The sequence below is a fragment of the Aliidiomarina minuta genome, from assembly GCF_003987145.1.
Classification (GTDB): Bacteria; Pseudomonadota; Gammaproteobacteria; order Enterobacterales; family Alteromonadaceae; genus Aliidiomarina; species Aliidiomarina minuta.
Window position 1 is genome coordinate 1,836,819 of the sequence record NZ_PIPL01000001.1, and the last position, 55,747, is coordinate 1,892,565.

61 protein-coding genes (2 of these 61 only partly in view) are annotated in these 55,747 nt (G+C 49.1%); 23 read left to right on the top strand and 38 right to left on the bottom strand.

Annotated elements, in window-relative coordinates:
- A protein-coding gene (locus tag CWE09_RS08845) for a DUF4397 domain-containing protein (protein WP_126803601.1) crosses the window boundary here: on the bottom strand, positions 1-229 show its beginning. The gene continues 1,199 nt to the left of window position 1, outside the view; the window shows 229 of its 1,428 coding nt (coding positions 1-229); it begins with the start codon at positions 227-229; its stop codon lies off the left edge, out of view.
- A gap of 108 nt (positions 230-337) precedes the next feature.
- On the bottom strand, positions 338-916 hold the full coding sequence (gene nfuA / locus CWE09_RS08850; protein WP_126803602.1) for a Fe-S biogenesis protein NfuA: 579 nt from the start codon (positions 914-916) through the stop codon (positions 338-340).
- A 139-nt stretch (positions 917-1,055) separates the two neighbouring features.
- Between nfuA and CWE09_RS08855 the strand changes: the two genes are divergently transcribed.
- Complete coding sequence (locus CWE09_RS08855) at positions 1,056-3,689, top strand: M14 metallopeptidase family protein (protein WP_126803603.1); 2,634 nt, start codon at positions 1,056-1,058, stop codon at positions 3,687-3,689.
- Positions 3,690-3,735: 46 nt separating this feature from the next.
- On the opposite strand, the gene CWE09_RS08860 is transcribed toward CWE09_RS08855, so the two are convergent.
- Positions 3,736-4,254, bottom strand: a complete 519-nt coding sequence (locus CWE09_RS08860) for a ComF family protein (protein ID WP_126803604.1) — start codon at positions 4,252-4,254, stop codon at positions 3,736-3,738.
- Between the two features lie 230 nt (positions 4,255-4,484).
- On the opposite strand from CWE09_RS08860, the gene bioH reads away from it, so the two are divergent.
- From bioH to CWE09_RS08885, 5 genes are all read left to right on the top strand, one after another.
- The gene (bioH, locus tag CWE09_RS08865) at positions 4,485-5,255 is read left to right on the top strand and encodes a pimeloyl-ACP methyl ester esterase BioH (protein WP_126803605.1); all 771 of its coding nucleotides are present in this window, start codon (positions 4,485-4,487) and stop codon (positions 5,253-5,255) included.
- Between the two features lie 68 nt (positions 5,256-5,323).
- Entirely contained in the window at positions 5,324-6,268 is a 945-nt protein-coding gene (locus tag CWE09_RS08870) for a CsgG/HfaB family protein (protein WP_126803606.1), read from the top strand.
- 12 nt (positions 6,269-6,280) lie between these two features.
- Positions 6,281-6,619, top strand: a complete 339-nt coding sequence (locus CWE09_RS08875; protein WP_126803607.1) for a hypothetical protein — start codon at positions 6,281-6,283, stop codon at positions 6,617-6,619.
- Complete coding sequence (locus tag CWE09_RS08880) at positions 6,616-7,032, top strand: DUF4810 domain-containing protein (protein WP_126803608.1); 417 nt, start codon at positions 6,616-6,618, stop codon at positions 7,030-7,032. Before CWE09_RS08875 ends, CWE09_RS08880 begins: the two co-directional genes overlap by 4 nt.
- On the top strand, positions 7,029-7,679 hold the full coding sequence (locus tag CWE09_RS08885; protein ID WP_126803609.1) for a GNA1162 family protein: 651 nt from the start codon (positions 7,029-7,031) through the stop codon (positions 7,677-7,679). Before CWE09_RS08880 ends, CWE09_RS08885 begins: the two co-directional genes overlap by 4 nt.
- Positions 7,680-7,684: 5 nt before the next feature.
- Here CWE09_RS08885 and mutM read toward each other — a convergent pair whose 3' ends face one another.
- A complete protein-coding gene (gene mutM, locus CWE09_RS08890; protein WP_126803610.1) occupies positions 7,685-8,497 on the bottom strand; it encodes a bifunctional DNA-formamidopyrimidine glycosylase/DNA-(apurinic or apyrimidinic site) lyase in 813 nt (270 codons plus the stop codon).
- Positions 8,498-8,532: 35 nt separating this feature from the next.
- Positions 8,533-9,012 carry a hypothetical protein gene (locus tag CWE09_RS08895; protein ID WP_126803611.1) on the bottom strand — a complete coding sequence of 160 codons (480 nt, stop codon included), beginning with the start codon at positions 9,010-9,012 and terminating at the stop codon, positions 8,533-8,535.
- Between the two features lie 70 nt (positions 9,013-9,082).
- Here CWE09_RS08895 and CWE09_RS08900 point away from each other — a divergent pair, with 70 nt between their 5' ends.
- Positions 9,083-9,715, top strand: coding sequence for a 2OG-Fe(II) oxygenase (locus tag CWE09_RS08900; protein ID WP_241974326.1), 633 nt, complete (start codon positions 9,083-9,085; stop codon positions 9,713-9,715).
- 2 nt (positions 9,716-9,717) lie between these two features.
- On the opposite strand, the gene CWE09_RS08905 is transcribed toward CWE09_RS08900, so the two are convergent.
- The 6 genes from CWE09_RS08905 to coaBC all read right to left on the bottom strand — a co-directional run bounded on the left by CWE09_RS08905 (position 9,718) and on the right by coaBC (position 13,027).
- Positions 9,718-10,095: a hypothetical protein gene (locus CWE09_RS08905; RefSeq protein ID WP_126803613.1), complete on the bottom strand. Its 378-nt coding sequence runs from the start codon at positions 10,093-10,095 to the stop codon at positions 9,718-9,720.
- A 43-nt stretch (positions 10,096-10,138) separates the two neighbouring features.
- On the bottom strand, positions 10,139-10,294 hold the full coding sequence (gene rpmG, locus CWE09_RS08910; RefSeq protein ID WP_111568740.1) for a 50S ribosomal protein L33: 156 nt from the start codon (positions 10,292-10,294) through the stop codon (positions 10,139-10,141).
- 19 nt (positions 10,295-10,313) lie between these two features.
- Positions 10,314-10,550 carry a 50S ribosomal protein L28 gene (rpmB, locus tag CWE09_RS08915; protein WP_126788705.1) on the bottom strand — a complete coding sequence of 79 codons (237 nt, stop codon included), beginning with the start codon at positions 10,548-10,550 and terminating at the stop codon, positions 10,314-10,316.
- Positions 10,551-10,663: 113 nt separating this feature from the next.
- Positions 10,664-11,251 carry a nucleoid occlusion factor SlmA gene (gene slmA, locus CWE09_RS08920; RefSeq protein ID WP_126803614.1) on the bottom strand — a complete coding sequence of 196 codons (588 nt, stop codon included), beginning with the start codon at positions 11,249-11,251 and terminating at the stop codon, positions 10,664-10,666.
- A gap of 72 nt (positions 11,252-11,323) precedes the next feature.
- A complete protein-coding gene (gene dut, locus CWE09_RS08925; RefSeq protein WP_126803615.1) occupies positions 11,324-11,782 on the bottom strand; it encodes a dUTP diphosphatase in 459 nt (152 codons plus the stop codon).
- A 3-nt stretch (positions 11,783-11,785) separates the two neighbouring features.
- Complete coding sequence (gene coaBC / locus CWE09_RS08930) at positions 11,786-13,027, bottom strand: bifunctional phosphopantothenoylcysteine decarboxylase/phosphopantothenate--cysteine ligase CoaBC (protein ID WP_126803616.1); 1,242 nt, start codon at positions 13,025-13,027, stop codon at positions 11,786-11,788.
- A 115-nt stretch (positions 13,028-13,142) separates the two neighbouring features.
- Between coaBC and radC the strand changes: the two genes are divergently transcribed.
- Positions 13,143-13,826 carry a RadC family protein gene (gene radC, locus CWE09_RS08935; RefSeq protein ID WP_126803617.1) on the top strand — a complete coding sequence of 228 codons (684 nt, stop codon included), beginning with the start codon at positions 13,143-13,145 and terminating at the stop codon, positions 13,824-13,826.
- Positions 13,827-13,888: 62 nt separating this feature from the next.
- Here the strand turns inward: radC and gpsA are convergent, their stop codons facing one another.
- The 3 genes from gpsA to CWE09_RS08950 are packed head-to-tail and all read right to left on the bottom strand — an operon-like array spanning position 13,889 to position 15,918.
- Entirely contained in the window at positions 13,889-14,908 is a 1,020-nt protein-coding gene (gene gpsA / locus CWE09_RS08940; RefSeq protein ID WP_126803618.1) for an NAD(P)H-dependent glycerol-3-phosphate dehydrogenase, read from the bottom strand.
- An 11-nt stretch (positions 14,909-14,919) separates the two neighbouring features.
- Complete coding sequence (gene secB, locus CWE09_RS08945; protein WP_126803619.1) at positions 14,920-15,432, bottom strand: protein-export chaperone SecB; 513 nt, start codon at positions 15,430-15,432, stop codon at positions 14,920-14,922.
- A 36-nt stretch (positions 15,433-15,468) separates the two neighbouring features.
- The gene (locus CWE09_RS08950; RefSeq protein ID WP_126803620.1) at positions 15,469-15,918 is read right to left on the bottom strand and encodes a rhodanese-like domain-containing protein; all 450 of its coding nucleotides are present in this window, start codon (positions 15,916-15,918) and stop codon (positions 15,469-15,471) included.
- A gap of 237 nt (positions 15,919-16,155) precedes the next feature.
- Here CWE09_RS08950 and gpmI point away from each other — a divergent pair, with 237 nt between their 5' ends.
- Both gpmI and CWE09_RS08960 read left to right on the top strand, forming a co-directional pair.
- The gene (gene gpmI / locus CWE09_RS08955; RefSeq protein ID WP_126803621.1) at positions 16,156-17,718 is read left to right on the top strand and encodes a 2,3-bisphosphoglycerate-independent phosphoglycerate mutase; all 1,563 of its coding nucleotides are present in this window, start codon (positions 16,156-16,158) and stop codon (positions 17,716-17,718) included.
- Positions 17,719-18,879 carry a murein hydrolase activator EnvC family protein gene (locus CWE09_RS08960; protein ID WP_126803622.1) on the top strand — a complete coding sequence of 387 codons (1,161 nt, stop codon included), beginning with the start codon at positions 17,719-17,721 and terminating at the stop codon, positions 18,877-18,879.
- A gap of 1 nt (position 18,880) precedes the next feature.
- Here CWE09_RS08960 and CWE09_RS08965 read toward each other — a convergent pair whose 3' ends face one another.
- The 5 genes from CWE09_RS08965 to ftsY form a co-directional block, all read right to left on the bottom strand.
- On the bottom strand, positions 18,881-19,132 hold the full coding sequence (locus CWE09_RS08965; protein ID WP_126803623.1) for a YkgJ family cysteine cluster protein: 252 nt from the start codon (positions 19,130-19,132) through the stop codon (positions 18,881-18,883).
- Between the two features lie 14 nt (positions 19,133-19,146).
- Positions 19,147-20,007, bottom strand: coding sequence for an RNA polymerase sigma factor RpoH (gene rpoH / locus CWE09_RS08970; protein ID WP_126803624.1), 861 nt, complete (start codon positions 20,005-20,007; stop codon positions 19,147-19,149).
- A gap of 185 nt (positions 20,008-20,192) precedes the next feature.
- Positions 20,193-21,179: a permease-like cell division protein FtsX gene (gene ftsX / locus CWE09_RS08975; RefSeq protein ID WP_126803625.1), complete on the bottom strand. Its 987-nt coding sequence runs from the start codon at positions 21,177-21,179 to the stop codon at positions 20,193-20,195.
- A complete protein-coding gene (gene ftsE, locus CWE09_RS08980; RefSeq protein WP_126803626.1) occupies positions 21,176-21,880 on the bottom strand; it encodes a cell division ATP-binding protein FtsE in 705 nt (234 codons plus the stop codon). The genes ftsX and ftsE overlap by 4 nt, the downstream gene beginning before the upstream one ends.
- A gap of 3 nt (positions 21,881-21,883) precedes the next feature.
- Positions 21,884-23,116 (bottom strand): signal recognition particle-docking protein FtsY, encoded by a 1,233-nt coding sequence (gene ftsY / locus CWE09_RS08985; RefSeq protein ID WP_420807990.1) that lies wholly within the window; start codon positions 23,114-23,116, stop codon positions 21,884-21,886.
- 68 nt (positions 23,117-23,184) lie between these two features.
- Here ftsY and rsmD point away from each other — a divergent pair, with 68 nt between their 5' ends.
- Positions 23,185-23,754: a 16S rRNA (guanine(966)-N(2))-methyltransferase RsmD gene (rsmD, locus tag CWE09_RS08990; protein WP_241974327.1), complete on the top strand. Its 570-nt coding sequence runs from the start codon at positions 23,185-23,187 to the stop codon at positions 23,752-23,754.
- Positions 23,754-24,065, top strand: coding sequence for a DUF1145 domain-containing protein (locus CWE09_RS08995; RefSeq protein ID WP_126803629.1), 312 nt, complete (start codon positions 23,754-23,756; stop codon positions 24,063-24,065). The genes rsmD and CWE09_RS08995 overlap by 1 nt, the downstream gene beginning before the upstream one ends.
- Here the strand turns inward: CWE09_RS08995 and CWE09_RS09000 are convergent.
- Positions 24,028-24,648 carry a YjaG family protein gene (locus CWE09_RS09000; protein WP_126803630.1) on the bottom strand — a complete coding sequence of 207 codons (621 nt, stop codon included), beginning with the start codon at positions 24,646-24,648 and terminating at the stop codon, positions 24,028-24,030. The genes CWE09_RS08995 and CWE09_RS09000 overlap by 38 nt on opposite strands.
- 14 nt (positions 24,649-24,662) lie before the next feature.
- On the bottom strand, positions 24,663-25,256 hold the full coding sequence (locus CWE09_RS09005; RefSeq protein ID WP_126803631.1) for a YhgN family NAAT transporter: 594 nt from the start codon (positions 25,254-25,256) through the stop codon (positions 24,663-24,665).
- A 92-nt stretch (positions 25,257-25,348) separates the two neighbouring features.
- Between CWE09_RS09005 and CWE09_RS09010 the strand changes: the two genes are divergently transcribed.
- Entirely contained in the window at positions 25,349-26,341 is a 993-nt protein-coding gene (locus tag CWE09_RS09010) for a pyridoxal-phosphate dependent enzyme (protein WP_126803632.1), read from the top strand.
- Positions 26,341-27,426, top strand: a complete 1,086-nt coding sequence (locus CWE09_RS09015; RefSeq protein ID WP_126803633.1) for an alanine racemase — start codon at positions 26,341-26,343, stop codon at positions 27,424-27,426. The genes CWE09_RS09010 and CWE09_RS09015 overlap by 1 nt, the downstream gene beginning before the upstream one ends.
- Before the next feature lie 17 nt (positions 27,427-27,443).
- Here CWE09_RS09015 and CWE09_RS09020 read toward each other — a convergent pair whose 3' ends face one another.
- The 3 genes from CWE09_RS09020 to CWE09_RS09030 are packed head-to-tail and all read right to left on the bottom strand — an operon-like array spanning position 27,444 to position 30,036.
- Entirely contained in the window at positions 27,444-27,854 is a 411-nt protein-coding gene (locus CWE09_RS09020) for a VOC family protein (RefSeq protein ID WP_198679747.1), read from the bottom strand.
- 14 nt (positions 27,855-27,868) lie between these two features.
- Positions 27,869-29,041, bottom strand: coding sequence for a trans-sulfuration enzyme family protein (locus tag CWE09_RS09025; RefSeq protein WP_126803635.1), 1,173 nt, complete (start codon positions 29,039-29,041; stop codon positions 27,869-27,871).
- Positions 29,042-29,070: 29 nt separating this feature from the next.
- Entirely contained in the window at positions 29,071-30,036 is a 966-nt protein-coding gene (locus CWE09_RS09030) for a PLP-dependent cysteine synthase family protein (RefSeq protein ID WP_126803636.1), read from the bottom strand.
- Between the two features lie 176 nt (positions 30,037-30,212).
- On the opposite strand from CWE09_RS09030, the gene CWE09_RS09035 reads away from it, so the two are divergent.
- Positions 30,213-30,827 carry a hypothetical protein gene (locus tag CWE09_RS09035; protein ID WP_198679682.1) on the top strand — a complete coding sequence of 205 codons (615 nt, stop codon included), beginning with the start codon at positions 30,213-30,215 and terminating at the stop codon, positions 30,825-30,827.
- Between the two features lie 80 nt (positions 30,828-30,907).
- On the opposite strand, the gene CWE09_RS09040 is transcribed toward CWE09_RS09035, so the two are convergent.
- The 3 genes from CWE09_RS09040 to CWE09_RS09050 all read right to left on the bottom strand — a co-directional run bounded on the left by CWE09_RS09040 (position 30,908) and on the right by CWE09_RS09050 (position 35,216).
- A complete protein-coding gene (locus tag CWE09_RS09040) occupies positions 30,908-32,755 on the bottom strand; it encodes a S8 family peptidase (protein WP_126803637.1) in 1,848 nt (615 codons plus the stop codon).
- A gap of 237 nt (positions 32,756-32,992) precedes the next feature.
- Positions 32,993-33,619, bottom strand: coding sequence for a hypothetical protein (locus CWE09_RS09045; protein ID WP_126803638.1), 627 nt, complete (start codon positions 33,617-33,619; stop codon positions 32,993-32,995).
- A gap of 70 nt (positions 33,620-33,689) precedes the next feature.
- Complete coding sequence (locus tag CWE09_RS09050) at positions 33,690-35,216, bottom strand: YifB family Mg chelatase-like AAA ATPase (protein ID WP_126803639.1); 1,527 nt, start codon at positions 35,214-35,216, stop codon at positions 33,690-33,692.
- Positions 35,217-35,358: 142 nt separating this feature from the next.
- On the opposite strand from CWE09_RS09050, the gene CWE09_RS09055 reads away from it, so the two are divergent.
- The 3 genes from CWE09_RS09055 to CWE09_RS09065 are packed head-to-tail and all read left to right on the top strand — an operon-like array spanning position 35,359 to position 37,757.
- Positions 35,359-35,787, top strand: coding sequence for a hypothetical protein (locus CWE09_RS09055; protein WP_126803640.1), 429 nt, complete (start codon positions 35,359-35,361; stop codon positions 35,785-35,787).
- 16 nt (positions 35,788-35,803) lie between these two features.
- Complete coding sequence (locus tag CWE09_RS09060) at positions 35,804-36,298, top strand: PH domain-containing protein (protein ID WP_126803641.1); 495 nt, start codon at positions 35,804-35,806, stop codon at positions 36,296-36,298.
- On the top strand, positions 36,288-37,757 hold the full coding sequence (locus CWE09_RS09065) for a PH domain-containing protein (RefSeq protein WP_126803642.1): 1,470 nt from the start codon (positions 36,288-36,290) through the stop codon (positions 37,755-37,757). Before CWE09_RS09060 ends, CWE09_RS09065 begins: the two co-directional genes overlap by 11 nt.
- An 11-nt stretch (positions 37,758-37,768) precedes the next feature.
- Here CWE09_RS09065 and CWE09_RS09070 read toward each other — a convergent pair whose 3' ends face one another.
- From CWE09_RS09070 to ubiK, 8 genes are all read right to left on the bottom strand, one after another.
- Positions 37,769-38,200: an EF-hand domain-containing protein gene (locus CWE09_RS09070; protein WP_126803643.1), complete on the bottom strand. Its 432-nt coding sequence runs from the start codon at positions 38,198-38,200 to the stop codon at positions 37,769-37,771.
- An 86-nt stretch (positions 38,201-38,286) separates the two neighbouring features.
- The gene (locus CWE09_RS09075) at positions 38,287-38,988 is read right to left on the bottom strand and encodes a response regulator (protein ID WP_126803644.1); all 702 of its coding nucleotides are present in this window, start codon (positions 38,986-38,988) and stop codon (positions 38,287-38,289) included.
- Between the two features lie 26 nt (positions 38,989-39,014).
- Positions 39,015-40,451, bottom strand: a complete 1,437-nt coding sequence (locus tag CWE09_RS09080) for an ATP-binding protein (RefSeq protein WP_126803645.1) — start codon at positions 40,449-40,451, stop codon at positions 39,015-39,017.
- A gap of 5 nt (positions 40,452-40,456) precedes the next feature.
- Entirely contained in the window at positions 40,457-41,380 is a 924-nt protein-coding gene (locus CWE09_RS09085; RefSeq protein WP_157982842.1) for an alpha/beta hydrolase family protein, read from the bottom strand.
- A 67-nt stretch (positions 41,381-41,447) separates the two neighbouring features.
- Positions 41,448-42,041, bottom strand: a complete 594-nt coding sequence (locus CWE09_RS09090; protein WP_126803647.1) for a PqiC family protein — start codon at positions 42,039-42,041, stop codon at positions 41,448-41,450.
- Positions 42,038-43,654, bottom strand: a complete 1,617-nt coding sequence (gene pqiB, locus CWE09_RS09095) for an intermembrane transport protein PqiB (RefSeq protein ID WP_126803648.1) — start codon at positions 43,652-43,654, stop codon at positions 42,038-42,040. Before pqiB ends, CWE09_RS09090 begins: the two co-directional genes overlap by 4 nt.
- Positions 43,641-44,906 carry a paraquat-inducible protein A gene (locus CWE09_RS09100; protein WP_126803649.1) on the bottom strand — a complete coding sequence of 422 codons (1,266 nt, stop codon included), beginning with the start codon at positions 44,904-44,906 and terminating at the stop codon, positions 43,641-43,643. Before CWE09_RS09100 ends, pqiB begins: the two co-directional genes overlap by 14 nt.
- 6 nt (positions 44,907-44,912) lie before the next feature.
- A complete protein-coding gene (gene ubiK / locus CWE09_RS09105) occupies positions 44,913-45,167 on the bottom strand; it encodes a ubiquinone biosynthesis accessory factor UbiK (RefSeq protein WP_198679685.1) in 255 nt (84 codons plus the stop codon).
- A gap of 111 nt (positions 45,168-45,278) precedes the next feature.
- On the opposite strand from ubiK, the gene rep reads away from it, so the two are divergent.
- Positions 45,279-47,294 (top strand): DNA helicase Rep, encoded by a 2,016-nt coding sequence (rep, locus tag CWE09_RS09110; RefSeq protein ID WP_126803650.1) that lies wholly within the window; start codon positions 45,279-45,281, stop codon positions 47,292-47,294.
- On the opposite strand, the gene CWE09_RS09115 is transcribed toward rep, so the two are convergent.
- Positions 47,295-49,883 carry an EAL domain-containing protein gene (locus tag CWE09_RS09115; RefSeq protein ID WP_126803651.1) on the bottom strand — a complete coding sequence of 863 codons (2,589 nt, stop codon included), beginning with the start codon at positions 49,881-49,883 and terminating at the stop codon, positions 47,295-47,297. It abuts the gene before it with no gap.
- Positions 49,884-50,048: 165 nt separating this feature from the next.
- Positions 50,049-50,471: a c-type cytochrome gene (locus CWE09_RS09120; protein ID WP_241974328.1), complete on the bottom strand. Its 423-nt coding sequence runs from the start codon at positions 50,469-50,471 to the stop codon at positions 50,049-50,051.
- A 138-nt stretch (positions 50,472-50,609) separates the two neighbouring features.
- Here CWE09_RS09120 and dinB point away from each other — a divergent pair, with 138 nt between their 5' ends.
- The gene (gene dinB / locus CWE09_RS09125) at positions 50,610-51,680 is read left to right on the top strand and encodes a DNA polymerase IV (protein ID WP_126803653.1); all 1,071 of its coding nucleotides are present in this window, start codon (positions 50,610-50,612) and stop codon (positions 51,678-51,680) included.
- Here the strand turns inward: dinB and CWE09_RS09130 are convergent.
- Positions 51,628-53,790 carry a S46 family peptidase gene (locus tag CWE09_RS09130; RefSeq protein ID WP_126803654.1) on the bottom strand — a complete coding sequence of 721 codons (2,163 nt, stop codon included), beginning with the start codon at positions 53,788-53,790 and terminating at the stop codon, positions 51,628-51,630. The genes dinB and CWE09_RS09130 overlap by 53 nt on opposite strands.
- A 72-nt stretch (positions 53,791-53,862) precedes the next feature.
- Here CWE09_RS09130 and CWE09_RS09135 point away from each other — a divergent pair, with 72 nt between their 5' ends.
- From CWE09_RS09135 to CWE09_RS09145, 3 genes are all read left to right on the top strand, one after another.
- On the top strand, positions 53,863-55,023 hold the full coding sequence (locus CWE09_RS09135; RefSeq protein ID WP_126803655.1) for a dicarboxylate/amino acid:cation symporter: 1,161 nt from the start codon (positions 53,863-53,865) through the stop codon (positions 55,021-55,023).
- Positions 55,024-55,113: 90 nt separating this feature from the next.
- Positions 55,114-55,605: a 5-(carboxyamino)imidazole ribonucleotide mutase gene (gene purE / locus CWE09_RS09140; protein WP_126803656.1), complete on the top strand. Its 492-nt coding sequence runs from the start codon at positions 55,114-55,116 to the stop codon at positions 55,603-55,605.
- A protein-coding gene (locus CWE09_RS09145; protein ID WP_126803657.1) for an ATP-grasp domain-containing protein crosses the window boundary here: on the top strand, positions 55,602-55,747 show its beginning. The gene runs 943 nt beyond the window's last position; the window shows 146 of its 1,089 coding nt (coding positions 1-146); it begins with the start codon at positions 55,602-55,604; its stop codon lies beyond the right edge, outside the window. The genes purE and CWE09_RS09145 overlap by 4 nt, the downstream gene beginning before the upstream one ends.

The window sequence follows — 55,747 nt, forward strand, 5'->3', positions numbered from 1 at the left end:
AAGACATCTGATAGCTAACGCCTTCAAGGCCAGCTAATAGCTCACCATTCGCATTTACGTTAACATCCGGGGCATCAGAAGCCGCGTGATGAATACGCAGCTCAGCGCTACCAGATGGCGGCGTTGGTGTTGGAGTTGGAGTTGGAGTTGGCTCACTACTGCTGCTGTTGCAGGCTGCAAGTGCTAAAGAGAGCGCGGACAGCGTTAAGATTTGTGTGGTTCTGATCATGATAATTACCTCATTCACATAGTTAGTTTGGCAAAGTTAACTACGTGGGTACTATCTGATCAGGATCACACACCCCTTGAATTATATAACAACTTTTTAACTAACAACTTAGTAGTAAGAGTGCTCACCGCGACTATGTTCAGTAACATCTCTTACGCCTTTCAGCTCATCTGGAAACTCTTCCAGTAGTTGCTTCTCAATGCCTTCTTTTAAAGTAACATCAACCATTGAACAACCATTGCAACCGCCACCGAATTGTAGAATGGCGAAACCGTCGTCGGTGATTTCAGTCACCATGACCTGTCCGCCGTGGCTGGCAAGCTGAGGATTTATTTCCGCCTGAATCATATATTCAACACGTTCAATCAACTCTGCATCGTCGGCTACTTTACGTGCTTTGGCGTTAGGAGCCTTCAGCGTAAGCTGCGATCCCAGGTCCTGTTCAATGAAATCAATTTCTGCATCTTCAAGGAAAGGCGCGCTCTGCGCATCCACCACGGCATCAAAACCATCAAAAGAAAGACGGGTATCGCTGCTTTCGACGGAGTCCGCCGGGCAATAGGACACGCCGCACTCAGCGTTAGCCATACCAGGATTGACAACGAATACGCGAATATTAGTGCCCTCAGGCTGTTGACCCAACAACTCACGAAAATGTGTTTGTGCTGATTCTGAAATCTTAATCATGAGAACCTCTTTTTAATACCCGAGTAAATTACTAGGGTTTATTTTATCGCAAACAAACCGCCATGCATAGTAAACCGTTTGGAGGAACCTTATGGCTTCTGTTAGCTTGACACTGATTAACATAATTCAGGGGATTAGCATGAGAAAGCGTTTGTTACAGAGTGTCATGATGGTGCTGGCCTTTATGGTCCTGCCACTACAGGCCGCAGATATCGATTTATCTTATTATTTACCGGATGACGTTCAATACGACCCATCCGTTCCTACACCAGCGTCAGTATTGCATTATGAAGTAGGTGAATGGCATGTACGCCCCGATCAGCTCGTGCGTTATATGGAAGTACTCTCAGAGCACTCTGATCGTGTCCAATTTGAAGTCATTGGCCACAGTCACGAAAAGCGCCCAATGATACTCGTTAAAGTGGCTTCTGCTGACAATAAAGATCGCATTGAAGACATGCGCCAGCAACACAAAGCAATTAGCGACCCGAGTCAGAACGTGAATGCCAAAGAAGCGCCACTGGTGGTTTATTTAGGTTACAGCGTGCATGGCGATGAGTCCTCCGGCGCAAACGCGTCTTTATTAATGGCCTATTACCTGGCTGCAGCGCAAGGCCCTGAAATAGAGCAATGGCTGGATAACACAGTCATACTAATCGAGCCGGCTATGAACCCGGACGGTTTAGGCCGCTTTGCCCAATGGGCGAACCAGTTTAAAAGCATGAACATGAATGCTGACGCTCAGAACATTGAGCACCAGCAACTGTGGTTACGGGGCCGCCAAAACCACTATTGGTTTGATCTCAACCGCGACTGGCTGTTACTGCAGCACCCCGAATCCCGGGCTCGTATTAACGCTTACCAGCGCTGGATGCCGAACGTGTTGACTGACCATCATGAAATGGGAACCGACGCTACCTACTTCTTCCAACCGGGTATTCCTTCACGCAAAAACCCTATTACTCCAGATGAAAACGTTGAGCTGACTGAACTGTTAGCCACCTATCACGCGGACGCTCTGGATGACATTCATAGTCTTTATTATACCGAGGAGTCTTTTGATGACTTCTATTATGGTAAAGGTTCCAGTTACCCAGATGCTCAGGGCACCATAGGTATTCTATTTGAGCAGGCTTCCTCGCGAGGACATCTGCAAGAATCTATTAATGGTGATGTAAGTTTCCCTTATACAATTAAAAACCAGTTTATGACTTCGCTTTCGACGGTGAAAGGCTCAGTAGAAAACCGCGACCGTTTAAATGACTTCCAGCAGCGCTTTTTCAAGGACAACATGGAAATGGCGCAAAATGCAGGATTTGATGGTTATATGCTGCGCGGTGATGATGCCGATAAGGCACGCATGAATGAACTGCTGAGTATTCTGCAGCAGCACGCTATTGACGTGTACCCTGTAGCCGAAGACTTCAGTGCCCGCGGCAATGATTATAAGGCTGGTCGCGACTTTTATATACCCGCACGCCAACGTCAGTTCCGTTTATTAAAAGGTGCTTTCAGCACACGTCAGGACTTTCCGGATAATACCTTTTACGACGTTTCCGCCTGGACACTGCCAAAAGCTTTTAACATTGAGTTTGAACAGGTCAGCAGCAACCGCCGTTTCCGTATTGCGGATGAAAAATGGACAGGGCCCGATAAATGGCAACCCAACCAGCTCGAAGAGACCAGCGTAGGTTATGCCTTTAGCTGGGAGAATTACTATGCACCACGCGTGCTGAATAACCTTTTACAGGACGGCATTCATGCACGTCTTGCACATGATGCTATGACCATCAGCACTCCAGACGGAGAGCAAGAGTTTAGCGCTGGTACTGTTTTGGTAACCCGTGCCTATCAGGACAAAGACTGGGCTGATGTGCAGGCTAAACTGAGCCAGTACAGCAATGCCAGTGAGGTACCTGTGCATACCATAAGCAAAGGTTTGACGCCGAGCACCGGTATGGACATCGGTAGCCGCAGCATTAGCCCCGCAGTTAAGCCTGAAGTCATGTTAGTGGTTGGCGATGGTGTGCCAGTTCAGGAAGCGGGTGAAACCTGGTATTACCTGGACAGACATCTCAACTTACCGGTTAGCAAAATAGAAACTCAACGGCTGAATCGTGTTGACCTTGACCGCTATACACACATTATTATGGTTAACGGCAGATACAACCTTAGCGATTCATTTCGCCAGCGTCTGCAGCAATGGGTGCGTCGCGGTGGAACTCTGATTGGTCAAAAAGGTGGCGCTCGCTGGATGTCCGAAAATGACCTCCTCGGAGTTAATTTTGTTAGCCAGGATACATTCCGTGACAAATTCCCGAATAAAGAGCTCAGCTTTTCTGACCGTAATGACTATTTTGCACAGCAGCGCGTAGCTGGTGCCATTTTTATGACTGACGTAGACCTTAGCCACCCCTTAGCAGTTGGCCTGACGCGCAGTCGGCTACCTGTATTTAAAGACAGCACCATGGCCATGCAGGCTGATACAGCCCCTTTCATCGATGTAGCTCGCTATCAGTCTGAGCCTGTAGCTGCCGGTTATGTATCCGAACAGAACCGCGAGGTATTAGCTAACCGTACCGCGATCGCAGCCCATCGCCTTGGAAACGGCCGTGTTATCGGTTTCGCGGACAATGTTAACTTCCGAGGCTTCTTCTGGGGGACTTCTCAGTTATTAAGCAATGCTATCTTCTGGTCTCAGTTTGCCCACGGCACCGCGGCTGAAGACGAGGAAAGTGCGGAGCAGGCTATGGAAAGTGAACACTCACACTAATTAGCGCTATGCCCAGGGCCACCTTAACAAGGTGGCCCTTTTTTTATCATGATGGCGTATAAGCAACCGCCCATGCATCTATTTCAACAACTCCCTGTTCGCTTAAAACAGCCCCCAACCCGCTAACCGTCGCCCCTGTAGTAATAATGTCATCCACAATAGCGATCCGGGTACAGGGTATAACTGATACTACCTGAAAAGCCTGGCGCATATTTGCCTGCCGCTGACGCCTGTCCAGCTGATGCTGAACCTTACTGTCTTTATGCCTGATAACCGCATGAATAAGCGGAATACCCAATACCTTCGAGACCTCATTTGCCAGCACCAATGCCTGATTGTAGCCTCGGTAGCGCCAGCGTTTTTTAGCTAAGGGAACAGCGATCAGAGCTTCCGGCAATAATCGCTTGTGTTGCTTGTAATAAGTCATCACCTGCGCGCTGAGCAGTATCGCCAAATGCCTGGCTAAAGCAGGAGTCTGCGCAAATTTAAAAGAGTGCAACCAACGGTCAACTGGTGGCTGATAGCTCAGCGCTGCTATCCATACCCGGCAATAGTCATCACTCACAGCGGGCCTTAAATTTTCGGGCGCGCGCCTTGGTAAGTCATTAAAGCAGGTGGCGCAAAGCCCGCAGGTCAGCATGTCTGGCGTTTCACACAACCAACATAAACCCTGCACACGAAAGTCGTTGGCTTGTTGACTTAGTTTTTTTACAATAGTCCGCACTTGCTAATACCTCCCTGCTTAACTTGCATCCAGCCAGTATAGCCAGACCTTTAATTGTTAAGGAGTAAGACATGACGCAAAGTTATCTGCATGCGGAGGTTCAGGGACAAGGCGAGGATCTTGTTCTGCTGCATGGCTGGGGCCTGAATTGCGCGGTCTGGCAAAAAGTAAGCGCCGCTCTTGAAACTCGTTATCGGGTTCATGCTATTGATTTGCCAGGGTTTGGCGACTCCGCCTGGAAAGCCGGCTATCAGGATATTGCACAGGTGGCAAAACGCCTGGAGCAGTATCTGACTGACCACTGCCATGGTCCCGCCGTTGTGCTTGGTTGGTCATTGGGGGGCTTGCTGGCCACTTTGCTGGCAATACACTACCCAGATAAATTGACCAGACTGCATACCGTCGCCAGTTCCCCCTGTTTTGTGCGTAAGGATAACTGGCCTGGAATTCAGGAATCCGTGCTGGAAGACTTCAAAAATCAGCTGAACACTGACTATAAGAGCACTATAAAACGATTTCTTGCCGTTCAGGCAATGGGCAGTCCGTCAGCGCGTGATGATGTGAAACTGTTAAGGCAGCAGCTGCAGCAAAAGCCCCACCCGCACCCGCAAGCCCTGGAGGCCGGACTCAATTGGTTGCAGCATACTGATTTGCGTAAGCAAATAGAGCAACTTAAAGTGCCATTGCAGCGCAGTTATGGTCGGTTGGACAGCCTGGTCCCTGTTCAGGTCAGTAAACAACTAACTAAATTACCTGAGGATCAGGACGTTAAAATCTTTGAAAATAGCGCCCACGCTCCTTTTTTGAATCAGTTTAAAGATTTTATCGATATGCTATCTTAAAGTGAACCTCTGTCGCTGTAGCAAGGTCTTAGTAAGCGAAAGAGAGATAACCTAAAGGACTATGTGCAATGAAATTTAAAGGTACCCTTCTACTTGTAATCGCTTTTGCGGTAACAGGTTGTGCGACTTCCACCAACCAACGGACAAACCCAGGCACTGCTCAAGGTCCTCAGGTAAGCCAGAGTCTGCAACAGCAGGAGCAATACCAGGGACTTAAACGGCGGGTAGCTATTGCCCGCTTTAGTGATGAAACCCGACGTAGTTCCAGTTTTTTTGTTGATGCCAATTATGATCGTATTGGTAAACAGGCCAGCGATATTCTATCAACCCGACTAACCGACTCTGGTCGTTTCATCATGCTGGAGCGAACGGATCTGGATAAAGTTGTGGCGGAGCAGAATTATGCCTCTTTGGAAGCAACTCAAGTAGGCGCCGATTACCTGATTGTGGGGTCAGTCTCTGAATTTGGTCATTCCAACGTTAGCGAAACGGGCATTTTCACACGTAACCGCATTCAACGTGCCACCGCTACCGTCAACGTGCGTTTGCTGGATACCAACACCGGGCAAATCGTTTTTTCTCAGGAAGCCAGCGGCGAAGCGAGAGCTGAAGCCAGCACCACTTTCGGGGTCGGTGAACGAGCCGCTTTTGATACCGCACTGGCTGATCAGGCTGTATCGGCAGCGATTTCGCAACTGGTCAGTAATTTAATGGAAAATCTCATGAATAGCCCATGGCAGGCTTATATCGTTGGTCAACAGGATGGTTATTATTTGATGACTGGCGGAGCCGAACAGGGCTTAACCAGAGGTGCTGAGCTGCAAGTTTATCAACGCGGTGACAAAGTTCGTAACCCACAGACCGGCCTCTTTATTGAGTTACCTGCTACCCAATTAGGCTCTTTACAGGTAATTGATTTTATCGGCCAGGGCGAGAACGAACTTTCACTAGTCAGTACCGATCTTAGCCTGTCGTCAGAACAATTTGACGATGTCGTAATCCGTAACAATTAAAGGGAATACCTGATGAAGAAATTGCTAATTTTACCCTTTGTTTTACTGCTGGCTTTTTCGCTCAGCGCCTGTACCAGTAATTACCGTAATGTTACGCAGGAAGCGGATGACGGGGCTTACATTCGCCTGAGCGGCAATTTCATGGGAACCACGATGACAATCAACAACCAGGCCAGTGTGCAACTGACTGAACGCAACATTAGTACTTTCCGTCTCGACGGCGAGCGAGTCGCTCTTTTTGAATTGCAAAGTGGGCCCCAGGAGATTCTTATCACTCGAGACGGGACAACACTAGTACATCGGGAGCTTTATGTAAGTCGCGGCAACACCGTCGCGGTGCGAGTACCATGAAGCTACAAACGCCAAACATAGTGCGCTTTATTTTGCTTGGATTTGTGCTGGCTTCGCTCAGTGCCTGTGCCACCCAGCCAAGTCAGGGAATGTATTGGGATCGCTACGAAGATACATTATATAATCTGGAGCGAGATGGCGACAGTCGTGCCCAGGAACGCCATCTGGCAACTCTGCGACGTATCGTAGATACCAGTGAAAACCGCGGTTGGCGCGTACCTCCGGGAGTTTATCTGGAGCTTGCAGTCATGGAACAGGAGCTGGGGAATCTGAGTGCTTATGCAGATTATGTAAATCGTGAGCGTGTGCTGTACCCGGAATCCAGACCCTTTATTGAGCGCTGGTTTGCCGATGTGCGGCCGCCAGAACCCGAGCCAACTGATGAACCTGAAGTAAGTGAGGGTGAACTGTGAGATACCTTGTAATTGTGCTGACCTTATTAAGTATAACGGCCTGCGCCTCAGGACCAAGACAGGACACCCATCCCCGTTTTGTTGAAGAGCGGCCACGGAGTGTCTTAATTTTACCGCCTGCCAATCAAAGCACCGCCGCAGAAGCGCCCGAACATTACCGAACTACTCTTGCTGTGCCGCTTGCACGTGCCGGTTATTACGTGTTTTCAACGGAGGTGACTAATCTGATCATGCGTGAAGAAGGAATTGTCGATGGCGCACAGCTTCAGGACATTGACCCTGCACGTTTCTATCAGCTTTTTGGCGCTGACACCATACTCCAAACCACCATTCATCAGTGGGATACCAGTTATTTTGTCCTCGGTGGCGGCGTCACTGTCAGTGTCAGTTATGACTTAATATCGACTCATACTGGCAATACCCTATGGAGCCACAGTGATCGACGAGTAGCAGACACGACCAGCCGCAACCAGTCTAACTTGCTGGGTGCACTGCTTGAAACTGCGCTAAATACTGCGCAACAGGATTACATGCCGCTCGCCCGTGAACTCAACCAGAACGCTTTTTCCCGGCTACCATACGGGGTCTACCACCCTCGCTACCAGCCACTGGTTGAATATGTTGGTGAACCACCTGAGACAAGATAAAATACTTAACGTTGACAATCCGGGCAGTAAACAGAACGCCGCTGCCCTAGTTGCACCGTTTTTAATTCTGTAGCGCAATTAACACAGGGTTGCCCGGTCCGCCCATAAACCAGAAGTTCCTGTTTAAAATAACCAGGTTTGCCGTCAGCACGAGTAAAGTCACGCAGACTGGTACCGCCCTGCTGGATGGCCCGAGCCAGCACTCGTTTTATATGTTGCGCGAGTAACTGATAGCGCGCCCGGCTAATTCGCCCTGCCGCCCGGCGCGGATCGACACCAGCCGCAAACAGGGCCTCTGTAGCATAGATATTACCGACCCCTACCACATTGGCGTTGTCCATGATAAAAGTCTTTACTGGGCTTTTGCGGCTGCGTGAGCGTTGATAAAGCAGCTCACCGCTGAAGTCATCCGTTAAAGGTTCTGGCCCCAGGTTAGAAAACAGTGATAATTCACTTTCATCAGGCTCTTGCCATAACACCGCACCAAAGCGCCTGGGGTCATTTAAGCGCAGACACTGTTCAGAACTCAAAACGAGTTCAAAATGATCGTGTTTGCCCCGCTCAGTCGCTACCGGCACCACCCTTAAGCTACCCGACATACCCAGATGCAAAATCAAAGTTCCGATTGCACTTTCCAACAATAAGTACTTTGCCCGCCTTTCTATGGCGACAACTACCTGTCCTTTAAGCTTATGAACCGACTCAGGAATTGGCCAGCGCAGGCGTGGGTGGTGCACTTTGACTGCAGTTATACGCTGCCCCACAACATGCGGCTCTATACCCAGCCGACTGACTTCTACTTCAGGTAACTCCGGCATTGATAGCCTCCTTCTGGCTGTATAACCCCATTTTTTTAAGGGCGCAGGGCGTCTGGTTCTGGGTTCATCACTTTGAATACATGGTCGTAGCCCGGCAATGCCACGAGCGTTTTATCTGCCGTAAAAAAAACGGCGACGTTAACGGGTTCGTTTACATCAAGCAGTATTATTTCAATGCCATATTCCTGCCCCTGCAACAAGCCTTCATGCACTCTTAGCTCAATGTTTTGCCAGGCTGACAGCCACTTTGCCTGTTCCTCCTGACTCAGCTCACCGCGCTGCAGCTGCCAGCGATTTCCAACCCGTATTAATTCCCTTTCGTTGTCACTCAGCCCGACGAGCACCTGGTCAGCGAAAGGTTGTAAATGACTTTCTGCCGACTGATCGTCACGGTGGCCCATAAAATAAAAAGCAAACATCAGGATCAGTACGATATAGATAACTACATTGTTCCAGCCCTTTTTACTTAAGGTCATCCCTAACAGGGTTCTGGTATCTGAGTTCTTTTTTTTCATGTTTAAGCCTGTTCACTTATACCGTGGAAAGAATTATATTGAGCCAGGTTTTTCAGCACAGGCTATTCTCTTGAACAGCACTCTACCGGACACTCAGTGCGCCAGCGACGCATTGGCAGAGAATGGGTATGTCGTACTACCAAACTTTCTTACCGACACTGACGCCATGGCCTTATACGATTATGCCAGTAATCTGGACGATGCGCAGTGGCAAATTGCAGCGGTCGGCCGCCAGCAACTACAAACTATAAATACCCATGTGCGTAGTGATAAAATCCATTGGTTACAGCCAGAGCACTCGCTGGAGTCCGCATATCTCGCCCATATGGACAACCTGCGCTTACGTATTAACCGGGAGCTTTTTATGGGGCTCTTTGATTATGAAAGCCACCTCGCCAAATATCGCCCGGGTGCTTATTACAAAAAGCATCTGGATGCATTCAAAGGGCGCAGCAACCGGGTACTTACCACCGTGTTATATCTCAACCCTGAGTGGTCAGATACCGACGGTGGTGAACTGGTGATTTACGGAACAAAAGGAGAAGTGCTGGAAGAGCTATTACCCACCCTGGGCACTATGGTCATGTTTTTAAGCGACACCTTTGTGCATGAGGTGAAAGTAGGTTCACGCGAACGCTACAGCATAACAGGCTGGTTCCGGCACAATACGAGTATCAGCGGAATTATTGACCCCCCGCGCTAAACTTATTTACCTTTTTTAGCGCGCCAGCGGCTCCACATAATAAGTACCCAGACCGCATAATACCAAATCACCGATAGGGCGAGCAATAACAGTGCGCCCAGGGAAATTCCCATGTCGAGACGTAAACCAAAAGCGTCCAACAGCAAAATAAGCAGGTTTAGCAGCATAGAAGCAAGCAGGAAGGTGGCCAGCAAAGGCCAGCGGACTGCTGCACCTGTGGCGACACCGGAGGCCAATAAAACCAGCAGCAAATGATAGCCATGCTGATAAATGCCCTGACCTGTGACCAGAAACCAGACAAAAGGAGGCACGTAAGAAAGCATCACCAGCAAATAAAGTGGCTTAACCAGGCGGGGCAGTAAAATATTAAATAACATCATCAGATACAAAAAACCCGGCCAAGGCCGGGCTTTCTACAAACACTTACTTGATTTTCGCTTCTTTGAAAATCACATGCTTGCGAATCTTAGGATCAAACTTCTTGATCTCCATCTTCTCAGGCATGGTGCGTTTGTTTTTATCAGTGGTATAAAAGAAGCCTGTACCAGCTGAAGATACTAAACGGATCTTATCGCGCATCGTAATGAGCTCCTTTTATTTAGACTTTAACGCCGTCGGCACGTAATCCGGCCAACACAGCATCAATGCCATTTTTATCAATGATACGCATTCCTTTAGTAGAAATACGCAGCTTCACCCAACGTTTCTCGCTCTCAACCCAGAAACGGTGAGTTTGCAGGTTCGGCAGGAAACGACGACGCGTTGCGTTGCGCGCGTGTGAGCGGTTGTTTCCAACCACAGGTCGCTTACCTGTAACTTGGCATACTCGTGACATTTTCATTTACTCCAAAAATTGCTTGCAAGCTCGCCTTTCGCCCTGGTGGCCTTGCCTTAAATTCGAGGGCGCAATTTATACAAAAAAACGCCGACAAAAGCAAGTAAAACCGCTTATTTTTTTAATTGCTGTTCAATTAATGACCACTGCAGATCAAAATGATCGGTTGGCTTGCGGTTAAAACCTGAACGCACGAATTGTACAATTTTACCCTCTACAAAAGCCAATACTAAATTCGCTAATATGCCTTCATCGATAGCCGTGGTCACGCTTTCGCGTAACCGTCGCTCGCGCAGCATCTGCTTAAACTGCGCTTCAATCTTCTCTGCCAGGAGCGCCACCCGCTGGCGCAGGCGCTCATGTTCTCCCCCCAGTGCGTCACCAGTCAGAATACGGGCCATGCCCGGGCTGCGCTCGGAAAAGTCCAGCAGCAGGTGCACTGACAGACGGATCCGCTCATTGGTATCTTTCTCATGCTCCTGGATCTTATTGATCCCACCCAGCAAAATATCTTCAAGATAATCAATTAAGGCCTCAAACATACGCGCTTTCGATGGAAAGTGACGATAAAGTGCCGCTTCTGAAACCCCTACCTCAGCCGCTAGCCGAGCAGTAGTAATAGGTTTCCCCGGACTATTTTCCAGCATATGAGTGAGACTTTGCAGTATCGACTCACGACGATTGGTTTTTTGTGTTGTCATCTGTGCGTTAATCCTTAATGCCCCTGATATATGTGCGTTACTTACCTAAGATCCTGAGTACGAGTTGCACCCTTAGTGCCTACCTGAATGACCAAAACCTCCAGCCCCCCGGCTGCTGTCACTAAAATCACTGACCAGATTAAAATCGACCTGAACGATAGGCACTATTACCATTTGCGCAATACGCTCCCCCGGTTCAATGGTAAAAGGCTGTTTTCCCCGGTTCCACACCGAAACTTTCAGTTCACCCTGATAATCGGAGTCTATCAGACCTACCAGGTTACCTAACACTATGCCATGCTTATGACCCAGACCAGAGCGCGGTAATATCGTCGCGGCCAGGCCCGGGTCTGCAATATGCACCGCTAATCCCGTTCCCACCAGTACAGTTTCACCAGGGTCCAGAGTAATTGAGTGATTCAAACAAGCACGCAGATCCAGTCCCGCTGAGCCAGCAGTTGCATAAGCGGGTAATGGAAAGTCTTTGCCTACTCGTGGATCGAGAATTTTTACGTCTATAGATTTATTCATAGTTTAATGTTCTTCACTCGCGCTCAGTTGACTGGCGATCTGTTGCACAATACGCTGCGCCAGCTGTTGCTTAGACGCTGCCCCTAAGGCCTGATGCTGAACTTCTTCTGTCGCATCACGCCAGAATAAATCAATACTGTTATAATCACTGTTGAAACCCGTATCGCTCTGACTTACATCGTTAGCGGCAATCATACGAATACCTTTACGCTGCATTTTACTTTTTGCGTAATTATGTAAGTTTTCAGTTTCTGCAGCAAAACCACAGGTAAACGGCGCCTTCTCAAGGGCGGCTACCCAGGCCAGAATATCCGGGTTCTTCCGTAAACGCAGTGTCACGTGATCGTCATCAGCGCCCTGCTTTTTCATTTTTTGTCCTGCAACCTGTTCGGCACGGTAATCCGCTACGGCCGCGCAACCAATGAATACATCCTGCTGGGTTATCTGTTGCTCTACCGCTGCCAGCATATCGGCGGCACTGGTAACATCTTTCCGGCTAACACCTGCAGGCGTGGGTAAGCTAACCGGGCCACTGACAAGGGTAACATCTGCACCAGCCGCTGCCGCCGCTGCTGCCAGTGCAAAACCCATTTTACCGGAGCTGTGATTGCTAATATAGCGAACAGGATCCAGTGCTTCCCGGGTGGGCCCCGCCGTTATCATTACCTTACGACCAGCCAATACAGCATTTTTTCCGATATCTAAATAAGCCTGTACCTGCGCGACCAACTCCAACGCTTCGAGCATACGTCCAGCACCTACATCACCACAGGCCTGACTACCTTCTGCGGGCCCCCAGACAAGGCGTCCATCTGCCTGCAATTGCTGAAGATTACGCTGTGTTGCTGGTGCCGCCCACATTTGCTGATTCATCGCAGGTGCAAGCGCGATAGGAGCCGCCGTAGCCAGGCACAAAGTACTGAGTAAATCGTCGGCATGGCCATGAGCTATACGCGCCATCGCACTTGCGGTAGCCGGTGCTATAACTATCAGGTCAGCCCATTTAGCTAACTCTATGTGTCCCATCGCGGCTTCTGCGGCGGGGTCCAGCAAGTCATCATGCACCGCGAGCCCTGACACCGCCTGTAGCGTCAAAGGCGTAATAAAAGCTTTAGCGCCCTGAGTCATAACAACCCGCACTTCAGCACCTTCGTCTTTCAGCCGACGCACCAGTTCCGGCGTCTTGTAGGCAGCTATACCGCCCGTAATACCCAGTAAAATTCGCTTACCCGATAAGCTGCTCATAACTGTACCCGAGGAAATGGCTTAATTTTACTTAAGATAACATGAGCATGGGGCCTTTGGCACCTGACTATTCTAATCTGAAGTAAGCACTTACCACGATAAACAAGGATGTGATATGCAACGTACCTCAATTAAGAACTGGCCAGTATTGGAGCGGCCCCGGGAAAAATGTCAGCAGCAGGGTGCTAAAGCACTCAGCGATGCCGAATTACTGGCTATATTGTTCGGCACCGGGGCTGGCGGTCAGGATGTATTAAGCTGGAGCCGCTCTCTTTTGCAACAAAGCGGCAGCCTGGGTGAGTTACTGACACTGCCGACTGACAAACTACTCAGTCTTAAAGGCATAGGCCCGGCCCGTTGTTTTCAACTGCAGGTTATTATGGAGCTGGCAAAGCGTTATCTGGCCAGCACTTTGCAGCAGGGAGAAGGTTTTACCCGGCCGGAGCTGGTTCGGGATTACCTGGCCACCCAGTTACGCCATCAGCCCCGTGAAGTATTCGCTATTTTACTACTCGACAGCCAGCACCGGCTACTGCAGTTTGTCGAACTCTTTCACGGCACTATTAACGCCGCACCGGTCTATCCCCGTGAGATCATTAAGCTGGTGATGCAATACAACGCCGCAGCAGTCATTCTCGCGCACAATCACCCCTCAGGAGTGGCAGAGCCTAGCCAGGCAGACCAGAGGGTCACAGAGCGGATTAAAAGCGCTTTACAGACTATAGATGTGAGCCTGCTGGATCATTTTGTAATAGGGACTGAAGGGACCGTTTCTTTTGCTGAGCGAGGGATCTTATAAGTTCACTTTGAGAAGATTTTGATTTTAGATACTAAAAAGCAGAGACTGGCTCTGCTTTTTAGTTAAAGACTTTCTGTAGTCTGCGCGCGGCTCAATAAGTCCTGAGAAGCCTGCATCGGCTCTTTGCCTTCATAGAGCACATAATAAATTTGCTCAACAATCGGCATTTCCACATCGTACCGCTTAGCCAGCTCAAATACCTCTTTGGTATTGCGGTAACCTTCCACCGCCTGGCCGATATCAGCCATCGCCTCGTCAACACTGCGACCTTTACCCAAGCCCATGCCGAAACGGCGATTTCGGGACTGGTTATCAGTACAGGTCAATATAAGGTCACCCAGACCGGCCATGCCAGTGAAAGTTTCCGGTTTACCACCCACCGCGATACCCAGACGAGTCAGTTCAGCCAGCCCCCGGGTAATAAGCGCAGTTCGGGTGTTTGCCCCAAAACCTATACCATCAGCCATGCCGGCACCTATCGCAATCACATTTTTGACCGCGCCACCAAGCTGAATGCCAATAAAATCATCGTTCAGGTAGACCCTGAATGAGCGATCGCAATGCAGCATTTCGGACAACTCAGAGACAAAACCCGGTTGGGTAGACGCCACCGCAATAGCCGTGGGCATGCCTTTCGCCATTTCTGCTGCAAAAGTAGGTCCGGAAAGTACCGCTAAAGGCCGTTCTGGCCCCAGAATATCCACCGCCACATCAGACAATAACCGTCCGGTGCCCGGCTCCAATCCTTTAGTTGCCCAGGCAACCCTTGCTGTCGGTCGTAAATAAGGCTTGATTTGCTCCAACACCTCAGCGAAACCATAGCTGGGAACCACTATCAAAATAGTGTCTGAACCCTCCACCGCTTTTGCCAGATCGGCCTCTAACGTAATGCCATCAGGTAAAGGACAGCCCGGCAGATAACGAGAGTTTTCACGCTCGTTCTGCATATTCTGCATGTCATCGCTATTGCGACCCCACAGCGTTAAAGCTACGCCTTTACGCGCAATACAAATAGCAAGGGCGGTGCCATAAGACCCCGCCCCCAGTACGGTAATTGCGCTATTCGCTACCGTTGTATTCACTTATAACTCGCTTACGCGTCTTGCTTCTGCTCACCAGCAGCTTGTTGTTGCTGTTGCTGCTGTACGTGTTGAGCAAAGACGGCGTCAAAGTTAACCGGAGCAAGGTTAAGCTGTGGGAAAGTACCACGGGTAACCAGGCTGCTGATAGTTTCACGCGCATAAGGGAACAGAATATTAGGACAGAAAGCACCCAGTGTATGGGCGCGGTTCGCTTCTGGCATGTCGTCAGTAATACTGAAGATACCAGCCTGCGAAACCTCACATAAAAATGCAGTTTCTTCACCGACTGTGTTCTTCGCTGTCAGTGTCAAAATCACTTCATAAACGCCGTCATCCAGTTTTTTGTTGCTTACGTTCATATCGACGTTAAGCTCTGGTTTCCAATCTTTACGGAAAACATCTGGTGCATTTGGCGCTTCAAAAGAAACGTCTTTTACAAAGATACGCTGAATCGCGAACTGAGGTTTTTGCTGTTCATCTTGAGCCGCGCCATTTTGCTGCGGTTGTTGCTGTTCGTCAGCCATAATAATTTCCTACTTAAAAGTTGTTTGAATATAGTTTTATTTAGCTTTTTTGCCAGTCGTTTTCTTTTTGCTGACCGGGAAGCTTGCATTTCTCCATGCATGCATACCGCCTTGCAATACCGAGGCCTCTGAATATTCCTGCTTCGCCATGATATTTGCCGCTGTTTTGGCTTGATTACCATGATTGCATACGAAGACGATGGGGGCATCTTTGAATTTTTCAAGAGGTTTGGTTTCACCGGCACGTATTTTTTCTAGTGGAATATGTCGCGCGCCCTGAATATGACCTGCTGCATATTCTTCTTCAGAACGAACATCGACAAAAACACCATTGCGGTTTGTTGCTATGGTCGCTTCTTGTGGCGACAAGACTTTCACTGAGGAAAACCGGTACTTAACCAGGTTGGCAATCAGTAAAAGAACAATAATCACCCACGAGGTGCTTAGAATGTAATGTTCGGTGGCAAAATCTAATAATTCACTCATGAAATACTGCAACTCCTGTTGAGTCCTGACGTACCTGAGCCTGTCAGCGCCTTATCGGTGCAGTCGCATTGCCGCTGGCCGAACCCTGAAAGCAGGCAGAAAATCGAGGTCAAGAGTATACCGCCTCAAATTTGAGTTACCAGTAAAATCTGGTCTGAACGGGTGCTTCACAGGCGTAAATACAGTAAAATACTGTCATCTTTGAAAAACAGCAACTTCAGACCATGAGGCTACTTTATGAGCGCGCCGCAATCTTCAGCTAAAAAAACTCTCGCCCTGCTAATTCTGGATGGCTGGGGCATTCGCGAAGACACTACCGATAACGCCATCGCCGCCGCTCATACTCCGGTTCTGGACAGCCTCTATAAAAATCACCCTAACACCCTCGTCGACGGGTCAGGCATGGCGGTTGGTCTTCCCGAAGGACAAATGGGTAATTCCGAAGTGGGCCATGTCAATCTGGGTGCCGGACGCATCGTGTATCAGGATCTGACTCGTATCAGCAAAGCAATAGAAGACGGCAGTTTCAATCAGAACCCACAGCTGCAGCAGGCTATTAGCAGTGCCAAAGCAAATAATGGCCGGGTTCATATCATGGGTTTGTTCTCCCCAGGTGGCGTGCATAGCCATGAGAACCATATGCTGGCTATGGTAAAAATGGCTGCCGCAGAAGGTGTCGAGGATATTTTGGTCCACGCCTTCCTGGATGGTCGTGATACGCCGCCACGCTCAGCCGATGCCAGTCTGCAACGCTTTGAACATTGTTTCGCCGAATTGGGCAAGGGTCGCATTGCCAGCCTTTGTGGTCGTTATTTTGCTATGGACCGTGATAATCGATGGGATCGAGTGGAGCGCGCTTACCGGCTGCTTTGCGAAGCTAAAGCAGACTTTTATTATAACGACGCCCGTCTGGCCCTGAAAGAAGCTTACGAGCGCCAGGAAAGCGATGAATTTGTGCAGCCGAGCTGGATTGGTGAGCAGCGCCCGATTGCCGACGGCGACAGTGTGATTTTTATGAACTTCAGAGCCGACCGCGCCCGGGAATTAACCCATGCTTTTACCGACCAGGAGTTTAGCCACTTTAAACGAGACCAGCATCCGCAACTGGGTTGTTTTGTTATGCTGACCGAATTTGCCGCTGACATTAAAGCTCCAGTCGCGTTTCCTCCAGAAAGCTTGAATAACGTTCTTGGCGAGTGGCTGGCGAAACACAATCGTACCCAATTACGAATTTCTGAAACTGAAAAGTATGCTCACGTAACCTTTTTCTTTAGCGGCGGCAGAGAGAACGAATTTGAAGGCGAAAAGCGAGTGCTGATTCCATCACCTCAAGTTGCCACTTATGACCTGCAGCCGGAGATGAGCTCCACCGAACTAACCGATGCCCTGGTTGAAGCCGTTCACGGTGGCGAATTTGATGTTATTGTCTGTAATTATCCAAATGGCGATATGGTGGGCCATACTGGTAATTTTGACGCCGCGGTGAAAGCCTGTGAAGCCGTTGATCGTTGCATAGGTCGTGTAGTCGAAGCCTTGCAACAAACCGGTGGCGAATGTCTGATTACAGCCGACCACGGCAATGCCGAGCAAATGGAAGATGCCAGCACAGGACAATCGCATACGGCGCATACCAGTATGCCGGTGCCATTCATTTATGTTGGCCGCGAAGCGACACCAGTAGACGGAGGCCGATTATCTGATGTGGCACCCACTATGCTTCACTTATTAGGACTGGAACAACCTCAGGAAATGACAGGCAAAACGCTGATGCAGTTAAAACACAAGGAAAATTCAGGTTAAATGATACTCAAGCGCTGTTCCCAATTGCTGTCAGCATTTCTGTTGGCGTTATTAATGACGCTGGCTTTGCCCCTTGCTGCGGCTGACACCGAAGAAGAATATGCGCGTGCTGCAGCTGAGCTGGAAGCTCTGCAAAAGGAAATTGAATCGCGTCGCAAATCAGTGCAGCGTCGCCAGCAAAGACTGTCGGGTATCGAGCGCGACCTGCAGAGTATTGAGAGTAAAATCAACGAGAGTACGCAGCAAATTCAACGTACCGAACGTCAGCTGGAAGAAAATCAAGAGCGCATCGCTGAGTTGGAACGGGAAGAAAGCGTACTCGAAGAACAACTGCAGGTTCAGGCCGAGTTACTGGCTGATCAAATAGAAAGCGCCTACCGCTCAGGTAGTCACGATTTTGTGCAGATGCTGCTTAATCAGCAGGATCCTTCTCGTATTGAGCGCTTACTTACCTATTATCGTTATTTTAATGACGCTCGTATGCAGCAACTGCAAGAACTGCATGCTACTGAGCAGGAATTAGCGGAGGTGGTCGCGGAAGTAGCGAGACAAAGGGACAACCTGACCGCTGCCATAGCCCGCCAACAGCGTCAGCGAAATACTTTAGAAGAACAAAAAGAAGAACAGGAAAGCAGTGCTCGCCAACTACGCGTGGCGCAGCAAACGGAAGAAACCGAGCTTACCGACTTACTGCAGAATGAACAGGAGTTAACTGAACTTCTGGCAGTACTTGACGATGTACTTAGTCAGCAGCAAATCGACCTGGCGGGGCTCGGCTCTTTGCGTAATAGTCTGAGCTGGCCAACTGAAGGCTCTATTCGACATGGTTACGGTCAACGTCGCAGCGGCGAGGTAAACTGGAAAGGTGTAGTTATTAACACCAATACCGAACAGCCGGTAAAAGTTATTGCTGATGGCCGGGTTTTGTTCTCCGACTGGTTACGTGGTTTTGGTCTGGTGATTGTAGTCGACCATGGCGAAGGTTATATGAGTCTGTATGGCTATAATCAGTCGCTAACCCGAGATGTGGGTGAAGAAGTTCGTCGGGGCGATACTATTGCTTTAACCGGCCAAAGTGGAGGCCAGGAAAGATCAGGACTCTACTTTGAAATTCGCCACGAGGGTAATCCCATCGATCCCGTGCGCTATATTCGTCGCTGATTTACTGGGTCAAAGATTCCAGCTGGATTAGCAGACCCAGCGCCTGCTCACGACTGTCACCACAAATATCAGCATCCGCTTTAAACTGCTCGCATACAGCCGGCCGACGTGGATCGCCGAAGAGTTTGCAAAGATTATCGTCATCTAATTGAATACAGCGGGTATTAGCGGGTTTGCCTTGCGGCATGCCTGGAATGGCAGAAGAGATAGAAGGGGCGACGCAACAGGCGCCGCACCCCTTCCGGCAGTGCATAACAAAAATGCTGGTTATAGCATGGCAGAACGTAGTTTCTTCATCGCGTTCTGCTCAAGCTGGCGAATACGTTCGGCCGAAACCTGATATTCATCAGCCAGATCCTGCAGGGTAATTTTCTTATCGTCTAACCAGCGCGAACGCACTATGTGCTGACTACGGTCATCCAGTGCTGACAAAGCATGACTCAGACGCCGGTTTGAATGCGCGTCCCAGTTTTCACTTTCTACCTGAGTCGCAACATCTGCACTTTTATCTTCCAGATACTGAGCCGGCGAAAAAGCCGCGCCTTCACGTGCATCATCGTCATCTGAACTCAGTTCAAAAGCCGGGTCATGAGCCGCCATACGCGACTCCATTTCCATAACCTCTGCACTGCTCACACCTAAAGCTTCCGCAACAGTATCTACTTCTTTACGGTTAAACCAACCCAGGCGCTTTTTCGCTTTGCGCAGATTAAAAAACAACTTACGCTGAGCTTTGGTCGTGGCGACTTTAACAATGCGCCAGTTGCGTAATACAAATTCGTGAATTTCAGCTTTAATCCAGTGAACGGCAAAAGAAACCAAACGCACCCCTACAGTAGGGTCAAAACGCTTAACCGCTTTCATCAAACCGATATTGCCTTCCTGAATTAAATCAGCCTGCTGCAGACCATAACCGGAATAGCCGCGAGCGATATGCACGACAAAACGCAGGTGCGACATAATGAGCTGCTTTGCAGCCGCAAGATCACCTTCATTCTGCAGACGTTCTGCCAGTGATTTTTCTTCGTCAGCACTCAGCATTGGTATGCCGTTTACCGATGAAATATAGGCTTCCAGACTACCACTACGTGGAACCGCTAATGCCATCGAATTTATCTGCGTGCTCATTGAATGTCCTCACTCACGATGAATATAGCTACTACTAAATCCCTTCCCGGGACTGCTACTTAGAACCAGACTACACGAAAAAGTTCCAATAGGGGTTAGTATACTAGCAGAGACCCCGACGATCTCAAGCGCTATATATATTGCTTTATTGTAAGCTATTGTACGAAAAAAAGATTACAACTGGATTACCGTGGTTCAATTTCCGCCACATGCCGACGCACTGCCAGCCAGGACCCCAACAATCCCAGTCCTACCGCGATACACCAGAGTATAAGTAATTCATTAAAAGTCAGGCCCTGCAAACGAAACTGGCTATCATACAGCTCAGTCACCCTAAGCACGGCAGCGCGCAACCACCAGACCAAGAGAATGGTGGCTATCCAGGCGATAAAACCACCCACAATGCCATACCATGCTCCGGTATACAGGAAAGGGCGCTGAATATAGCTATTGGTGGCCCCTACCAGCTTCATGATCATGATTTCATCGCGCCGGTTAAGAATGCCCAACCTTATAGTGTTGCCGACAATCAGTACTACCGCTATACACAACAATAAAGCCAGCGCCGCCAGGGAGTCTTCAACCAGGCGCACTAACGCATGCAACCGTTCTATCCAGTCCAAATCCAGTTTCGCGTCGGTGACCTCGCTCTCACGTTCCAGACTGGCCTGTAAATCAGCGGCCCTGTTAGAGCTCCTATAGTCCGTCGCGGGAATAACTAATAAAACATCCGGCAATGGATTGCTTTCCAGATAGTCAATGGCGCTGCCAAAACCCGAGTATTCACGGAATTCCCGTAATGCTTCATCGCGGGAAATCCAGCTGACACTACTTACTTCATCTTTAAGCTCAACCCGACGCTTAAAAGTCTCCACCTGTTCGGTGTTCAGCTCTTTTTGTAGAAACAGCGTAATCTCCGACGCGGTTTCCCATTGAGCACCCACCGCCTGGCTGTTTTTGACGACCACATACAAAGTAGCAGGCAAGGTCAGGCTAAGTCCTAACACAGCAATGGTCATCATCGACGCAAAAGGTGTACGTGCCAGCTCGCCTAAACTACCAATGGCCTGTTGTGCATTAGTCACCCAGAACATGATAAAACGCCGGAACTGAGTGATTTGATTAGTCACCGCCCCTTGTTTAGGACTTTTATTGCGAAATAAAAAACTCATAGTGCGCCACCGCGCTCAAAACCAGCATGCGAATCGCTGGCCAGGCCGTCATCGATCATGCGGCCGTCTTTTAAGGTAAGTGTGCGATAACGCATACGAGCGATAAGACCTAAGTCATGGCTGGCAATTAAAACGGAAACTCCAACGCTATTGAACGACTCAAATAACCGCATGATATCCATGGAAAGTTTAGGATCCAGATTACCGGTAGGCTCATCCGCCAGCAGCAGAGGTGGCTTGTTCACAATAGCCCGCGCGATACCAACCCGTTGCTGCTCACCACCGGACAGCATGATTGGATAATGACGCTCTTTACTACTCAGGCCGACTTTATCCAGCGCCGCCTGCACCCGCTTGCGGGCTTCTTTATGGCTATAACCTTCAATCAATAATGGTAGTGCCACATTGTCATGTACTGTTTTATCCATCAGCAACCTGTGGTCCTGAAAGATCATACCGATATCGCGACGTACAAAAGGTACTTGCCTGCTTTTCACTTTACGTAAATCATGACCGTTAATCAGGACCCGCCCTACAGTTGGACGCTCCATCAGAGCTATCAAACGCAGTAAGGTACTTTTCCCCGCTCCTGAGTGGCCAGTCAGAAACGCCAGTTCTCCGGCGCGCAGATGAAAATTGACCTGGTTTAAGGCCTGAAAACCGCCGGGGTATGTTTTACTGACCTGCTCAAATTTAATCATTAATTACGCCTGCTCTGAATGCTCCGCATCTGCAAACAATGCGTCAATAAATTCGCTTGCAACAAAAGGCCGCAGATCATCCAGCTGCTCACCCACCCCAATATAGCGAATAGGAATGGCAAACTGATCTGCCAGACCGAAAATAACCCCACCCTTAGCGGTGCCATCCAGTTTTGTCATCACCAGTCCGGTTACACCAACCGCCTGGTTAAATAAGTTCGCCTGACTGATTGCATTCTGACCTGTTCCGGCATCCAGGGTCAACATGATCTCATGCGGAGCATTTATATCTAACTTCTTCATTACCCGAACTATTTTTTTCAGCTCTTCCATCAAATTTGCTTTGTTCTGTAGCCGGCCTGCGGTATCCGCTATCAGAACATCCACTTTTCTTGCTCTGGCCGCCTCAACTGCATCGTAAATAACAGACGCACTATCCGAGCCAGTATGCTGGGCAACGACCGGAATATCATTACGTTCACCCCAGACCTGTAATTGCTCTACAGCCGCCGCCCTGAAGGTATCACCAGCGGCCAGCATGACGGACTTACCCTCGCGCTGGAACTGTTGCGCCAGTTTACCTATGGTGGTGGTTTTTCCCACGCCATTTACCCCCACCATCAGAATAACCATAGGCCCATCAGCCTGATCCAGATCCAACGGTTTGCTTACCGGTTGTAAAATCTCGGCCAGGTACTCTTTCAGTCGCTGATATAACAAATCAGCGTCCTGTAGCTCTTTACGTGAGGCGTGGTCAGTTAGCTCAGCAATAATTTTACGTGTTGTAGCCACGCCCACATCGGCCATGAGTAACTGAGTTTCAAGATCTTCAAATAATTCGTCGTCTATTTTTTTGCCGACAAAAACACTGCTTAAGCCAGTACCGAAAGAACTGGACGTTTTTTTCAGCCCATCACGCAGGCGTTTCCACAAACCTTTCTTTTCCTGCTCAGGTGCTGCTTTTTTGCTGGCAAGCTGCTGCTCATTTTTCTGTTGCTGCAAATGAGCCGACTCTGCCATGGCAATAGCCGCATCCTCAGTAGCATCCGCAGGACGAGAGGGTTCAACTTCAGGAGGTGGTGGGGTGACTGACTCCTGCGCTTCGGTCTCTTTATTATCTTTTTTCTTATTGCCAAAAAGTGAAGAAAGAAATGAGCTTTTTTCTGCCATAAGTCTTGTCTGCCCGCGCTGAGTGAGAAAATAGTGAGTTGCTGATTCTAGCATGGCCTTAATCATAGCTGCCAGGCGATAACCATTTCGATTTTAGTTACAATAAGGAGATGATATCCAGTAATGAGGTAAGCGTGGCAAAAGCACAACAAAAAGGCCAGATACGAATTATCGGTGGCCGCTGGCGTGGCCGTAAATTAGCGGTGCTTCACGCGGAAGGATTGCGCCCAACCGGTGACCGGATTAAAGAAACCCTGTTTAACTGGATTCAGTTTGATCTGGCTGGCAGCCGGGTGCTGGATCTCTTCGCTGGCACCGGCAGCCTCGGCTTTGAAGCCCTCTCCCGCGGCGCAGCCCAGGCAACTTTTGTGGAAACACACCTGCCTGCGGCACGCCAGTTACAGGAAAATATAGCGCTCCTGAAGGCTGAGGCCAGTGTCGAGACCCGCAGTGCAGAGCAACTGTTGCCATCACTGCCAGCCAACAGTGTTGACCTGATATTGATAGACCCCCCTTTCCAACAGGGCTGGTTACCGCGTATTATTCCGTTGCTCGAAAATTCCGGCTGCCTGACTGAACACGCACTTATTTATGTCGAATGCGAACGTCGTGAAGACTTCAGCCAGTGGCCTTCTAATTGGCACCTGCTGCGTGATAAAGAGATTGGTCAGGTGCATTTTCGCTTATTTACCAGGGAGTCCTGATGCGCTGGATAATTTATGTTGGCCAGGCTGTTTTCATTGGCCTTTGGGCTGTTCTTATAGCTAATTTAATCTGGCCTTTTCCGGGCAAAGCTTTTGCTTTGTTTACTTTGCTCTTGCTGATCGTAACCCTAATGCACCTGGTCAATGTGCTGCTCTTTATGGGCATGGTGCAAGGCCGCATGCGGCCGGATAAAAAAGATTACTGGAACGTTTTTGTGTTCGGTATTATTGGCTGGTTGATGGCTTTACGTCGCCACCAGCAAGCCCCCTCGGTTAGCGAGTCGGAGCCGCATTCTCAAGATCCTCAATAGCCAGGCCCAGGTTGCTGATACCCTCATCAGCAACCATGCCGCGCACTTGTTTAACCAATTCCGGGCTTAGCTCTTCCTGACTACTCAGGAAAGTGACCATGGCCTGCTGCATGGCAATTTCATACGCGGTCAACTCGTGCTCTTGTAGCATCTGTTCGCGGGCTTGCACTTCCATATCCGCCCCTTCACTCAACTCCAGAAAATGCGCCACACTGCCCTGGGAAACTTTAGCCACATCCAGCAAAGGACTGCCTTCTTTGTCTATGAGTCCTTGCAACATGGTGCTAATAGCAGTGCAGGCTTCCATCGCCGGGTACACCCCAAGTAAGTCATGACCGTATTCACTCGGAGTTTCATCATCCACTTTTTCCTGCCAACGCGAGAAGTTCGCTTTGCCACCCTGCGCCAGCCATTGCCAGACAACATCCAGCGCCCCCTGCAGTACTTTAGGGTCGCCAAAACCAGTAACCCGATGAAACAAATCATAATTAGGCCGCATACGTGCGCACAAATAACAGGCCAGTAAAGCCTGGTGCTCAAAAGGTAGCTCTCTGATTTGCTGAAAAGTAGTATGTTTTGTCATTCTCTCTGCCATTGTTATGCCGCCTGTTCCATATAAGCCATAATGCCATCCAGAAACATCTGCACTGCAATCATTACCAGAATCATACCCATTAGCCGTTCAATAGCATTGAGTCCTCGCTGACCTAAAGCACGCAGAAAAATGTTACTGAACATCAGGATAGTCGCTGAAATACCCCATGCGATAACACTGGCAATAGTCCAGTCCAGCATACGATCCGGTGCCTGGTTAGCGAATAAAAGCAACGCAGCCAGTAGCGACGGTCCCGAAATCAACGGAATGGCCAAGGGCACGATAAAGGGCTCATCGCCCGCGGGTAAACCCAACACCCCACCCGGCTGCGGAAAAATAAGACGTAGCGCAATAATAAACAGAATAATACCGCCAGCAATGCTAACCGATTCCTGACGCAACCCTAACCATTCCAGCAAACTGCTGCCCAAATATAAAAATAGCAGCATGACAATCAGTGCTACTACCAGCTCCCGCATCAGCACAACTTTGCGACGTTTAGGTTCTACATGACGCAGCACCGAAAGAAAGATAGGCAGATTGCCAAGTGGGTTCATGATTAACAGTAAGGTAATAGTCGCTGTTGGAATATCCAAGGCGCGCGCCTCCTCAGGCTGGCGTAAAGAATGCTCAATAGTGTACGCTGAAGGCAGTTAATTAACAAAACCGACAAGGTCTTTTTTTACTTATGAACTGGCAATACGCAGCAGGGCAAGAAGCCTTACAACTAGACTGCATTAACCGCGCACAGCAATTAATTGCGCCTTATGTAGTTCATACACCAGTGCTACAGAATGCACACCTCGATGAACTTGCCGGTGCTCAGCTTTTTTTCAAATGTGAAAACCTGCAGCGTACCGGTGCCTTTAAGTTCCGTGGCGCCTGTCATGCGCTCCTGCAATTACCCAAAGAAGTCCGCGAAGCCGGAGTTTACACAGTTTCTTCAGGTAATCATGGGGCTGCACTTGCCTGCGCTGGGCAATTGCTTAATATTAAGGTCCGCGTCGCCGTTCCCAGTTCTGGTTCAGCTGTCAAAAAAGCTAATATTGCCCGTTATGCAGCCGATATCGTCGAAATCGAGCCAGGCATGGCGGCCAGGGAAGCTATCGTCGCCCAATGGCAACAGGAAGACCCTGAAGCTCGCTTTATACCCCCCTATAACCATGAGCATATTATTGCAGGCCAGGGTACCGCTGCACTGGAGCTGATCAAAGAACAGCCTCACCTCAACTCCCTGATAGCCCCCGTTGGTGGGGGCGGTTTATTAAGCGGTACTATTATGGTGGGACATAGCCAAAGCATGGCGATTTACGCTGCCGAACCTGAACTGGCCGATGACGCCTGGGCGTCACTTGAGCAAGGACAAATCCAGCCAGCACGAGAACCAAAAACTATTTGCGACGGCCTGTTAACCTCACTAGGCGATAAAACTTTCCCCATTATTCGTGATGGTGTCGATAAAATCATTCGTGTTTCCGAACAGCAGGTAATTGAAGCGATGCAACTGATTTGGCAAGAACTCAAAGTCATAGTAGAGCCTTCTTCAGCCACTGTACTGGCCGCCGTCCTTGCACAACCTGCACTATTCCAGAAACAAAATATCGGTCTACTCCTGAGTGGCGGCAACCTGGATATCACACGCGTCCCCTGGAACAGCAGCATACTGGAGTTAGAACTTTAATGAGCACACTTAACTGGCAACATATCACAGGGCCTCGTATTCTGGTCGACACACAACGCGCTAAACGTAATATACAGCGCATGCAGGCGCATGCTGACAGTACCTCCGTCAGCCTGCGACCCCATTTTAAAACGCATCAGTCTGTAGATATAGGCCGCTGGTTTCGCGAAGCTGGCACTCAGGCTATCGCGGTATCCTCTGTCACTATGGCGCAGCAGTTTGAAAAAGCCGGTTGGCGCGACATCATGATTGCCATTCCTCTTAATCCAAGAGAACTGTCCGCTATCAACCGACTGGCCGCAGATACCCGACTGACCCTTTGTATTGAGCATGAAGACGCCCTGAATACCCTCTCGCGACTAAGCAACCCCGTTGACGTCATGCTTGAAGTGGACGCGGGTTACGGACGCACCGGTCTTGACTGCGCACAGCAAGAGCGTATTCAGGCCCTGGCTCTCTCGACACTGAACCTGCCACAAGTAAAAAATATCGGTTTGCTGTTGCATGCGGGCAACAGTTACCAGGCACGAGGTGATGATGAAATAGCACAGATACACCAGCAAAGTCTGAGCCAGGTAAGACAACTCGCCGATTTTATAAGCCTTCCTGACGGCCACCAGCTATTTATCTCAGTCGGCGACACACCAACCTGCAGTCGCATGAAAAGTTTCCCCGGGGCCGATGAAATCCGCCCCGGTAACTACGTCTTTTACGATCTTATGCAACAGCATATAGGTGCCTGTGAGTGGGACGATATTGCGCTCACCCTGGCCTGCCCCATCATCGCGCGTTACCCTGAGCGCAATGAAGTCGTGGTGCATGGCGGTGCTGTGCATTTTAGTAAAGACTATATTCAACGAGATGGAGCCCCCTGTTATGGGCAAGTCATGAAAATGACTGACCAGGGCTGGGCGGGAGAGCCTGTTGAGGGCGCCTTTGTGCACGGATTATCTCAGGAGCACGGCAAAGTGCGCATGCCCGCAGGCATGGCTGAACAAATGCAATTAGGGGATTTACTGGTGATAGCACCCGCGCATTCTTGCCTGACTATGGCCGCCATGCGCGAGTTTGTTGCTTTCGGTTAATTGCTTTCGGCTAATAGTTATTTAGCAAAAAGATTATCCATATTGGCAAAGCCTTTAAATTCAAGAGCGTTGCCGGCAGGGTCGTTAAAAAACATGGTGGCCTGCTCGCCAGGCTGCCCCTGAAAACGAATGTACGGCTTAATAACAAAGTCTATTTCAGCTTTTTCCAGCCGCTCCGCGAGCAGTTTCCAGTCATCCATTTTCAATACCACACCAAAATGAGGTACTGGCACTGCATGACCGTCTACCGGATTGCTCGCTGGTGGCAGCAAACGTTCCGGCGCCACGTGGGTAACTAACTGGTGACCATAAAAATCCCAGTCTACCCATTGATCAGAGCTACGCCCTTCGGCGCAGCCCATTAAGTCGCCATAAAAGCGACGGGCTGCGGTCAGATCATCTACCGGGATTGCCAGATGAAAAGGCATTACCTGATTGCTACTCACATAGCCTCCAGAGCTTGCTCCAAATCAGCGATCAGGTCATCAGTCTCTTCGATACCTACGGAGATACGCACGAAGTTGTCATGAATACCCAGCTTCTCACGATTTTCTACCGGAATAGAGGCATGGGTCATAATTGCCGGATGCTCGATAAGACTCTCGACACCGCCCAGACTTTCCGCTAGCGCGAAAATTTCGACCGCTTTCAGGAAGCGACTAGCGGCTTCAATATCACCGTCCAGGAAAATCGAAATCATGCCACCGAAACCAGTCATTTGCGACAACGCCAGCTCGTGTTGAGGGTGGCTTACCAAACCAGGGTGAATGACTTTCTTAACCCGTGGATGCTGTTCCAGCCATTTTGCAATCTTAAGCCCGCTTTCATTATGCTGACGCATGCGCAAAGCTAAAGTTTTAACCCCACGCAACGCCAGGTAGCTGTCAAAAGGCCCCGCGATAGCGCCTACCGCATTTTGCAAAAACACCATGCGTTCCGCCAGGTCTTCGTTATCACCGACCACCACCATGCCACCGACCATATCGGAATGGCCATTCAGATATTTAGTGGCCGAGTGCATAACTATATCGGCACCCATTTCCAAAGGACGCTGATTAAACGGCGTGGCAAAAGTATTATCAACCACGACAATAATATTCGGATTATGGGCTTTGGCCAAACGTACCGCGGCTTCGATATCAACCAGTTTAAGCATCGGGTTGCTAGGCGTTTCTATCCATAACATGCGGGTTTTATCGGTAAAAGAGTTCTTGATCTCTTCTTGATCTGCCAGATCCACATAAGCAAAGTCCAGCCCGGCGGAACGCTGACGTACTTTATCAAACAAGCGGAAACTGCCACCGTAAAGGTCATCCATAGCCACCACTTGGTCGCCGCTGTCCAGCAGCTCCAGAATGGTCGATGTGGCTGCCATGCCAGAAGCAAAAGCCAGCCCCTGAGTACCGCCTTCCAGATTTGCTACCGAGCGTTCATATGCAAAACGAGTCGGATTATGTGAACGCGAGTATTCAAAGCCTTTATGTACTCCAGGGCTGTCCTGAAGATAAGTTGAACTGGTCACTATTGGCGGCATAACAGCCCCCGTCGTCGGGTCTGGTTCCTGACCGCCATGAATAGTACGGGTTGAAAATGCTAAATCTTTTTTACTGCTCATATTTAATCTCTCTTTAATTCGGTACGTATTTAGTCCAGATCCTGCGCGGCAATCCATTCATCATTAAATAGTTTAGACAGATAACGACAGCCAGTGTCACAAGCCAGGGTAACCACTCGTTTAGGCTCTGTCTGGTTTTGACAGTAGCGCAGTGCAGCAGCTATTAAGGTACCACTGGAAGGTCCAACCATAATGCCTTCTTTCAACAGCACATCGCGCGCCGTCTGGAACGATTCTTTATCACTTATTGCGTAGGCTTTGTTCGCCAGCGAGATATCACAGGTTTTAGGAATAAAATCTTCGCCAATCCCCTCAATCAGCCAGCTGCCCGGATCTACTTCTTTTCCTTCGTTGACCAAAGGTTCCAGAATAGAGCCTTTAGGATCCGCCAGCACCAGATCCACATTCTTGTTCTTTTCTCGTAAAAACCTGCCCACACCACTTAAAGTGCCACCAGAACCTACACCACAAACAAAGGCATCCAAGTTGCCTTCCATCTGTTGCCACATTTCAGGTGCTGTAGTTTCATAGTGAGCTTTTACATTAGCTGGGTTTTCAAACTGGTTAATATAAAATGCATTACGTTCTTTTGAGAGTCTTAATGCCATATCCTGATAATATTCAGGATGGCCTTTATGCACGTCAGACCGGGTTTCAATCACTTCCGCGCCAATAGCACGCAGATTGTGCAGTTTTTCTCGGCTCATTTTATCCGGCAACACAATGATCAACTTATAACCTTTTTGCGCCGCGACCAGGCCCAGGCCCAGCCCGGTGTTACCAGCTGTCGCTTCAATCAAGGTATCGCCTGGCTTAATTTTACCTTCCGCTTCAGCCGCTTCAATCATGCTAACCGCTATACGATCTTTAATAGACGCACCTGGATTCTGAATTTCCAGTTTAAGGTAAAGCTCACATGGCCCGGTATCCAGATGGTTGACACGGATCATGGGAGTGTTGCCAATCATTTCTAACGCATTTGCATAAACTTTCATAAAATTCGCCTTTTCCCCGGGCTGTGGACTATTTAGACAGCTATCATACTAAAGCTTAGTATGAGTATCTATGCCGACTGGTTATCTGCTATACCTTTTGCTTAACGTAAATTCCCGTTACAATGGCTTTAAATTAATCAATATCCGTCACAATTCGGTAATTTAAGGATCACATTATGCGATTTTCTTCACTACAGCTTGTCCTTATGGCAGCTGCTGGGACTTTGGCTTTAGGGGCTTGTACACCAGCTGCTGAAAACCCTCAGGACGCTTTTTTTAATACTCTGAAAGAGCATTGCGGAAATGCTTATGCTGGTGAAGTCACTATCGGTGATGAAGAAGCTGATGCAGAATGGATAGATAGCGACATCATTATTGAGGTTCGCGAGTGTGATGATAACCGCATTAGAATTCCGTTGCATGTTGGCGATGACCACTCCCGTACCTGGATTATCTCGCGTACCGATATGGAACTGGAACTCAAACATGATCACCGTTTAGAAGATGGCAGTCACGACCCACTGACAATGTACGGTGGCTCTACGTTCACACCGGGCACCGCAACATCACAGTCCTTTCCGGCTGATGAATACAGTAAACAACTATTTTCAGAGCTCGGCTACAGTGCTTCCATTGATAATACCTGGTGGGTCGAATTTCCAGATGCGGACACCTTACGTTATCGCTTAGTACGTGACGACCGCGAGTTTCAGGTCGATATTGACTTAAGTGAGACTGTCGAAGCACCACAGGCTCCCTGGGGCTGGGAAGATAACTACCGTTATGAGTAAAAGCTGACGACAAAAAAAGCGGACCTCTTCAGGTCCGCTTTTTTATTTAACTTATAGTTTAGCTATTTCATGCAGCTAAATTAAGGCTGGTAGCTTGCTTCCAGACGAACTCCGGAATAAGCCTGATACGCATGTACGCCCAGGTGCCAGACACCTGCAGCAGGATTATTGACCGTGCAGACTTCATTATTACCATTCAGGTAAGGTCGACAGTCCCAGTCCTGCAGTGTTGGTTGAGAGCCATGACGAATATAGAGATCAGCATCGCCAGTACCACCAGAAATGATAACTTCAAGCGTGCTCATACCAGACGGAATATCGAAAGTGAAGCGATTCCATTCATTCGTCGCTGCGGATAAGTTATCCACACTTCCACTACCACCACCGTTACCGCCTGAGCCACCACCCAGAGCAGCCTGTACTGAAGCACCGGCATCCGCGATGCCTGCGCCGCAACCATTACAGGTAGCAGGGAAACTACGGGCATTGGCGACCAAAAACTGCTCTATGTCAGCAGGCGAAGCGCCTGGTGAAGCTTCCTTAATCAAGGCCGCTACAGCTGCAACATGAGGTGCTGCCATTGAGGTTCCCTGACTAAAAGAATAGTTATCAGAAGCCGGTGTAGTGGTACCACTATTATAGGTAGAAAGTACGCCACCAGGGTCATTCGCAGAGGTCATCTGACCGCCAGGAGCAGCCAGTGTTACCGAATTACCATAGTTTGAGTAGCTCGCGCGGCCACCATTGCGATTAGTTGCAGCCACGCTGATAACACCATTACAGTTAGATGGTGAGAAGCCATCTGCATTGGTATTACTGTTACCGGACGCTACCACGACTGCAGCGCCATTGCCCCGGGCTGTATTAATCGCCTGCTGTGTTACCGACTGACAGGCACCCCCACCCCCTAAGCTGAGGTTGATGACATCCGCCGGATTAGCATTGCCCGGCACGCCTGGAACTGAAGCGCCGGCTGCCCATAAAATACCATCGGCAATATCAGCCGTAGTACCACCACAACGGCCTAACACCCGGACTGGCAAAATGCTGGCGTCATAAGCAACACCCGCCACACCCTGGTTGTTATTAGTCACCGCAGCTATCGTGCCAGCCACGTGAGTGCCGTGCCAGCTAGAGTTCTGAGCTGGATTAGAGCCACAAGCACCGGCTTGAACCCAGTCACCCGGATCGCGGGCATCGCTGTCACGACCATTAGTGCCGTCATTGGCTCTCCAGGGATCCGATATCATGTCGTAACCCGGCAGAATATTAGCATTCAAATCTGCATGAGGCCGATAACCGGTATCCAGTACCGCAACAACAGTTCCCTGACCGGTAATACCTTCAGACCAAGCTCCAGGCGCATTCAGACCACCGACGTTCTCGTAATAATGCCACTGCTGATCGTAACCGGGATCATTCGGGGTTTGCATAATAGTATGCACCCGGTTCTCTTCCACGAATTCAACACTAGGGTCATTTAAAATAGCAGCGAGAGCGGCTTTGCTATCTCGCCCTCTTATGCCGCCTTCGACCTCAAACACATGGGTATGAGGTAACCCCATGCTGCGCTGGAAACGAAGTTGCTGGCCAGAATTTCTGGAAAGTTGCTGCGCCCGTACCTGCATTAAAGCGCCACGTTCAGAAGGGTTGCCCTGAATCTTAGCTTCTACCTCAGGATCACGGTCCGCTTTAAAGCGGACGATCACACTGTCGGTAGGGCCTCTTCTGATACGCACATCGCGCAAAAGGCTCTGAGCCTGGCTTGGAATACCCGACTCCTGCCGCTCCTGGACTTGTCCTGGAGGTGCCGGTTTTGCTACTTCTGTTTGTTTTAATGGAGATTCAGAGGACGCCAAAGTCACGCCTGAAGCGGCGATTAGCGATAAAGAAATTAAACTTAACTTTAATGTTGTTGTTTTTTTCATAATAAATTTTCTTATTGTTTGAGTGTTTAAGCTCGTTAAAGCTCGTTAAAACTAATTCTGCTAACCTGTAAAAAAACCTCCTTTCTCAATTTCTGAAACAATTTATTAACACTCTCTCAAAGTAAACTGAATGTAAAGTTAGGTATGTTAATTTGTTGTAAAACTTCAATTATTTACAATCCACACACCCATAAAAAAAGCGCCGAAGCGCTTTTTTTATTTAAAATCAAACCGTTATTACCGATGGCCTTCGCGACATTGAGTGTAGAGAGCCGCCAGGTCATAGCGTTGCTCCCGTACAACCCGGTCATCCAGAACGTAGCTGGCGGTCATTACTGAATCGGTATCAACGCTGATGTCTACCTTCTCAGCGCCAATAAAACGGTCTAAGTGCAGCAGGTTTTTATACAGCAACGTATGATTACAACTCAACACGGAAAAAATCTGAATATCCTCTTCTGAGCCACTCACACGCACAAAGTTAACCTTATACCCCTCGTCCTCATAACTTTCTATAACCTCATTCTCGGCGATGTTAAACATCAAGACACTGAACAAGGCAAAAATAGCGACGAGTGCTATCCATATCCAGGTGCCCAAACGCACCATGGACCACTGCGGCATATCACCAACTGCTTTTCTAAGCATAAAAAATCCGCAAATGACTATAACCAAATGCACGACACTAATAATACTCTCCACCAGCACCTGATACTCAGTCCAGCGCCAGCTAAAAATATACTCTCCGGGCTGAGCAGCAATTTCGTACCATAAGGGGACACTCAACGCGACCACGGCTAATACCAGCCACATTAGGCGCTCTTGTAAGCTGCCCGACAGCTGTGATTTCTCCTGTTGAGACATAAGTTCCTCATATTTTCAGCAACAATAATGCGCATAACCATAACAGATAACTGTATTTTGATGCTACGCGTTATAGATTCCGTAGCTGTTTTAGCAGCGCATCTAACGCCCGGTAACTCATGGCTTCCGCCAGGTGCTTCCTTTGCACGCAACTACTTTCCTGCAAATCCGCAATAGTGCGAGCCAGACGCATAATCCGATGATAAGCACGGTGGGATAATTTAAGTTTTTCTATGGCCTGCACCAAAAACTCATGATCCTGGGGTAACAACTGGCACTGCCCGGCGATATCCGACGCCGGGATCATGCTATTAAGGCAGCCCTGACGCTGTAGCTGAATTTCCTGTGTCTGCTCAACCAGCAATCTTAGCTCGGCACTGGTGTGTACCTTCACCGAGCTTTGCTCCGCTCGCAATACTTCCGGTTGACGAGGGACATCCACCTGAAGGTCAATACGGTCAAGAAAGGGCCCTGAAATTTTACTCAGATAATTGAGAATTTGATCTGGCGTTGCCCGGGCCGAGCCGATATCGCCGTCAAAACTACCACACGGGGAGGGATTCAGTGCGCATATTAACTGAAAACGCGCCGGATAAGTCGTACTATGCTGAGCACGGCTGATGCAAACCTGCCCTGACTCCAGTGGTTCCCGAAGTGAATCCAGGATATGCCGTGGAATTTCCGCCAATTCATCAAGAAACAATAGTCCTTTATGCGCCAGCGTAATTTCTCCCGGCTTTGGGATCGAACCTCCCCCTACAAGAGCCGCCGCAGAGCAGGAGTGGTGCGGATTTCTGAAAGGACGCTGTCGCCAATGTTCGGCGGCAAAAGGCTGTCCGCTAATAGACTGAATGGCCGCTACCTCCAGCCCATCCTCTTCGCTTAACGCAGACATGAGACTCAACATGCGCTGCGCCAGCATCGTTTTCCCGGTGCCCGGCGGCCCTACAAAAAGAATATTATGACCGCCCGCCGCGGCCAATAATAAAGCACGCTTGGCCTGTTCCTGACCTTTTACGTCTGACATATCGCCATGTGAATTCTGTCGTAACTGCAGTGCGTGGGGCTTTACTGCAGAGGTCTTACGATTACCACGAATATGATCCACGACCGCATTTAAGGTTGGCATCGCAAACGCCAGCGCGCTGCGCAATAAACCTGCTTCACTGGCATTGGCTGCCGGAATAATGGCCTTACGCTGTTGCCGCTGACAAGCCATGAGACTCGGGATGGTTCCCTGTACCGGTCGTAGCGCACCATCCAATGCCAGCTCGCCATAACATTCCAGATTGTCGCAACTGTCGTCATCCAGTTGACCGGAGGCAACCAAAACACCCAAAGCAATAGCTAAATCATAACGGGCCCCTTGTTTGGGCAGCTCCGCAGGCGACAGATTCACCGTTATACGACCAATGGGGAATTCGTAGTTGCTATTTAAAAGCGCTGTTCGCACCCGATCCTTTGCTTCCCGCACCGTAGTTTCCGGCATCCCTATAATCTGAAAATGACTGATTCCCCGCGCTACATTGACTTCAACCTGCACCTGCGGTGCCTCCAGCCCTAGCAGCGCCCGGGTGTATACCACCGCTAAACCCATCCCTGAATCCTTATGTCGTCTGCTCAAGTTATATAATAGTGCGAAATAAGTGGTTAAGAGGTTCAGACATCACCTAATGTTGCGCCAGCCCGTTAAAATCATTACTCTTGCAACATCACAACTCTCCAAGAGAAAGACACAGATGTGGCTGGCTAACTGGGTCGGAAAAGTACCGTTTAAAATTCGCCTGGCACTGGTGATTAGTATTCTAGTGGCTATGTTCTTATTGGCAGGACCGGTCATCATCCAGCATACTGGTCTGTGGTTGGTACTTATATTTTTGATTTTCTTTGATAAAATCCTGGCCAAAACAGAGCACAAAAAAACCTACAGTAACGATATTCTAAAAGATGTGATAGTTGAAGGTGAATACCTCAAAGTCGGCCAGCAACGCATTGAAAAAGACAAACTAAGCCGCATTGCCATTGGCGAGTCGAGCAAACGCTATGGGTACCTGCAATTTCCTTTTAACCCGAAATTTGCCGTCAGTTATTATTTTCCTGCTGAGCAAACTGAGCGACTGCGTGCTTACCTGGCGCAACAACTGCCCGATGTCACTTTTGTAGAATAAACAAGGAAGCCTCCGTATGAGCGACGTCCAGTACCAACCTGTCAGTCCCGATTATAAACATTTGTTGCGCGTCGATATTCTGGTGAACTGGGGGCTATTACTGGTTGCTGGTCTTATTGCCAGTTATTTTATAACTGTCATCCAATACTGGCACACTGCACTGGGAGCCTTAACCATAGTGCTGATCATGGTGTTGATGATGACACTCTGGGTAACGCGACGTTATCGTTTAACCGGCTATCAGGTGCAACCTCAGCAAGTACACTTCCGTACCGGAGCCCTCTGGCGTACGCAAACCGCTGTCGCCATTAACCGTATTCAGCATGTTGAAATCACGCAGGGCCCGGTGGAGCGATACTTTAAACTGGCCAAGCTGGTTATTTATACCGCTGGTGGCAGTGGTTCGGATCTTTCGGTTCCTGGTCTGCCGCAGGCGGAAGCCGAACAAATCCGTGACCAGCTACTGCAACGCATTAATCAACAAACGTCTGGCGACGACCATGAACTTTAAACGAGTTTCCTTATTAACTCTGGTTTATTTTATCGGCCGAACACTGATGCTGGCCGTACGTCATGCCTCTAACTTTTTGCCGCTGGTCATTGTTTTTTTTGCTGGTGGCGAACAGATTCGAAGCCTGGCACTGCTGATTTTACCTATCGCTATTCCAGCCATTGTCGTTCTGCACGCCTTTGCCTCCTGGTGGTTCTTTCGTTATCGGGTCGATGGCACCACTTTGCATATCCGGGACGGAATCTTTAAACGCAAACAACTCACTCTGGACTATGCCCGTATTCAACAGGCGGATGTGCGGCAACCCTGGTACTTCAGACCGTTCGGGCTCTCAGTTCTGGGGGTGGAAAGCGCAGGCTCCGAAGGTAAAGAAGTAGAACTGGCGGGGTTGAGCTATGTATATGCTCACGAACTCAAGGACGCCATGCTGGCCGAATCAATGGAAGTGCAAAGTGACGAGCAGAATGGCACCGCTACCGAAAGCAAGTCCGACGCAATAAGCATAGCGCTACCACTCAGTGAAGTTGCCCGTTACGGGCTTATCTATAACCCGGTTTTATTGCTTATTCCTATTTTGCTGTACCCGCTTAGCCAGCTTAATCTCCTCGACGAATGGCTATTGCCAAAGCTGGAAGACTTACAGGCCAATTTTAATGGTTCTGAGCTGGAGCAATATGGCTGGTTATTTTTTCTGGCACTACTGGTGGCCGCCTTACTTATTGTGATTGTTGCCTCGGTCATTATTGCCATCATACGCTTTTATGGTTTTACCCTGACTATCACGGGCAATCGTTATCAGTCGAAAGCTGGCTTATTCACTATAGTCACCCGGGGTTTTCAGTATGTCCGCCTGCAACGGGTTATCTGGCAACAAGGTATGATTGCCCGGTTACTGCGTCGCCGCGGCATGCGGGTTAATCAGTCCGGTACCCCCAATCAGCAAAATGGGCAGAAATCCTTCTTTGTACCTGTACTGGATAAGTCTCGTGAACAACAACTCAGACATTCGTTACAGTTAACCACGCCGCAGTGGCAACGAGTCCACCCAATGAGCATTTTTATGCCCTGGTTAATGTCTGTGCTTCTGATGACTGGATTTGTGGCTCTGATAAGCGGCCTGGACTGGTATTGGGTGCTACATGCACTTTGGGTCAGCGCGCTTATATCAGCCCTCGTGCAGGTGCAAAGCTGGCGGCGTCGCGCTGTCTCACTAGACCAGCATTGGCTTGCTACCCGTCGAGGCCTGATCGGTGAACAGCAACGCTGGGTTCCAGCTTACAAAATGCAGACTTTGAAGTTACATCAAGGCCCCTGGTTACGCCTCTGGGGCTCCTGCTCTTTGCATATATATAGCGCTGCGGGACGGGAAACTATCGCCTGGTTACCCGCTGAACAGTTAGCGCAGTGGAAGCAACAATTACTGGATACCACCACTGCTCATAAAGGCCGCTGGATGTAAAAAGCAGCCGGTTAATGTTCACCGTGCTCACTGCTGCGACTGTGACGACGACCGTCATGCTTATGCTCTCGCAGGCTGCGTCCTTCTGCACGAAGTTCTTTAGCGCGTTCGCGCATAGCCTGACGGCGCTCAGCTTTATGCTCGCCTCGCTTGTCCAGCTGAGCGGCAAACTCTTCAGCGGATATTTCACCTTTATTGTGTTCATCCAGACGGCTAAACATTAAGCGAGCTCTTTGTTCAGCGCGTTCAACTGCACTCGCAACAAATTCCTGCTCTGAAATATAACCGTCGTTATTCAGATCTATTTCAGCGAATCGCTGGTCACGTTTAACCTGTCGTTCGGTTTCTTTATTAGAAGCCGATTCAGACGCCACTGCGGTAGTAAGCCCTACCGTTGCTAAACCCAAAGCGACTAAAGTACTAATTAAGATATTGCTATTCATAGTGATGCTCCTTCAACCATTTTGTCAGTATGTCATTGTAGACAAGACTAAGAATAGAGCGTCACTGTGCAGGAATAGTGACTGAATTATGGAGAAAGTGTGGATTCCGGCTCAAATCGATAACCGACTCCATAAACCGACTGAATAAAGTTCTGTAACGGTCGGCTGGCACTCAATTTGGCCCGTAAATTTTTGATATGACTATCTACAGTGCGGTCGCTTACGATTCGGTAATCATCATAAGCCGCGTTAACCAGCTGATCACGTCGAAACACACGCCCAGGCTGGGTGGCCATTACATACAGCAAACGAAATTCAACAGGTGTTAAATCTAACAACTCGCCATCCAGCCTGGCGCTATGATTCTGTTCGTTTAAATCCAGTCCGCTAACTTGCGGCAGCGATTCACTGGCTGAGTCCAGAAACCATTGCTGTCGCCGTAAAATAGCTTCCGTGCGCGCTACTACTTCACGAGGACTAAAAGGTTTGCAAATATAATCGTCGGCTCCTAGCCGCAGGCCCAATAAACGGTCAATTTCGTCATGCCTGGCGGTAAGAAAAATAACCGGTACCTGACTGAACTCACGAACCGCCTGGCATACCGCCAGCCCATCCATTCCCGGTAACATAATATCAAGTATCACCAAATCCGGCGGTTCTTCGCGTATGGCCTGCAAGCCTTGCGCGCCATCAGCAAAGAGCTTAACGGTCAGACCTGCCTGGATTAAATAGTCCTGAAGTAACAACTGAATATCGGGTTCGTCTTCAATCACATAAACCAAACTCATGCTATTTCTCTCAACCGACTCATAACTCAATTCGTGCTTAATAACGGCAACTCAACCCGGATACGTAAACCACCCAGATTGCTCGCTTCCGCAACGGCCGTGCCGCCATGCGCCTGAGCAATACGTTCTACCAATGCCAACCCAAGTCCACTGCCCCCCGCTGAACGCCGGCGTGATGTATCGACCCGGTACAAACGCTCAAACAAGCGGGGTAAAGAAGCGCCAGGAACTCCTGGAGCCGAGTCTTCAATCTGCAGGCAAGCAACTTGATCTCGCGCTTCCAGGGTTAAGTGAATATTGCCCGGGGCATCGGTATAAATAAGGCTGTTCTGCCAGATATTGTGCAACAACTGAGCGAGGCGCACCGGATCGCCCTGTACTTTTATCGGATACTCAGGAAGTTCAATGCTGCAATCGAAACCTTGCTTTTTCGCCATTTGCATAAGGTTACCTTCTTGCTCACGTAGCCACTGTGTCAAGTCAACGTTCTGCCAGGCATAACTCAGCGATCCGGCATCGGCTTCAGCTAAAGTATGTAAATCTTCAATCAGTTGAGTTAACTGCCGAACCTGTCGCTGTAACAGGCCCATTTCCTGGCCGTTCAACTCGCGGACTCCATCCTCTATGGCTTCCAGCTCTCCCTGTAAAATGGTCAGTGGAGTGCGTAATTCATGCGCCATATCTGCCATAAAGTTTTTACGCTGAGCCGCTGCTGCCTCTAATGACAAGGCCAGCGCATTGAAATCCTGCGCCAGGCTGGTTAAATCATCGTTACCTTTTTCCGGCACCCGACTACTAAAGTCTCCCAGCGCCAGAGCCCGGGTAGCGTCGGTCACTACTTTCAGCCGCTGTCGCAGCCTTTGTGCTAAGAAGGCCGCAACAAACGCCGCCAGTAGCATAGCAAGGCCACCAGCCACGAACAGAGCCACCATTTGTTGTTGTTGAAAGACATCGTCTATCGGTTGTACCGGCCCGTCGGGACGTGTCGTTTCTAAAAATCCAATAACTTCAGCATCACTATGTATAGTTACCCGAATAGGGTTTTCAGAAACACGTCCGGAAATCAGTTCACCGTTGACATCATGTAACGAAAACTGGCGCATCGGCAGCCGTCCGCCTCTGACCGGTCGCTCTGCGAGATCACTGTCATCAGGCCGTCGTTGCTCTCGCCATTGATCCACCGACAAGCCAAACATCAGGCGACGGAACTCTCCACTACGGAGATCACTTAGTTGCTGCAACCTGAAGTCCGGGTCTTCCTGCCGCCGGCTTTCGTAATAGTCACTGATAGCGACCGCCATATTTTGCAGTCGTTGCTCTTCCTGAGCCTCCAGGTACTGACTGAAATTGTGTATAAAATAAAGTCGGATGCCCAGTAATAATATCAACACCAACAACAGGCCAACGCCCGCTATCGCGAGGAAGTATTGCCAGCCTGTCGACAACCCGTTATTTTTCATCATTGTCTCTAAAGGTATTCCTTAAACCACTCAATTACATCCCGTCTTACGTGCCCTTCATAGCCACGCAGGTTATGATCACCATGGGAGTATGTTTGCAAACGATGCGGGTGGCCCTGACTGGCAAATATTTCAGCTAGTTGCTGTGACTGTTCAGGCGGAATCTGGCGGTCTCTTGCGCCGTGCAGAAGTAGCACAGGAGTTGTACTGGAGATATCTCCGGCCCATTCGGTAACTGAGCGTTGAGCCAGCGCCTCTAACCTGGAGCTATCATAATCCGGAATATACTGCGCTGCGACTCTTTCGTTAGCGGCGCGTACATCAATCCATGCCTCCAGATTAGTTAAACTGCGCACGCTAGCGATAGCTTTGAAGCTGTCGTTATTTCGAGCAGCCAGAAAGCTCATCATACTGCCCCGACCGGAACCTAGCAGACCGACTCGACTCACGTCGGCTTTGGAGTCTTGGTCAATGATATCAAGCAACGCCAATATGCTTGCGACATCAGCGCCACCAAACTCATCATCGCCGTTCCGTTGATTCGGGAACACCCCTCCGCCCCCTTTGTACTGGCTACCGATAACCACAAAACCGGCCTCTACATAAGGTGCCAGCTCAGTTATTAACTGACGAAAACTTACACTTCCTCTTGAACCATAACCCTCTCGATTGTAAATAATGACAGGTAAATTCTCGATTTCGTCATCATAAGGTTTAAGCATAAATCCGCCTATCTGATAGGGGCCATGCTGATAGACCAGCCAACGGCAGTCGATAGTCTGTCTGACAGAGTCAAAATCACTGCGCGATACCTGCTCCTCAAAATAAGTACGATTCAGACCAGGGTTATTTCGGTTACGCTCTACCCAGGCGTCAATCAGATTGTCATAAGTATCGTGAGGCGCGCTATAACAGGTTGCATCGTAATTCACCTGAGTTGCCTCTGAGGTAACGCTTAATAACAATAAGAAACTGCCTGTAAAACATAAGAGCAACTTTTTAATCATTCTTAGATCCTATTAAATTGGCCTCTACCGAGCGTGCTATTTCCTGCAGTGCCTGATGCCAGGTCTCACTTAGCGTGCTAACCATAGCCGGATACCCGTCTTCCGCCAGGCTCTGACGAATATCAAAAGCATCACTGCCGATAAAGCTTTGTTCATAATCACGCAACTGCCACTGCCCCCGAACTCTAACCTGGCCATCCTCAGTCAGATGAAAAGCATCAATTTGCAAATCAAGACGATAATCCAGACTGCGCAGATGTGCACTTCCCGATAGAGGTAACCAGGTCGATGCCGGTAATTGCTGCTGCATACCCATCCGTATCTGGCGCCCCAGCTGTTGTTGCAAGGATTCTGCCCAGCGATGATAATTGGCCTGGTGAACCTGATTCTGTTCCAGTTGATATACTAATCCGCCAGCCGCCAGAAAAGAACTGACCTGTACCGCACCCAGAACTATTTTTGTCTCAAGTTCGCTATTCATAACTGGCAGTTCAGGCTCCTGCAACAGATACCGCTGTACACTCGGCGTCGTACTACTGCAGCCGGCAATGAGCAACGCTACAGCGACAATCATTAAAACTCTCATTGTTCACTCCTGGGTTCCGGATCAGCCGGTAAGGGCGAATTGAAGAAAAGTGAGCTGGGTTTATCACGTACGCTCTCAGCGAAAGGCTCCAGATTACTCAGGATATGATCTAACCGCTCTATTGCCCGGGATAAATCATTGTACGCAGGTGCATCCGTAGAGTATCCAGCCATCATTCTATCCAGTTCATCCAGGGTCTGACGTAGCGTAGCTGGCAGCGCCTGCATATCCGGATCCGCAGCCAGGCTTTCTAGTTGAGTGGCGAATTGCTGAATAGCTCGTAAAGTATCTTCAGAGGTGGCAGCAAACTGCCCAAAATCGATGGTATTCACATTATCCAGTAATTCACCTACTTTCTGGTCAAGCTGACCGCTGCCCCCTCGTACTGTCGGAAACACAGGAAAATCGCCCGCACTTTCAGCAATCAGCAGAGGCTCATTCGGGTGAAAGTTCAAATCAACATATAAAGCGCCTGTAAGCAAATTGCCAGAACGCAAACTCGCCCGCAGCCCTTCTTCGAATAAAGAATGTAACTGCTGTTGCCAGTCTTGAATAGTTACAGCAGAAAATTGCGGCCCCAGCCGTTCAGGTTCAAACCGAATAAGCACAGGCACTTTCATGTTCATAAGTGAGCTTCCCAGCTGGTGCTCTCCGGTATATGGCACTTCTATCACAGTACCTACCCGAATACCCCGGAATTCGACCGGCGCACCAGAACTTAAACCGCGTACACTTTCATCCAGATACAGCAAGAAATTCGCGTATTGAGTAAAACCTTCCTGACGTGCTGCGCCCTGGCTTCTGAATAACTGAAACTCAGTGCCATCGCTTACTCGCTGCCCCGGAGGCTGATTGCCCACAATATCAAAAGAAACACCGCCGGCAATCAAGGATTCCAATGAACCAATATCGAATCGAAACCCTTCTGACCCTAATTCCAGCTGCACCCCGGAGCTCGACCAAAAGCGTACCTGTTCAGTGACCAGCTCAGCAAAGGGGTCTTCAATAAATAACTTATAAACACTTTGCTGAGCCTCTATAGCAAAGTCCGCCGACTCGACCCGACCTACGGTATACCCCCGGTACAGCACAGGATCGCCCGGGTTTAAGCTATTACTTTCCAGACTCTGCAGGACAATGCTCACCCCTTTCTCCCGCGCTCGTAATACCGGAGGCTGCGACAGGGTTGTAAAATAGCGCTGCTCCTGGTCACCATTACCTGGACTAAGTTCAATATAAGCGCCTGACAGCAAAGTATTTAAACCACTAATTCCGTCCCGGCCAATACGTGGTTTAACCACCCAGAAGTTGCTTTCCTCATTTAGCATAGCTTCGGTCCCATCAAACATACGTGCCGACACTTTAGCCCGACTGAAGTCATCAGAGAGTCCAACAGACTCTACCCGACCAACCGCCACTTCTTTCACTTTTATAAGTGTTTTCCCGGCCTCAATGCCCTCGGCAGTGTTCATTTCTAAAGTAACTAAAGGGCCCCGGCTGGCAACAGTGTCATACGCCATCCACACCCCAATCGCCAATGCGACCGCGGGTACTAACCAAATCGACGAGATACGCCGCGCTTTGCCGCGACGTGCTTGTTCAGTGCTTTTCATCAATCCATTCCTGCGCTTGAGTATTTACACGGGCAGGTTGCCATAGTGCTTTGGGGTCAAAGCTCATCGCTGCCAGCATAGTTAGAATAACCACAGCTGCAAATGCCGCCGCAGCCGGACCTGGGGAAATACTTAAAATAACGCCAGCCTGAATAAGAGCCACCATAATTGCCACGACAAAAACATCGATCATCGACCAGCGACCAATAAATTCAGTAACCCGATACCAACGGGCTCGTCGCTGCATCGACATAGGCTGCCCATAACGAACCACATAACAAAGCCAACCCAATACAACTATTTTAAGTACCGGAATGACTATACTGGCGAAGAAAATCACAGCAGCCACCAGATAACTTCCCATCTCCAGCATCTGTACCACACCACCCATAATGGTGGACTCGACAACACCGCCAACAGTGATCGTGCTCATCATAATGTATACATTAGCCGGCACGTAGAGAATAGCGGCTGTCACCAGTAAGGCAACAGTGCGTTCCACACTATGCGAGCCGGGAATGCGTATTTTCCTGGCACAACGTCTGCAATGAATATCTTCGGGGCGATTAAGCAGACCACAGATATTGCAGCCCACCAAATGCTGGCTCCAGGCTTCCTCTCCCAACTGAGTTCCGGTGGGTGGTGCAGGTTCGTCCTGCAAAGCAAACCATAACCAATCTGAGTCTACATTACTTACCGTTTTAGCCATTAATACAACGTAACCGCAAAAGGCCCAGAACGACCAGCCAAAACCGATATCCGCCAATGTTAATAGTTTTACCAAACTAATCAGTACACCGACCAAAAAGACATCAGTCATCAGCCAGGGTTTAATATGAGAAATTGCACGAGCCAGCCAGACACTGCCAGGCCAGTAATGACGCGAAGCGACACTGCCATAAACGTAAGCTACAGCTAGTAAATACATACCTGGAAGTACAATGATCGACATGGCTATAAGCAGGCCCAGTAAGGGCCAGTCACTCTGACGCAAAGCCGTTACGGTATCCAACAGAATAATATTCTCCTGCATACCGCCAAGGGAAAAAGTAAGGAAAGGATAAGGCAAGGTAAGTAGTAACATGACAATCGCGGCACTGGCGTATGCCAGCACCCGTTCTGCCGGCATGCGTGCACGGTAGGTAAGCTCGCGTCTGCAGCGTGGACAACTGGCACTGTGCCCGGCACGCAAAGCGGGCAATGCCACCACCAAATCACATTCAGGGCAGGCCCGCCATCGCTTACGCGCCATTCATTTTTACTCCGGGTCTGCTTTATTTTCAGCCTGTGTCTGCTGAATCTGTTCCAGCGCTTCTACCCGCTGCCGCAGACGAAGTAACATCTGTTGCTGGATCTCAAATTCTTCTCGAGTGACCACGTCCAGCTTGCTTAACTGCTGTTGCAGTGTCTGTTTTACTCTGGATTCCATATTGTCAGCCATGCCTTTCACGCCCGGAGGAATGCTGTCTGTGATCTGCTTAGCAATTTGCTCAATTTTTTTTGCATCTATCATGTAGGTTCTCTTTATTTCAACTTCAACTACCAATAACTATAGCATGTTGCCTGGCTTTGCCGGGACAGCTAATTGAGTTAGAATCGTTGCCCACTCAACGCGGGGTTTTGCATGCAACTGAACAGTCGCCAACAAAAAGCGGTTACCTATATCGCCGGCCCCATGCTGGTGTTGGCCGGTGCCGGTAGTGGCAAGACCCGGGTAATTACCGAAAAAATTGCCCACCTGATCCGTAACTGCGACTACAAACCCAATCAGATTGCAGCGCTAACCTTCACCAATAAAGCCGCCCGTGAGATGAAAGAGCGCATTACCCAGACCATGGGCCGCAAGTCCTGCCGGGGTCTGCGGGTCTCAACTTTTCATACTCTGGGACTGGATATTATCCGCCGCGAAATCGCCTCTCTGGGCATGAAACCCGGTTTTTCCCTGTTTGATGATCAGGACTCGATGGCGTTATTAAAAGCGCTCACTGAAGATGAGCTGGATGTAGATAAAAGCTGGCTCAAGATTGCGATCAGCAGGATCAGTAGCTGGAAGAGTGCCATGCTTTCTCCGGAGCAAGCGGAAAAAAGCGCACAAGGGCCAGAGGAGCAACTTTTCGCGCAGGTATACGAACAGTATCAACGACATCTTAAAGCTTATAATGCACTGGATTTCGACGACTTAATTTTACTGCCCACACTATTACTGCAAAGCAATGAAAGTGCCCGGCAGCGCTGGCAGAAGCGCGTTCGTTATCTACTCGTTGACGAATATCAGGATACCAACACCAGCCAGTACCAAATGGTGAAGTTATTAGTAGGTGAACGCGCCCGTTTTACCGTGGTTGGAGATGACGACCAAAGTATCTATTCCTGGCGCGGCGCCCAGCCCGAAAATTTATCCTTACTGCAAAAGGATTTTCCCTCTTTGCAAGTCGTCAAACTGGAGCAAAACTACCGTTCCATGGAACGTATTCTCAAATGCGCCAACATACTTATCGCCAATAATCCGCATATGTTTGAAAAGAAACTGTATTCGGATATGGGTTATGGCGATCAACTGCGTGTTATATATGGTCGCAATGAAGAAAACGAGGCGGAAAGAGTAGTTGCAGAAATGGTGCGTGAACGATTTCTGCATAAAACCCGCTATCAGGACTATGCCATTTTATATCGCGGCAACTACCAGTCCCGGGTTTTTGAAAAAGCGCTGATGAACAACCGTATTCCCTACAAAATAACTGGCGGCCAATCTTTTTTTGCACGCTCTGAAATTAAAGACATCATGGCGTACCTGCGACTTCTGGTGAATCCGGATGATGATAATGCATTTTTACGTATCATCAATTTACCACGCCGCGGTATCGGCCCCACGACTCTCGAACGCATCGGCCAGTTTGCTCACCAACAACGGGTTAGTCTGTTTGCTACCTGCCAGATACATGCCTTGAAAACCCAGCTCAATACTCAGGCCTGGCATGCAGTGGTGGCTTTTACTGAAACTATGCAGGATACCGCACGGAAATGCGCAGACCCGGGTGATCGTAGCATTCAGGCTATCCGTGATCTAATCAAAGAGATCCATTATGAAGAATGGCTCTATGAAAGTAGTCCAAGCCCTGCAGCGGCTGAGATGCGGATGAAGAACGTGAGTGAATTATATCGCTGGGTCAGCGACATGCTCAGCGACGGCAATGACGAACCTATGAACCTGGAACAGGTGGTCAATAAACTGATGCTGCGTGACATGCTGTCACGTCAGGAAGAAGAGGAAGATGGCGATCAGGTCCAGTTAATGACGCTGCACGCGGCCAAAGGTCTGGAGTTCCCTTATGTCTTTATGGTTGGCATGGAGGAAGGGTTGTTGCCCCACCAATCCAGTATTGATGAAGGCAATATTGAAGAAGAACGCCGTCTTGCTTATGTTGGCATTACCCGGGCGCAGCAGCGTTTAGTCTTTACTCTGGCTCGGGAACGTCGCCAATATGGCGAAGTCATACGCCCGGAACCCAGCCGCTTTTTGCTGGAGCTACCGCAGGATGATGTCGAATGGGAAGATAATAAGAAAACAGTCAGTCAGGAAGAAAAACAGGAAAAAAGCGCCACTAATATTGCTGCCCTGAGGGCCATGCTGAAGAAGTGATCAGGCAATAAGACGGGCTTTCAGTAATTCAATTTTTTCAGCAGAGCAGAACAGATTCCCCTGCCCGTGGTGTACGCCCAGGTGTCTCAGTTGTTTCAGTAGTATTTTGCTTTCAATGCCTTCCGCAGTCAGTTTAATAGACAACTCTTCACACAACGTAACCACATGACGAACCATAGCCCGGGCTCTTTCTTTGCGGGCGGTTTGCTTCACAAAATTACGATCCAGTTTAATAATGTCGAAAGGATAATTATAAATAAACTGCAGCGGGCCGGAACCTCTGCCAAAATCATCCAGTGCCAGTTTAATACCACGTTCCGATAAGCGACGCAGACTGGTGAGTAAACGCTTACCTTCTTTACGCAGTAAGCTTTGCTCATCAAATTCAAAAACTAACAGAGTTGGATCTATATCGTACTCTTTAATAATATCTTCGATCGCTTTTAAATGCCGTAAGCTTAGTAAATGCTGAGTCGACAAGTTAATGTGAATGGGACAATTTTCCTGCTCTTTTTCCTGCAACTGCAGAATAAGCTGACAACATTCCTTAAGTACCCATTGGTCAATTTCGACAATGGCTCCGGAGCGCTCCGCCAATTCAATAAATTCCTCAGGTTGCAGTAGTTGCTCACCTTTCTGCCAACGCAATAAGACTTCGTAACCTTCGATGTGATTGTTTCCCAGTCCGTAAATCGGTTGATACCAAAGCAGAAAGTCGTGATCTACCTGGGCATGCCGTAAAGCGGTTTCCTGATGAATAGCGGCTACCAGACCTTTGCGAATAGTATCGTCAAAAATAACATAACGCCCGCGCCCTTCGCTCTTAGCTTCATACATAGCAGCATCTGCATCGCGTAAAAGGCGATCAACAGACTCATTAATATCGCGACTGACCGCGATGCCAATACTAGCGCCAGAAAAGTGCTGCTGATCATCCAGAACAAAAGGTTCTTTCATCATTGTAATAATGCGTTCCGCAACTTCTTTTGCATCATTAACATCTTCCATGTGGTCGAGCAGAATCACAAACTCATCACCACCAATACGCGCAATCAGATCGATATCGCGTACAGCGCTCCGTAGCCGCTGGCTGACCTCAAGCAAAAACTGGTCGCCTGCTGAGTGCCCCAGCGTGTCGTTAATATTTTTAAAACGGTCAAGATCAATGAAAAGCACACCGAAGTCTGTCTTGGGATAACGTCTTTTATACGCAATAGCCTGTTTAACCCGATCCGTAAACATGGCCCGGTTAGGTAAGCCTGTCAGATTATCGTGATGCGCATCATAATAAAGTTTTTCTTCTATTTTCTTACGTCGTTCGATTTCGTCGACCAGCTCTTCCGTTCGTTCAGTAATCCGTTTTTCCAGGAAAACATTAGCCCGCGCCAGCTTCTCCGCTGAACGCCGACGTTCAATAGCAACGGCCACGTGCTGTGACACGAAATTAAGCAATTCCAGGTCTTCACGCTGATAACGCTGATCACTATCGTAGCTCTGTACCGCTAACACCCCAAATACATCATCGTTAATAATTAAAGGCGAGCCTAACCACTGTCTCGCCAGGGCACCATTTCCTGCGCCTACCACGATCTCGCCACGACGAACCAGGCTTTCGCGTTCCGCACCACCGATCATGATTGGCGCACCATGGCGTAGTACGTATTCTGTCATGCCTTTACGTAGTCGCCGCTGTTTAGCTACATGATCATGCTCATCAATATAATAAGGGAAATAAACTTGCTGACCATTTTCCGTCATTAGGGCTACATAGAAATTGTCGGCGTTCAGAAGTTTATTGATCTGAGTATGCAACTCACTATAGAAGCTTTTCATGTCTTCAGAGCTATTGGTCAACTCTGAAATAGCAAAAAGCACAGAAGTCTGTAGCTCAGCTTTTTCCCGCACTGTGATTTCTTTTAACAGATCTTCATTAGTAATACGCAGTTCAGCTGTTTGCCGTTCGATCTCAGCACTCATTAGTTCACGCTGTTTGAAACGCTCCAGCGCGTTAACCACATGCTGTGAAACAAACATCAACAGCTCAAGATCACTGTCGCTATAGCGCACTTCTTCCTGGTAGCTCTGTACTACCATGGCACCAATCACCTGGTCACCGGCCAACAAGGGTGCTCCGAGCCAATCGACAGGAAGGGAACCCATTTTGCCGATTTCGCCACTCGCCTCCAGCTCTTTAAACGTTTCTTTTGTACATAGCAAAGGCTCGCCGGTGCGCAAAATATAGCCCGTGACGCCGCGCATTAATTGTTTAGCAGGCACTTGAGTGATAGTTTCGTGGGTATCAAACTCATCCACAAAATACGGAAAGTCAACCAATTCCTGTTGGCCATCGTACAAGCAAATGTAGAAGTTGTTGGCAGCCATCAACTCGCCAATGATCGAGTGTACCGAGGCGTACAATTGATTCATATCGCTCGCGGAAGACGCCAGCTCAGAAATTCTGAATAGCGCTTTCTGCACGACTTCGGCCTGACGATATTTACTGGTCAGTATTTTAAGCCGTTCAATCACCTTATGCTGGCGACTTAACTCGGCTTGCGCACTTTCTGCTGGTGCCAACTCAGTAGTCATTCTACCCGCTTATCAGGTGTGTGAATTAAATGTTAGATCGTCCCTCAATTGCACACTATAGCGTCAAAAAAGGTGGTTGAAAAGTGTTCTTTTATAACTACTTACTTACATACAGGCACAAAAAAAGCCGCCTTCGTGGCGGCTTAGAACAGAAAACTATGTTTTCTATAGTTCAGAAGTCATATATTCAATTGCGGACTCAATCTCTTCATCTGAACAGTTAGCACAACCACCACGAGGCGGCATCGCATTGAAACCTTCTATCGTATGGCGAACCAATGTTTCCATACCCTGACCCAGGCGATCAGCCCAGTCACCTGCATCATTCACTTTCGGCGCGCCCAGAACACCACCAGCGTGGCAAGCAGCACAAGCCTGGTTATATACCTGATCGCCGGCGCGGGCTCCATTGCTATCACCTGCACCTGGCGTTGCTGCCACATCGCCAGCCATTAATACCCGACCTGAAGGTTTAATACGATCTTCCAGACTTCCCGAATCCTGAGCTACAGCAACACCACTAGCAATAGCAACGCCCGCCACTAAGGCCAAAAATTTATTCCACTTACCTAATTTCAATACTTTCACAGTCATCTCCTGAGATTGACAGATTCGCTTCGCTGTTTACTGTCGCCGATTATAGCCAGAAAAGAGCAGAGGTTAAATAGCTGCTCACTTTTTAATACCCCTGGAGTGAGCAAAAGATCACTATGATAGACTTAGATCATGGAAAACAGTCATCGTAAAATTGCGTTACTCGACCTGGATGCTTTTTTTGCTGCCGTTGAAGTACTTCGCGATCCTAATTTAGCTACACGACCTTTCGCCGTTGGTGGCGGCAGTGATCGGGGTGTGGTGGCGACCGCTAATTATCTAGCCCGACAATATGGAATACACAGCGCAATGCCCGGCCATCAGGCGCGAAAATTGTGCCCTCAACTTATTTTTGTAAAGCCGGACATGGCAGCTTATAAAGATATGTCCAAACGAATTCAACAATGCTTGCGCGAAATAACACCGTTAATGGAACCCGCCTCAATTGACGAATTTTATCTGGATTTAACCGATAACCCAATGTGTAATGGTAGTGCATCGCTAACCATGGAGCTTATCCGCGATGAGATCCGGGCAATGGGCGTGCCGGGTTCAGCTGGTATCTCGAATCAAAAAATGGTCGCCAAAATAGCTTCTGAGGAAAATAAGCCAGACGGCCAATATCTGGTGACTCCAAACCAGGTATTGCAGTATATCGGTCAGCTGGGCTTAAAGCGTATCCCTGGCGTTGGTCCTAAAAGCCTGGAGCGCCTGCAACAATCCGGGCTACATACTGGCGCGGATATCCAGCAAATTACGCTGACTAAGCTGCAGAATATTCTAGGGGAACGTTCCGGTTACCTTTTGCATCAACGTTGCATGGGCATTGATGAACGCCCGGTGGTTACCCATCGCATACGTAAAAGTGTCGGTGTCGAAGAAACACTGCGTATCAATCTGAATAACTTAAGAGCAATAGAGGAATTCACCGAACGAGAGTTATTGCCATCATTAAAAAAACGCTTAAAGATAAACCGCTGGCAGGACACCCGCATAAAAACCCAAACCGTAAAACTTAAATTTACTGACTTCCAGCAAACCACAGTCAGTCGCGCCAGCAACCGGGTCTCCCCTTCAGTCTTTTATCAATTACTCAAAGAGGCCTGGGAACGCAGTCACCATCGCGCAGTTCGTCTGGTCGGTCTTAGTGTTACCCTGCCGGATCCGGATCGATCCCGGCAACTGGAGCTGGATCTGGAATAGTTACCCCTCTGCATTCGCCACGGAAATCCTGCCATGGCCAACCGAGCTCTTTCAACAGATGGCTGCCACCTTCCAGCTTATCCAATGTCCATAACAGATAACGGATATCTACATGAATACTACCCTGTTTCGCCTCGCTATAATGCCAGTCATTGATTACCGACTCCGCAGTGCTATCGAAGATCAATCCGACTAACTCAGCATTCTGATTAAAAGTAGCAGCCCCTGAACTTCCCCCGGTAGCGTCCAGATTACTCAAAAAGTTAACCGGAACTGACTGCAGTTCAGCATCGGCATAACAACCCCAATCCTGCTGCTGAATCAGCTCTTTTTGTTGCTCTGGAATTTGCGATGGAGGTTCTGCCTGTTGCAACAACGTATTAAGCGAGGTAAACGCAGGTGCCTGCATGACAGACCCCTGACTCATGCGTAAGGTCCGATTCGCATTATAGCTAAAGCTAAAATCCTGACTTTCATGCCAATTTTTCACTGCCAACATATATTTGCCATTCGCAAACTGATGCTGACCACGCCACTCTCTTTCCCGGAGGCCCAGCTGGACCCGCTCCTGATAACTTTCAGCAGCAAAAACCAACCAGGGATCAGAACTGCGCTGTAAGTGCTTAAGATCTCGTTGCATCCAGTAAAGTCTTATCGGCACATGGTCTAACTGACTATTGCTGTATAACTTCTTTACCTGCTGTTCAAGCTCAAGTTGCGTAGGTTCTTCGCTGAGCCGGAAAAAATCATTCACACTCTTTAACTGTTGTTCCTCGGGGAGTTCCATATGTCGAACCAGGAGTTGCGCTAATAACTGAGCTTCAACTCGCGAATCAAACTGGCTGGCCTGACTACTCATTACGTTGCGCATAGTCTGCATGTCCCGCGGCTGAAAACCGCCAGTACGCTGCTCAGGAGGTCGTTGTTTTTCGTAAGCAAGGCGATACAAGTGCCTGCCAATCCGAGGCAGTTGCAATTGATCAAAGAAGCTTAGCCAGAGTTGTTGTGCCTGAAAGTGACTTTGCTCAGCCAGCAACTCGTCCATTAAAGTCAGTGCTTCTTCATAATCACCGCGATTTGGCTGCTGCGCTATCCAGTTTTTTATCTGCTGATGCTCAGCATCCCGTTGCAATAAAACCTGTTCGTTCTCGTACCCTGACAACATAGCCTGGTAGTTTTTACTTCGGTTACTAAGCCGTTGCAATAGGGGCGCATATTGTATTCGGCGCTCACTTCCAGAAGGAGAAAGCCCTTTAATTAACTGCTGCCATTGCTCAAGGTATTGCAAAGCCGAAGGGTAGTAGTGCGCAAACTGGTAGCTCAACTGAGAGGGCGAACGATAACGCTGAGTAATACCTGGATAACCAGCTGCCACTAAAGCATCGCCCGCTCTCAGAGGTGTCTCGCTGAGCGCAATAAAGCGCTCTGGCTGGTAAGGTCGGTTTGTGGCAGCAGGTTCAGAAGATAATCCACTCTCGCCTACATATAAACGCAGTAACGCAAAATCACCCGCATGCCGTGGCCACTGCCAGTTATCCCGCTCACCCCCGTAATAACCGATTTCAGCAGCGGGCACATACACAAGGCGCACATCATCAAAACGCTGCTCTCTGATAAGCTGGTAGCTTAGGCCGTCATTAAACTCAACCAGTCGACATACTACTCCAGCTTCACGCTCACACTCAGCGACTAAATGATCCCTGGTTTGCAGGTATCGGTTGAAACGGGCACGCCCACGCAACCGGTCCCCCACGGCTTCATTTACAATGTCTGTAACATCACGCTGACTTAATGTCCGGCTAACGTAGAAATCTGCTGGTAAAGCCAGTTCCGATTCAGTAGTACCCGCAAGGTAGCCCTCATCGAAAATGTCCGGCTCAGCTGAGAAAAGGTAAGGCAGCGAATCCAGGAGGCAATGATAATTGGTTAGCAGTAACCCGTGGGCTGATATCAGCGCAGCTGAACAAGAGCCCGCCTGCATTACACTATGCAATGGCAGGCTTGCAGCTAGTTCAGGCCGCTGCTGTGATGTCCATAGTCCCTCATTCGCAGTGGCCTGATTCATTAGCAGACTAAACAGACTACCTATAGCCCAGATTACATATCGCACAAACTTTGCCACCTTACCTATTTCTAGCTTTATGATAAGCTCCGCTCAACTTTGCTAACGAATGAACGTGCTATGAAACTAATTCTAAAACTAATCGCCGGCATCCTGGCTGGTATTCTTATTGGATTGTGGGCCCCGGAATGGGTTAATCGCCTTTTATTAACCTTTAAAGGGCTATTCGGTGAGCTACTGACCTTTACCATTCCATTGCTTATTCTGTTTTTCATTACCAGTGGCATCGCCAACTTACCGCAAAAATCCGGTCACTTACTGAGCCGTACTCTGGGCATGGCCTACGGATCTACTATTGTAGCTGGTTTATTAGCATATTTTATAACCTCAGCCATAGTACCACAGCTCACAGGCAGCGCGGCAGAAGTAAGTGCTAACGGCGCGCTTCCACTAACAGCCTTTCTGGAGCTGGAAATTCCACCTCTATTAAGTGTTATGACAGCGCTGGCTACCGCCTTTATTTTTGGTATTGGTATCTCTGCTCTGCAAGCTAAAGGGTTAAAGAGCGTCACTGATGAAGGCCGCAATATTATTGAGCTTTTACTGAGTAAAGTGATTATTCCGTTGCTACCTTTCTATATCGCCGGAGTTTTCGCTGAATTGGCCTTAACCGGTACCGTATTCGATACTCTGCAGACCTTTGGTATTATTCTGGTAATGGCCGTAGCCATGCACTGGTTATGGCTTACCGCCATTTTCGTGGCAACCGGACTGGCGCTGGGTAGTTCGCCTCTGCTCCTGATAAAAAACATGCTCCCAGCTTATTTTACCGCGCTGGGAACCATGTCCAGTGCAGCGACTATTCCGGTCTCGCTGCAGGCCACCAGGAACAACGGCGTACGTAAACATATAGCCAACTTTACCGTGCCTTTATGCGCCACCACTCATTTGTCAGGTTCTATTATTACCATTACCACTTGTGCAATTGCAGTCATGACCATGAGTCAGGGCCTGGCCATTCCCAGTTTCACCGAAATACTGCCCTTCATTCTGATGCTTGGGGTGGTCATGCTAGCGGCTCCAGGCGTTCCTGGCGGGGCTGTCATGTCAGCCTTAGGCTTACTAACCAGCATGCTGGGTTTTGGCGAAGCCGCCGTAGCCCTGATGATTGCTCTCTACATGGCGCAGGATAGCTTGGGTACTGCCTGTAACGTAACTGGTGACGGTGCCATTGCGCTGTGGGTCGATAAGTTCGCCGGAGAACAGCCTAAAGACCAATAAGCGATGCTTTTGTGCAAATAATCTGCTACCATGCTGCGCTTTTCAAATCCCAACGAAAAGCGCAGCATGCGCTAAAGCGAGGCAACATCCATGGCATCTGTTTTGATTCTGATGGGTTCGACGTCTGACTGGCCAGTAATGCAACACGCAGCCAGTATGCTTGAAGATCTGGGCGTACAATGGGAAGCCCGTGTGGTTTCCGCTCATCGTACTCCGGATTTACTGGAAAAAACCATGCGGGAAGCTGAGCAGGGCGATATCAAGGTGATTATCGCCGGAGCCGGCGGTGCCGCTCACCTGCCCGGCATGCTGGCAGCCTACACCTGGTTACCTGTCTTTGGCGTTCCGGTGCAAAGCAAGCACCTGAAAGGTATGGACAGCTTACTTTCTATCGTACAAATGCCGAAAGGCGTTGCTGTTGGCACACTAGCGATCGGTGAAGCCGGAGCCGCTAACGCCGGCCTTCTGGCCGCTCAGGTACTAGCCACACAGCAGCCTGAAATTGCCGAAAAAGTGAAAGCTTTCCGCGCCACGCAACGAGACAAAGTACTCTCGAATTCTTCTCTGGAGTTACCAAAGTGAATATTCTGATCCTGGGTAACGGTCAGCTAGGGCAAATGCTTGGCCGTTCTGCAGTACATTATGGTCACGCCTGTCTGCTGGTCGATACCAAAACGGATCAGGTTATGCCGGTCGCCGCTTATGAAGCACTGCCAATGAGTTT

What these genes read in the sequence shown, in the direction of transcription:
- nfuA (WP_126803602.1), bottom strand. Translation starts at nt 916, where the DNA reads ATGATTAAGATTTCAGAATCAGCACAAACACATTTTCGTGAGTTGTTG.
- CWE09_RS08855 (WP_126803603.1), top strand. Translation starts at nt 1,056, where the DNA reads ATGAGAAAGCGTTTGTTACAGAGTGTCATGATGGTGCTGGCCTTTATG.
- bioH (WP_126803605.1), top strand. Translation starts at nt 4,485, where the DNA reads ATGACGCAAAGTTATCTGCATGCGGAGGTTCAGGGACAAGGCGAGGAT.
- CWE09_RS08870 (WP_126803606.1), top strand. Translation starts at nt 5,324, where the DNA reads ATGAAATTTAAAGGTACCCTTCTACTTGTAATCGCTTTTGCGGTAACA.
- CWE09_RS08875 (WP_126803607.1), top strand. Translation starts at nt 6,281, where the DNA reads ATGAAGAAATTGCTAATTTTACCCTTTGTTTTACTGCTGGCTTTTTCG.
- CWE09_RS08880 (WP_126803608.1), top strand. Translation starts at nt 6,616, where the DNA reads ATGAAGCTACAAACGCCAAACATAGTGCGCTTTATTTTGCTTGGATTT.
- mutM (WP_126803610.1), bottom strand. Translation starts at nt 8,497, where the DNA reads ATGCCGGAGTTACCTGAAGTAGAAGTCAGTCGGCTGGGTATAGAGCCG.
- CWE09_RS08895 (WP_126803611.1), bottom strand. Translation starts at nt 9,012, where the DNA reads ATGAAAAAAAAGAACTCAGATACCAGAACCCTGTTAGGGATGACCTTA.
- CWE09_RS08905 (WP_126803613.1), bottom strand. Translation starts at nt 10,095, where the DNA reads ATGATGTTATTTAATATTTTACTGCCCCGCCTGGTTAAGCCACTTTAT.
- rpmG (WP_111568740.1), bottom strand. Translation starts at nt 10,294, where the DNA reads ATGCGCGATAAGATCCGTTTAGTATCTTCAGCTGGTACAGGCTTCTTT.
- rpmB (WP_126788705.1), bottom strand. Translation starts at nt 10,550, where the DNA reads ATGTCACGAGTATGCCAAGTTACAGGTAAGCGACCTGTGGTTGGAAAC.
- slmA (WP_126803614.1), bottom strand. Translation starts at nt 11,251, where the DNA reads ATGACAACACAAAAAACCAATCGTCGTGAGTCGATACTGCAAAGTCTC.
- dut (WP_126803615.1), bottom strand. Translation starts at nt 11,782, where the DNA reads ATGAATAAATCTATAGACGTAAAAATTCTCGATCCACGAGTAGGCAAA.
- coaBC (WP_126803616.1), bottom strand. Translation starts at nt 13,027, where the DNA reads ATGAGCAGCTTATCGGGTAAGCGAATTTTACTGGGTATTACGGGCGGT.
- radC (WP_126803617.1), top strand. Translation starts at nt 13,143, where the DNA reads ATGCAACGTACCTCAATTAAGAACTGGCCAGTATTGGAGCGGCCCCGG.
- secB (WP_126803619.1), bottom strand. Translation starts at nt 15,432, where the DNA reads ATGGCTGACGAACAGCAACAACCGCAGCAAAATGGCGCGGCTCAAGAT.
- CWE09_RS08950 (WP_126803620.1), bottom strand. Translation starts at nt 15,918, where the DNA reads ATGAGTGAATTATTAGATTTTGCCACCGAACATTACATTCTAAGCACC.
- gpmI (WP_126803621.1), top strand. Translation starts at nt 16,156, where the DNA reads ATGAGCGCGCCGCAATCTTCAGCTAAAAAAACTCTCGCCCTGCTAATT.
- CWE09_RS08960 (WP_126803622.1), top strand. Translation starts at nt 17,719, where the DNA reads ATGATACTCAAGCGCTGTTCCCAATTGCTGTCAGCATTTCTGTTGGCG.
- CWE09_RS08965 (WP_126803623.1), bottom strand. Translation starts at nt 19,132, where the DNA reads ATGCACTGCCGGAAGGGGTGCGGCGCCTGTTGCGTCGCCCCTTCTATC.
- rpoH (WP_126803624.1), bottom strand. Translation starts at nt 20,007, where the DNA reads ATGAGCACGCAGATAAATTCGATGGCATTAGCGGTTCCACGTAGTGGT.
- ftsX (WP_126803625.1), bottom strand. Translation starts at nt 21,179, where the DNA reads ATGAGTTTTTTATTTCGCAATAAAAGTCCTAAACAAGGGGCGGTGACT.
- ftsE (WP_126803626.1), bottom strand. Translation starts at nt 21,880, where the DNA reads ATGATTAAATTTGAGCAGGTCAGTAAAACATACCCCGGCGGTTTTCAG.
- ftsY (WP_420807990.1), bottom strand. Translation starts at nt 23,116, where the DNA reads ATGATTAAGGCCATGCTAGAATCAGCAACTCACTATTTTCTCACTCAG.
- CWE09_RS08995 (WP_126803629.1), top strand. Translation starts at nt 23,754, where the DNA reads ATGCGCTGGATAATTTATGTTGGCCAGGCTGTTTTCATTGGCCTTTGG.
- CWE09_RS09000 (WP_126803630.1), bottom strand. Translation starts at nt 24,648, where the DNA reads ATGACAAAACATACTACTTTTCAGCAAATCAGAGAGCTACCTTTTGAG.
- CWE09_RS09010 (WP_126803632.1), top strand. Translation starts at nt 25,349, where the DNA reads ATGAACTGGCAATACGCAGCAGGGCAAGAAGCCTTACAACTAGACTGC.
- CWE09_RS09015 (WP_126803633.1), top strand. Translation starts at nt 26,341, where the DNA reads ATGAGCACACTTAACTGGCAACATATCACAGGGCCTCGTATTCTGGTC.
- CWE09_RS09020 (WP_198679747.1), bottom strand. Translation starts at nt 27,854, where the DNA reads ATGCCTTTTCATCTGGCAATCCCGGTAGATGATCTGACCGCAGCCCGT.
- CWE09_RS09025 (WP_126803635.1), bottom strand. Translation starts at nt 29,041, where the DNA reads ATGAGCAGTAAAAAAGATTTAGCATTTTCAACCCGTACTATTCATGGC.
- CWE09_RS09030 (WP_126803636.1), bottom strand. Translation starts at nt 30,036, where the DNA reads ATGAAAGTTTATGCAAATGCGTTAGAAATGATTGGCAACACTCCCATG.
- CWE09_RS09035 (WP_198679682.1), top strand. Translation starts at nt 30,213, where the DNA reads ATGCGATTTTCTTCACTACAGCTTGTCCTTATGGCAGCTGCTGGGACT.
- CWE09_RS09040 (WP_126803637.1), bottom strand. Translation starts at nt 32,755, where the DNA reads ATGAAAAAAACAACAACATTAAAGTTAAGTTTAATTTCTTTATCGCTA.
- CWE09_RS09045 (WP_126803638.1), bottom strand. Translation starts at nt 33,619, where the DNA reads ATGTCTCAACAGGAGAAATCACAGCTGTCGGGCAGCTTACAAGAGCGC.
- CWE09_RS09050 (WP_126803639.1), bottom strand. Translation starts at nt 35,216, where the DNA reads ATGGGTTTAGCGGTGGTATACACCCGGGCGCTGCTAGGGCTGGAGGCA.
- CWE09_RS09055 (WP_126803640.1), top strand. Translation starts at nt 35,359, where the DNA reads ATGTGGCTGGCTAACTGGGTCGGAAAAGTACCGTTTAAAATTCGCCTG.
- CWE09_RS09060 (WP_126803641.1), top strand. Translation starts at nt 35,804, where the DNA reads ATGAGCGACGTCCAGTACCAACCTGTCAGTCCCGATTATAAACATTTG.
- CWE09_RS09065 (WP_126803642.1), top strand. Translation starts at nt 36,288, where the DNA reads ATGAACTTTAAACGAGTTTCCTTATTAACTCTGGTTTATTTTATCGGC.
- CWE09_RS09070 (WP_126803643.1), bottom strand. Translation starts at nt 38,200, where the DNA reads ATGAATAGCAATATCTTAATTAGTACTTTAGTCGCTTTGGGTTTAGCA.
- CWE09_RS09075 (WP_126803644.1), bottom strand. Translation starts at nt 38,988, where the DNA reads ATGAGTTTGGTTTATGTGATTGAAGACGAACCCGATATTCAGTTGTTA.
- CWE09_RS09080 (WP_126803645.1), bottom strand. Translation starts at nt 40,451, where the DNA reads ATGATGAAAAATAACGGGTTGTCGACAGGCTGGCAATACTTCCTCGCG.
- CWE09_RS09090 (WP_126803647.1), bottom strand. Translation starts at nt 42,041, where the DNA reads ATGAGAGTTTTAATGATTGTCGCTGTAGCGTTGCTCATTGCCGGCTGC.
- pqiB (WP_126803648.1), bottom strand. Translation starts at nt 43,654, where the DNA reads ATGAAAAGCACTGAACAAGCACGTCGCGGCAAAGCGCGGCGTATCTCG.
- CWE09_RS09100 (WP_126803649.1), bottom strand. Translation starts at nt 44,906, where the DNA reads ATGGCGCGTAAGCGATGGCGGGCCTGCCCTGAATGTGATTTGGTGGTG.
- ubiK (WP_198679685.1), bottom strand. Translation starts at nt 45,167, where the DNA reads ATGATAGATGCAAAAAAAATTGAGCAAATTGCTAAGCAGATCACAGAC.
- rep (WP_126803650.1), top strand. Translation starts at nt 45,279, where the DNA reads ATGCAACTGAACAGTCGCCAACAAAAAGCGGTTACCTATATCGCCGGC.
- CWE09_RS09115 (WP_126803651.1), bottom strand. Translation starts at nt 49,883, where the DNA reads ATGACTACTGAGTTGGCACCAGCAGAAAGTGCGCAAGCCGAGTTAAGT.
- dinB (WP_126803653.1), top strand. Translation starts at nt 50,610, where the DNA reads ATGGAAAACAGTCATCGTAAAATTGCGTTACTCGACCTGGATGCTTTT.
- CWE09_RS09135 (WP_126803655.1), top strand. Translation starts at nt 53,863, where the DNA reads ATGAAACTAATTCTAAAACTAATCGCCGGCATCCTGGCTGGTATTCTT.
- purE (WP_126803656.1), top strand. Translation starts at nt 55,114, where the DNA reads ATGGCATCTGTTTTGATTCTGATGGGTTCGACGTCTGACTGGCCAGTA.